This window comes from Enterococcus ratti (assembly GCF_001886195.1).
Taxonomy (GTDB): Bacteria; Bacillota; Bacilli; order Lactobacillales; family Enterococcaceae; genus Enterococcus_B; species Enterococcus_B ratti.
The window spans coordinates 1-56469 of the sequence record NZ_JXLB01000013.1; the positions used below are offsets into that span (position 1 = coordinate 1).

Consider the following 56469-nt stretch of genomic DNA (forward strand, 5'->3'; position numbering starts at 1 on the left):
GAGGAAATTTTCTAAACGCTTCTTCCCAGCTTTTTCGATGTCGTTTGCGATCCTTGATAAACTTTTGTTTGAGACCGGGTACACGCTCGGGCGTTGAGCACCCATTCACGATTTTGATACGTTAGAAAGGCGAAAACAGCTTCGTAATGACTTGTATACCCTTGATATTCTTTTTCCTTAAAAAAGCACAATACACAGGTTCAATTAAGTCGTTTTTATAACGATAGTAAAATGTTTCTTTTTCCAATAATTCCATTGCTTTACACCCTTGCGTTTTCTTTTGTCTCTTTTATTTTATCATGAAGCATATGGAATAGATAAAAACAGGAAAACATCTTTTTCATAAAAAGAAAAATATTGCAGGTTAAAATAATCTTTTTGTATATCTCATAAGTGTGAGGTGTATAAACAAACACCGCAATGGATAGGAAAACTTATTTCTCCTTTAAAAACAACGAGTAATTATTACTGAAAATAAACTAAAATTCATAAAAACCGTTGAAATATTTCCGTAATTTTTCATTTATTCTTGTTAAACATTTTTGTACAACCTTGCTTACTCTTTCATAAGGTAAGCGAAAATTAAAACAAAAGACTGTAAACGTCCTCCTATCATCAGAATTTTGTTTACAGTCTAAGTCTTTGTATGTCTATTCTTTCCAGCTATTAACTGTTTTTTGATTTTCTTTAATCCAATCTTGTGCTGCATGCTGCGGGTCTTTACCATTATTAATTTCCAACATCACTTGCTCCATGTCTTTTTCTGACCAGTGAAATTTATCTAAAACTTTATAAGCTTCCGATTGCTCTTCTTTCAATCCTTTGCGTACGACCGTATGAATTTCTTCAGCGTGACCCATCGTCTTTTTAGGGTCTGCTAAATATTTTAATTTATATTTAGCAAACATCCAATGGGGCGTCCAGCCAGTAACAACGATGGAGTCTTGTTTTTTGATTGCTTGTCCTAATGCCACCGTCATAGCCCCAGAAGAAGAGGTTTCCACTGTCCAATCTTTTAGATTGTCATATTGCTTGATCGTATTTTCAGCCGCTGTAACTACTCCTGCGCCCGGTTCGATTCCGATAATTTTTTTACCTGCTTGATCGGATAACTCTTCAATGGAATGGATGTTCATATAATTTGGTACAGCTAAACCAACCTTAGCCCCCATTAGATTGGCTCCTAAATCCTCTACTTGATCTTTATATTGTGCATATTGTGATCCATGAGTTTTTGGTAGCCAAGCAGAAATCATGCCATCTGATTCGCCTTTTGAAACAGATTCCCACATAATTGAATTATCCAAAGGTGTGATTGTAACATCATACCCCATGCCTTTTAACACTTCCGCAACGACGTTCGTTGAGGCTACTTCTGTGTCCCATTCTACATAAGAAAGATTAATTTTTTTCGTTTCTTTGCTACTTGATAAACTTCCTAACCCAGCTGCGACTAAAATCACTACAATCACCGCACCTACAAAAATTCTTTGATGCTTTTTGTTTTTTTGTTTTATTCGTTCGATTCCTTTTTTATGGGTTGGTTGATTCAAGTGTTGAGTAAACCGATCAATAATAATCGCTAAAATGACTAAAGCTACTCCATTAACAAAACCGTTTCCTACTTGGGCACGTTGTAAAGCAGATAACACGCCACGCCCTAACCCGGGAGCTCCGATCATTGAAGCAATCACAACCATTGAAAGTGACAGCATCGTCGTTTGATTAATTCCGGCCATAATGGTTCCCTTGGCAAGTGGTAATTCAAGTTTAAATAATTTTTGCCAACTTGTACTACCAAACGAATCAGACGCTTCAACTAATTCTTTCGGCACTTGACGAATCCCTAAATTGGTAAAACGAACAGTTGGCGGTAACGCAAAAATAACAGAGGCGAATACTCCGGGTACCATCCCGATTCCAAAAAATGCGACTGCTGGAATTAAGTAAACAAACCCCGGCATCGTTTGCATAAAGTCCAGTATTGGTTTGATGACACTTTGCGCTTTGCTACTTTTTGCCATTAAAATTCCCAATGGTACACCAATTACAATCGAAACCACGCTAGATAACAATACCAGTGTGACTGTATTCATTAAATCAGCCCATAACCCTTGATTATAAATAAAACTTAAGCCAATTAAGGTGAATAAAGCTAGCCCTAAACGTTTTTTGGAAATAAAAAATGCAACGACGGTAAATAATAGGATAAACAAAGGAGCTGGAATCACTAATAACAGATTAGTAATCCCTGACATGATGGCTTGACCGATTGTTTGTAAAAAAGAAAATACACCTGCAAATGTAGCGGTGAACCATTCAGTCATTTTTTCTACCCAATCTGCGACTGGCACTCGATAATTTAATAAATTACTCATGTTCATTCACCTCTCCTGATTCTGCTAATGCTTCAATCACACTCCCACGAATAACAACTCCTTTTAATCTCTCGTTTTCAACAACTGCTAGTGGCGTCGGTGAATCATAAATAATATTGAAAATATCACTAACCACCATCTCTTTGTCAATCACTGTGACGTTCTCATCTAAGAAATCGGCTAACGGACGTTTTTGACGTCTTGCTTCTAATGCTTGGTCTGCTGTAATAATTCCTTTTAAATGCCGTTTTCTATCCACAGCCATCAACATGCTTACTTCTTCGTTGCGCATTCTTGTCAACGCTACATTTGGTCCATCCGACTCAATATTAGTAGTCAATGCAGGAACCATAATATTTTGAGCGGTTAAGACTTTGGAACGATCAACTTCTTCCACAAATTCTCGGACGTAGTCGTTGGCTGGATTAGTTAATATTTCTTCTCCTGTGCCGATTTGCATGATCTCGCCATCTTTCATCAAAGCGATACGATCACCAATGCGTAAAGCTTCATTTAAATCATGGGTAATAAAAATAATCGTTTTTTGTACATTTTCTTGCAAATCAAGTAATTCATCTTGCATTTCGCGGCGAATCAACGGATCAAGTGCAGAAAAAGCCTCATCCATTAATAAAATTTCAGGATCATTGGCTAAAGCTCTCGCTAAACCAACTCGTTGCTGCATTCCACCGGATAATTGATGAGGATATTGATCTTTAAACGAAAGCAAACTTGAATTTTCCAACGCTTTTTCTGCTTTTTGTTGCCGTTCTTCTTTCGGTACGCCGCGAACTTCTAATCCATATTCTGTATTTTCTAAAATCGTACGATGTGGAAATAAGCCAAAACTTTGAAAAACCATGTTAATTTTATGACGCCGTACTTCACGAAGTTCTTCTTTGCTTAAAGTTGAAATATCTTCTCCATCGATGTAGATGTTTCCCGCTGTTGGTTCAATTAAACGATTTAATAAACGAATTAAGGTCGATTTTCCACTACCAGAAAGCCCCATGATAACGAAAATTTCCCCTTCTTTGACATCAAAACTTGCATTATAAACCCCTACGGTTGCGCCAGTTTTCTTTAAAATATCTGTTTTTGGTTGATGATTCTTCATCATATCTAAAGCAGCTTGTGTTTTTTTCCCAAATATCTTTGTTAAATTTTTTACTTCTACCTTTACCAAACAAATTCTCCTTTTCATGCAAATTCATTTTTCTTTCTGAAAAAAGTGACCACACTATATTAACATTGTGTAGTCACTTTGTCAAAAAAGGCAGTTTTTTTAACAAAAAAGTCCTAAATAGTCCTTCACTATAAAGGCTATTCAAGACTAAACTTCGATCATAAAAAGGAACCCCTATTTAATTTTCTGGATAGAAAAAATTGGTCATTCTCTGCAACGTGTACTCACTGCCAATAAAATGAACGGTATCTCCTGCGGAAAACTTCGCATAAGGGCCGGGAGACACCAGCAGTTCTTCTTCATGAGAAATCGCAATAACTGTTGCTCCAGTTGCTTGCCAAATATTTAACTCACTGATTGACTGCTCAAGATGAACGGCTTCTTTTGTCAACGTCAACTCAAAAGGCAACAAAGGATTCAGCTTATGTATTCGTTTTGTCTGACGAACTAATTGATCAAGCAATTGTGAAAAATGATCCAATTCTTCTTGCTGCTTTTCTACACTCGCTCTAATTTCAGCTTTTATTTCTTGGATCGACTGGACATCTTGATACTGCAATAAGAAATCTTTGGCTTTTTCTTTTGAGGCGACAAAGGCACCACTTCCATGACGAACTTCCATGATTCCTAGGTCAACAAGTACGTTGATTGCTTTTCTTGTCGTTTCAGGAGAAGCGTTATACGTACTTGCTAAAGTAGACCTTGCATGAATTTTTTCACCAATCTGATAACGGTTTTCCACAATTCTTTCAGCCAAATCAACGGCAATTTGTTGATATCTTGGACGAACGACTTTTTTCTTTCCAGCCATATTCATTCCTCTTTCTTCTCTTTTTCAGTTATATCTTACTATGGAGGTACAAAATAAGCAAAAAAGAGTGTAACCCAATCGTTTCAATCAAGGAGAAAATAACTTATTCAACTAGCATGCTGTATCGGGAAAATTTATCGTTTCTTATTGAGATATTTTTGAATAAACTATCGATCCAACGACCAATCAACTGCTTGAACTTGCTGGTTCATCCTTAATATTTTTCTCTAGCATCACAAACATAAAGAACTGCTTTTTTACTGCCTATTTTTTCGCGTCAATCACTTACTCCTTTTTTAACACTGGACAAATTTTAGACGAAACTTTCATTTCAGTTATTTTTCACTTGTACGCTTGTAATTTTTTTGAATTTGTTTCACCGGACAAGCACATTTACATTCCCCACAAGTCCTGCCCGATTTGATATGTGAATAGACAATGTAACTGGCACTTCCAAAAATCAATAAGCCTAACAGTAAGGTCACCATTTAGTTTTCACCTTCTAACCCTATCATTTCTTGTTTTTTACACTTTTTTTTCAAAAGAGCATAACTTATACACATCAAACATGCCCCAGCTAGATAAGTTGAGCGCACTAGCCGCCCGTCTTCTAATAAATGAGCCAATTGATAAATAATAAAACTGATGACATAAGCAAAACTGCACTGATAGGCAATAGCTATTAAGGTCCATTTTTTTGAATTCATTTCTCTGTAAATCGCACCCATTGCAGCAAAACATGGCGCACAAAGTAAATTGAATGCTAAAAAGGAATACGCCGCTGCCGCAGTGTAAGTAGTTTGTAATGCTTGCCAGATTTCTCGACCATTTTCTGACACCTCTTTATGTCCAAATAAAATACCAAAAGTACTGATAATATTTTCTTTTGCCACTAATCCTGTGATTGCAGCAACCGCACCTTGCCAATTTCCCCAGCCAAGAGGTTGAAAAAGCAATGCAACAATGCGACCAAATTCAGCCAAAATACTTTTTTCTTCTGTAACAATTTGTCCTTGGAAATTGTAAGAAGACGAAAACCATATCAAAATACTAGACACAAAGATAATCGTTCCGGCTTTTTTTACAAACGCTTGGCTTCGATCGTACGTTTGTCGTAAAATCATTGACCACTGTGGTAGATGATAAGCAGGTAACTCCATAATAAATGGGGCTGTATCTCCAGAAAACAACTTGGTTTTTTTCAATAGAATTCCTGAGAAAATGATAGACGTCATTCCTAAGAAATAAGCAGAAGGTGCCACCCAAGAGGCGTGGGGGAAAAAGGCTCCAGTAATTAACGCAATAATTGGCAGTTTTGCAGAACAAGGCATAAATGTTGTAATCATAATGGTTAAGCGGCGATCTTTTTCATTTTCGATTGTACGACTGGCCATTATTCCCGGTACGCCACAGCCCGTAGCAATCAACATGGGAATAAACGATTTTCCAGAAAGACCGAACTTTCGAAACAAACGATCCATCACAAAAGCAATTCTTGACATATAGCCACAGTCTTCTAAAAAGCTTAAACACAAAAACAAGACGATCAATTGGGGCAAAAAGCCTAAAACTGCTCCGATTCCAGCAATGATGCCATTAAGAATCAGTTGCTGCATCCATGATTCTACTTGCCAATTTGCTAGTATCGTTTTAACGTGTAGCGGAACCCAACTTTCAAATAATGTATCGTTAACCCAATCACTTCCCATTGTCCCAATCGTTTGAATTGCCAAATAATAAATCAACCACATGACAAATGCAAAAATTGGCAAGGCCAACCAACGATTAGTCACAATTTGATCCATTTTATCACTCAGTGATAATTGAAAAGAATCTGTAGATACGACACATAATGCAGTAAGCTGAGTTAACCACTCGTATCGTTCATTGATCATGATGGTTTCACTGTCTTCATCAAATATTTTCTCTGTCAAACGAATGATTTGTTCAATTTCTTGCTTTTGTTTTCGAGTTATTTCTTGATTTTCCCATAGCTTACTGTCTCGTTCAAAATATTTGATTGCATGCCAGCGACGAAATGGTTTATTTTCTCCTATAACTGTTTCAATTTCATGTAAAGCTGCTTCCAACCGCTCATCGTAATTACCAAATAAGACTGAATTGCATTTTTTTTCGTTGATCGAAGCTTGAAGAATTTTTTCTGTGAGTGGTTCAAGACCTTCTTTTTTTAAGACACTGATGGGAAAGATTGCAACGCCTAATCCATAGGCTAATTTTTCAACGTTGATTTTTTTTCCGCTCTTTTCGATAACATCCATCATGTTTAGACCAATAATCATGGGAATATTTAAATCCAACAATTGAGAAGTTAAATAAAGATTTCTTTCTAGATTCATGGCGTCCACAATATTAATAATCAAATCAGGTCGCTCATTGATAAGATAATTTCTTGCGATCTCTTCTTCGCAAGTATAAGGAGATAAGGAATAGATACCCGGCAGATCCTGAATCTTAATGGAAGGATTTTTCTTTAGCTGCCCTTCCTTTTTTTCCACAGTAACACCGGGCCAATTTCCTACATATTGATTTGCACCAGTTAATACATTAAATAAACTGCTCTTCCCACTATTAGGATTGCCAACTAAAGCTACTTTCATCTTTGCTCCACCTCTTTTTGTACAAGGATCAACATTGCTTCTTCTTTACGCAGCATTAGTTCATATCCTCTTAATGTAATTTCTAAAGGATCACCTAATGGAGCCAATTTACGCACTGTTAGATGGACATTTTTAGTCACACCCATATCCATCAATCGCCGTTTCACAGGTCCTTTTCCGTGAATTCCTATAACTGTTCCACTTTCACCTATCGATAATTGGTCTAAAGAAGTCCACTTATCTTCAGAAAATTTGTTTTTTTTCACGAAAATTTGCCTCAATAATTTGCGGTCAATGACAATTCGGTTGTTTTTTAGTAAAAGGATCGCGTGGCTTTTTGAGCGATTGATTATCACCAAGTTGCTTCCAGCCAGTATGCCAAGCGTTTGTAAATGCTTTTTTACACGATTACTTGTCTGTATCTCTTCAATTTGGTACATAAGATTTAATTTTGCTTTTTCTAAAGACAAAAAATTCATTTCTATCCCCTTCTTATGAAAAAAATTCTGTCTAACTATTTAACCTTTATTCACACTTTTTTATCTACTTTACTCATTTTATACTCATTAATTGAGAATCATTCTCAATAAAGATACTCGCTCCTATCATGAAAGTCAACAGATTATGTGATTTTTTGAGCGAATTTTTATTAAATAATTTTACTGTGGGTTAAAAAAATCTTTTTAATTATTTTTTCCACAATATTTTTAGTATTAAACTTGCCAGTTTTTCTAATATTACTTGTTTTCACCTGTTTTTCAAAAACCACAAAACATAGTATTCCACAGTTTCCACAACACAATATATAGTGTTCTACGTTTGACTTTTTTACTAATAGTTTTATACTATTCAGTATAGATAAATAAGAACTGCGAAGGAGGCACTAAACATGAATGTAAAAATCTTTTCTAAAAACAATTGTATGCAGTGTAAAATGGTCAAACGCTTTTTAGCAGATAATCACATTGATTTTGAAGAAGTAAATATTGACGAACAACCAGATGCCATCGAATGGTTAAAAGCCCAAGGATTCCAAAGCGTTCCTGTTATTACATCAGACGCACAAACAGTGATTGGTTTTCGTCCTGATCAACTTCGCAAACTTGCTAGTTAGTCAACAGTCAATTAAAACAAACGTATTAGTGGATTTGATGGAATTAAGGCACTCATTTTTGCCGTAACCTCCTCCAAATCCTTTTTTACAGCATAAAAGAATATAAAAGAAGGTTGGGCATATTTATGAGTCTTAAGCAGTTAAAAGATGTTAGTTACTTTAAACTAAATAATGAAATCAATCGACCAGTCAATGGTCAAATTCCTTTGAATAAAGACAAAGAAGCTTTGGCAGCATTTTTTGAAGAAAATGTAAAACCAAATACGATGACTTTTGCAACAGTCATGGATAAAATTAATTATCTCGTTGATAATGATTATCTAGAGTCGGAATTTATCCAGCTTTATTCCACAGAATTTATCGAGTCTCTTTACCACTTTTTAGCAAAACAACATTTTGCATTCCAATCATTTATGGCTGCCTATAAGTTTTATTCACAATATGCCTTAAAAACAAATGACGGAACTGCTTATCTTGAAACATATGAAGATCGAGTGGCATTTAATGCGCTTTATTTTGCTCATGGTGACGAACAATTGGCTCTTTCTTTAGCAGATGAAATGATTCACCAACGTTACCAACCAGCGACTCCTTCTTTCTTAAATGCTGGTCGCAAACGCCGTGGGGAATTTGTTTCTTGTTTCTTGACACAAGTGACTGATGATATGAATTCAATTGGGCGTTCCATCAACTCTGCTTTACAATTATCCCGTATCGGCGGCGGTGTCGGTATCACACTTTCAAATCTGCGCGAAGCGGGTGCGCCAATTAAAGGATATGAAGGAGCTGCAAGTGGTGTCGTGCCTGTTATGAAATTATTTGAAGATAGTTTCAGTTATTCCAACCAATTAGGCCAGCGGCAAGGAGCTGGCGTAGTTTACTTAAATGTTTTCCATCCAGATATCCTTGCGTTTTTATCTGCCAAAAAAGAAAATGCCGATGAAAAAATCCGTGTGAAAACTCTCTCGCTTGGTGTCATCGTTCCCGATAAATTTTACGAACTAACCCGAAAAAACGAAGAAATGTATCTCTTTAGTCCATATAGTGTGGAAAAAGAATATGGTGTACCATTTTCTTATGTAGATATTACTGCTGAATATGATCATTTAGTAGCAAATCCAAATATCCGAAAACAAAAAATCAACGCACGTGAGCTAGAGAACGAACTTTCAAAATTACAACAAGAATCAGGTTATCCCTATATCATCAATATTGACACTGCAAATCGTGAAAATCCAATTGATGGAAAAATCATTATGAGTAACTTATGTTCAGAAATTTTACAAGTTCAGACACCTTCTGTGATTAATGGAAAACAAGAATACGAAGTGTTAGGAACAGATATTTCTTGTAATTTAGGTTCAACCAACATTGTCAATTTGATGGAAAGTCCTGATTTTGGTCATTCAGTGCGTACGATGACACGCGCTTTGACTTTTATTACAGATGCTTCTGATATTGACGTTGTTCCACCAATCCAGCATGGAAATAAATTGAATCACACGATTGGCTTAGGAGCCATGGGTCTGCATACGTTCTTTGCAAAAGAGCACATGGAATATGGTTCTAAAGAGTCAGTAGATTTCACAAATATTTACTTCATGCTTTTAAACTATTGGACATTAGTAGAAAGTAATCAAATTGCACGCGAAAGAAAGCAAGTTTTCCATAATTTTGAAAAATCGGCTTATGCAAATGGTACTTATTTTGATAAATATGTTACTGGTCAATTCCAGCCAAAATCAGAAAAAGTAAAAGCTTTATTTGAAAGAATATTCATTCCAAGTGCACAAGATTGGGAAAACTTGAAAAAAAATGTGATGAAAGACGGGTTATATCATCAAAATCGTTTAGCCGTTGCCCCTAATGGCTCGATTTCTTATATCAATGACACGAGTGCAAGTATTCACCCGATTACACGTATGATCGAAGAACGTCAAGAAAAGAAAATTGGGAAAATTTATTACCCTGCACCTTATCTTTCAAATGAAACCATTCCTTACTATACTTCAGCTTATGATATGGATATGCGTAAAGTCATCGACATTTATGCAACAGCACAGCAACATGTAGATCAAGGAATGAGTTTAACTCTATTTCTGCGTTCGGAAATTCCTGAAGGTCTTTATGAGTGGAAAACTACGACTAAGCAAACGACTCGTGATTTAAATATTTTGCGTCACTACGCGTTTCATAGAGGAATAAAATCAATTTATTACGTTCGTACGTTCACAGATGATGCCGAAGAGATCGGCAGCAATCAATGTGAAAGTTGTGTCATCTAATTTCTATCAGAAATTTTAATACATGTAATTTAAATAAAGGAGCATTTCTCATGTCAGAAACTTATTACAAAGCAATAAACTGGAATGAAATTGAAGATGTCATCGATAAATCTACGTGGGAGAAACTAACAGAACAATTTTGGTTAGATACACGCATCCCTTTGTCTAATGATTTAGATGATTGGCGCACGCTTTCACCATTAGAAAAAGAGACCGTCGGCCATGTTTTTGGCGGTTTAACTTTGCTTGACACGGTTCAATCAGAAAGCGGAATGGATCAGCTACGAAAAGACGTACGTACCCCACATGAAGAAGCAGTATTAAATAACATTCAATTTATGGAATCTGTCCATGCCAAAAGTTATTCCTCTATTTTTAGTACATTAAACACAAAAAAAGAAATTGAGGAAATTTTTGAATGGACAAACACGAATCCTTATTTGCAAAAAAAAGCTGAGCGCATTAATGAAATCTATAAAAATGGAACGCCGTTAGAAAAGAAAATCGCAAGTGTCTTCTTGGAAACTTTCTTATTTTATTCTGGTTTTTATACGCCTCTTTATTACTTGGGAAATAACAAATTGGCGAATGTAGCAGAAATCATTAAATTAATTATCCGAGATGAATCGGTTCACGGAACGTATATCGGCTACAAGTTTCAATTAGGATATAATGGACTTTCAGAAGAAGATCAAAAACGGCTAAAAGATTGGATGTACAATCTACTATATGATCTTTATGAAAATGAAGAGCGCTACACAGAAGAATTATATGATCCAATTGGCTGGACGGAAGAAGTGAAGACTTTCCTTCGATACAATGCGAACAAAGCCTTGATGAATCTTGGGATGGATCCACTTTTCCCAGATACAGCAAATGACGTCAATCCAATCGTGATGAATGGAATCTCTACCGGCACCAGCAATCATGATTTCTTTTCCCAAGTCGGAAATGGTTATTTATTAGGACATGTGGAAGCAATGAAAGATGAAGACTATTTAATTGGACTAAAAGATAACTAACAAAGGCGAAAGATTGGAACAGAAGTATTTAACTTTGAGAAATAAGTCAAAGGAGTTGCTTCTGCTCTCACTGTTTATCTAAGTTAAGAGCGTGGGACAAAAGTAAAGAATACTTTTGTCCCACGCTCTTAATTTTAAGTGTTTTTTTATTCTATGCTTTTTCCAGTCGCTTCTTCATAGTTTTTTTTCATAAGACACCATGATTTTTCAATATTGTTCGCTAAACCGAATAATCCGCTGCGTCCAACAACATAGATATCTGGTCCAGCTTGATCAATCTGCTTAAACGACTTTCGATTGGAAGAACCATCCATTTCAATTAAATACTGATATCCTCGCTTTTGCCGCAATTCTTTTAAATCAACAATCTTCTCCAACGGACTTTCAATAAAACGCTGTCCAGCAAAACCCGGATCAACAGTCATAATAGTAATTTTATCTATTGAGTCGATGTAAGAAAAAATAGTATCAATCGGTGTTTCAGGATTTAGCACAACACCGGCTTTTAACCCCGCCTCATGAATCTGATCAATTAAACGAAAAGCAAGGCCTGCTAAACATTCTGCGTGCATACAAATCCATTCGCATTTTTTTAAAATTAGTTGGTTTACCCAAAAACTTTGATCCTCAACCATTAAATGAGCAGACATCGGCAACTGACTAATCTTACGTACTTCATCAATGAACCATGGAGACAGTGTTAAATTAGGAACATAGTGTCCATCCATAATATCAATATGATAAGAATCGACATGCTGGTTTAAAAATGTAATTTGTTCTTTAAATTTATCTAAATCCATCGTCATTAAAGATGGTGAAAATAAAATTTTTTTCATGTATTTCCTCCTATTTTATTTAAAACTTACCTTCTAACTAGTATTCAAAACTTCAGAAAATTTGAATGTCCTCTAAGTGTATCTCCTCTTCTTCAATAGGTGATTTGATTTTTTCTCCTACATCTTTTTTAATAATCACTAAAACGACAGCCGTTACTAGGACGTTAACTAAGATTGATAGCACACCTGCTAAAGGGTTAGTCATTGTTGGAATCATTAACACACCGCCAGCAAAACCGCCAATGGCCGTAGCAACTACTCCTCGTATCATGTCGTTCATGACAAGCGGAATAACACCTTCAACAATATTAATTACCCCCATTGGAACAGCAGATTTTAATGTTTCAACTTCCACTTTTGTATAGATATTTTTTCGAAACAATTTTGCAATAAAATAGGCTAACCCGAAACCAATAGGCGTTGCTGTATTCACTAATTGAAGAGCTGTAACGGGGCCGTTCATTCCTTCAGCTTGCATCGCCAAAACAAAGGCAAAAACCGTTTTATTAATCGGCCCCCCGTAATCAATTCCACTTAGTAAGCCGATCACACCACCAAAAATCAATAGTGAAGAGTTTCCTAATCCAGCTAAAAAATTCGTAAGACTAGACGTAAATAGAGCAACTGGGGCTCCAATAAAGTAAACTATGATTAATCCACCAACAATTGAAGCAGTAAAAGGAACAATTAAAGTCGGCATCAGTCCTTTCGCCCAATTTGGCACTTTTATATAGTTTAAAATCGCTAATACTAAAAATCCAGCTAAGTAACCGCCGACTATTCCACCAATAAAGCCTGCACCAATAACGTTGGCAGCCAAACCAATGATAAATCCCGGTGCAATTCCCGGCTTTGCTGCAAGAGAATAAGAAATGCCTGTTGCAATTACTAAAGGTAATAACCCTAAACTAGCACCACCCATTGTAGCTAAGGCATCAAAAAAAGAAAACTTTCCTTGCACGAGAGTTCCTTGACTAGTTCCGCCAAAAGCCATCCCAATAGCAATTAAGAAGCCTGCACCACAAACAATTGGAATCAAATATGAAATCGCTGTTAATAAATGACCTTTTAAATTCAACTTTTTTATCTTTTCCATTCTTTCTCCTCCTTAATCCATTCACTTTTTCATTCTTTGTTATGCTTTTTATTTCACTTATTGACACACCATTACCTACTTCTTGAATCATTCCGCTCTTTGTTAATTCTCACCAACATAGTAAGCTTAGTTTCTCTGATCAATATTTTTCCTTACTATCAATTGTACAATTTATAATTATGTCTTGCGTTTAGAGCTGTTACTTGAAGCTTGATTTCCTTATACCAATACATTTTGCATGCAATACCATTAACATCAACTTCTTTTTATTTGTCTGTTCTTTTTTCTGATAAAGTAAATGCTGTAATCACATCTTTTGGTGTTTTTGCTTTAATTAATTGCTCCACAACGGCATCATTTCCTAATTTCCTAGCAAACAAAGATAATAACTTTAAGTGATTTTTAGCCCCTTCATTATCATTGCCGACAGCAAACAGAATAATTCCCTTTACACCTTTTCCATCCAATGTTTCCCAAGAAATTTCATACGGAGTCACACCAATGGCCACACCTATTTTGTTAACTGAAGCACTTTTCCCATGAGGAATGGCAATATAATTGCCAATTCCTGTATGACCTGCTTTTTCGCGTTTGTAAATCGCTTTCATAAATTCTTTTAAATCATTAATGTACCCATTTTTTAATAGTACCGTCGCTAACTCTTCAAGAACTTCTTCTTTGGTTGTTCCTGTTAAATTTATTTTAATGGTATTGGGATCAATGATGATTGTTACCTCCATGACATTTTCGCTCCTTTTATGTTCGTTTTACGACTTCAATCGCTTTTTCGATCAGTTTATTAGGGGATTTAATAGCAATTTCTGTTGGCACTTGAATGATTCGTTTCCCTTCAAACCGTTCTCTACCGCTGATTTTCACGTCAATCGCTAAAATGACAAGATCCGCTTCTTTGATTTGTTTTGTTGTCAATTCATTTTCAATCCCAATTGTTCCTTGTGTTTCAATATGCACTTCATAACCTACTTTTTTTGCGGCATTTTCTAGTTTTTCTTGTGCGATATACGTGTGAGCGATACCGACGGTACAAGCTGCAACTCCTACAATTTTCATAGTTTATCTCCCCTTTTTAATGTTTGGATAAATGTTTCATCTGCTAACTTTTGTATAAAATGGATCATTTTTTGTTTTCTTTCAATAGGTGTATCCGTTGAAAGTAACACGAAAAGAATCAAATGGACTTGACCTATTTTATTACTCCACTGTTTAATTGGTTCCTTTAGATTCAAAATGATAATTTTTGATTGAAGAATCAACTTATTTTCAATATGCGGGAGAATAACTCCTTCATCAATTTGTATACTTCCTTTTTGTTCACGCATAAAAAATGCCTCTGTCAATGTACATATTTTTTCTTTTTCTCGAGGATAAAGTGTACTTGCCAACCAATGATACACTTCTTGTTGAGAAGCAAGCGATCGATCAATTTTTTCGATAAACTCATCTTTCATTGTAAATTTCCCCAATCTTTTGTTGAATTCTTTCTTGGTCATCTGCCGTTAGCATTGCACTGACAAGTAAAGTATGTGCGACCAATTGCGTGTTGATTCCTACAGTTGTCAAAATCAATTCTATATTCGGATTTTTTTCTAAAACCGTATGATAATTTTTCGTTGCAATAACATCTACTACATTTAAATCAGGAAACTTTTTAATAATTTTTACTTTTAACAATTCAGATGTCCCAATTCCTGTCGTACACATAATGAGTGTTTGAATGGGCAACTGATGTACTTCTAGCATTCTTGCAAAATACAACGTAAGAAAACCAATCTCGTCTGAGTTGATCATAGGCAGTTGAAATTGATGACTGACTTCTTTAGATACTTCTGATACACTATGATAAATGGTTTCATAGGTCAATTGAATTTGATCCAACAAGCCATTTTTAACATAAATACGGTTTTTTAAACGATTGATCATGGGCTTGATATGATTAGCAAGATCAATAAAAATGCTCTTATTTGCAACTCTTCGATTCATTCGCTTTCCCATTTCTTCTAAATAATAAGTTGTAATTTTTTTGATCTCTTCTGAGAATAATTTTCTTTCATGGGTTATTTTTTCCATTCTTGAGGAAACTAAATATTGATAGAGATAATAAGATTCATTCACAGGCAATGAAACAGCAAGATATCTTTCTACATTTTGAATGATAACTTCTGCCGTTTCTTTGATTCGCTTTTCTTTTGCAAAAAATACACGTTTTTCATTAGTTACCATCTCTTCAATCATTGATCGACCTTTTTTTCTTGAACGACTAATCAAAATATAAAGGTGAGAAAATATATTCACATTGTAAGGATAAGGAAGCCCGCCTTTTAACATTTTTTCGATCAACTTTAATTGAGCTGAAACGAATAGACCATCATAACGGTTAAAATTGACTACCTGTGAAACATTAATTTCATCGATATCAAGAATATTTATAGGCCAAATGACTTCAGCAATCCCTTTACGTATATTTTCTTCTGTTCCTTTGATTGCTAAAGTTCTTTTTTTTCGAATTAGTCGAAGATCAAACTTCTTCAACTGTTGTACAATCATTTTTTCATCAGTAGAAATAGCAGAATCTCCCACCTCGTATGCTTTAAAAAGTTCATAAATTTTAATGGGTTTAGGTGAAGACAGTAATAATTCTTCCATTATGCGATTTTGTCGTTCAGTCGGCGACAAACGGCTCGATCGATTCATCACTTCTTTGTTGTGCTCAATAAATTTCTCGTAATCTAGTTTATATCCTTTTCCTTTTTCCGATAAAATCAAATGACCGTTTTGAAATTCTGTATTTATTTTTTTTACTAAGCGGTAGACTGTTTTAGTCGAGGTATCTAATAAATTGGCTAATTCTTCTGAAGTCATATATTGGTTTTGTTTTGACAACAGCAACAATAATTTATTTTCTCGATTCATTGAACTAGTCATGATCTTTCCCCCTCTATGCCTTCAGCATACATCCTTTTTCTACTTTAGCTTCACTAAGTTTTGTCCATTACTCTAGACATTTTTGTATAAGGTTTCTAATAAAACGCCTACTATTAAGAATACATAGTCCTTATAGACGTCTTCCTTGAATAATCACATTATCCTTTTTTAAGTAAAATATTCGGTTACTCCTCATTTTATAAACAATCAAACCACACAAAAAGGAACCCTCTGAAAATCTTTTTTAGACTGTCTAAGAGAGTTCCTTTTTTAATGAAAGCTTCACTTATTTTACTCAATAAAGTTCAACTTTTTATTTATGATCAAAAACTATTGATTTATCTAGATATAATGCATTGATAAGCTAAATGTATCTGTTAGTGCTCGGATTTAACATGTCTTCGCCAAAAGCAACTGTTAGCAGGCAAGTTCATTTGACTAAAAACAGTCAGCTATCTTATGTTTTTTCTTACTCATTTTCTGTTTGATCAATTTTTTCAACAAGAAGCATTGATTCTGTTACAGCTTCAGATTTTCGTAATAAATAAATTTTCCTAATGTTCAATACTAATGTTTTTATAACGGCATAAACAGGAATACAAATCAACATCCCCATGATTCCTGCTACACTTCCAGCACCGATTAAAACTAAAATAATCGTCAATGGATGAATATTCATCGTTTTACCAAATAATAACGGTTTGATGATGTTTCCGTCTAATTGCTGGATCACAAGAATTGCAAGTGCCATATATAAAGCCTGAAATACAGAGACAAATAAACCAACAATAACTGCTGGTACAGCTCCGATAAAAGGGCCGACATAAGGAATAATATTGGTTAAACCGCAAATTACTGCAAGTAATAAACTATAAGGCTGGTTAAATAATTTCATTGCTAAAAAACTTAGCACACCAATCAATACTGCATCAAGAATCGTACTACTGATATATGCAGACAACGTAGCATTTAATTCTCTGACTGTTTTATTAAGCTCTTTACGGATCGATTGAGGAAAGAAATGAGACAAAGCATCCATAAATTTATGTCCGTCTTTAAACATAAATAATAATATAAATGGTACCGTAAATAATAATATAAAAAATTGCATCATAAACGAAAAAATTTTTGAAACACTTGCAGTTAAACTAACTAATAAGAGATTAAATAAATGACTTAATGATAGATTTGCTGAAGCTAATTGCTCCTCCAATTTAAAATTTTTGAATTCTTCCCTTTGAGCAATCTCATTCAACCATTTACTTGTTTCATCCGCATAAGAAGGCAGATTTTGGGTGAGTTGAATCGTTTGATGAGCTAACTGTGGCACAATATTCATCACTGTCACTGCCACTAAAATAAGTAAAATAAAAAATGTTAACAAAAAGCCAAATACTCTTGGAACTCGATGCTTTTCTAAAAAAAACACTACTGGTGCAAACATATAGTATAAAAATCCTGCCACCAAAAGCGGTAAAAAGATCGCCGAAAACATATTCAAAATTGGACTAAAAATATGAGGCATCTGTAATATGAAATAAACACCAATAATTGTGAGTACTAGTTCGACGGTCCAAAAAAATAGTTTTGATTGTTTAAAACGTGATTGCATATATCTCCTCCAATAATTAATAAGTCTATTTTAGCATTTTTCTTTTATTAAAGCGCTACCTTTTTTAACCTACCAAAAAATTTTTTACAAGAGTAAGAAATAATTGAAGCTCCCTCAGTTACGTAAACTACGAGAATTATTTCACACTTTATTATAAACTATTTACGGTTATCTCTAATGCGATTTGAATAAATAAAAAAATGAACCCTTCTAAAATACTTGTTAACAATTATTTGGTAAAAGCACAAAAAACACCCATTCATTTAGCTAAATTTTCTAGCTTTGTTAGAATGAGTGTCAATAAACTGTCGTTTTATGGCTCTTTTTATAATTTACTTGCTGCTGCTTCGTCAATGATGACAATCACGTTTTCATGCTTTTGTAAAATACTTGCTGGCATCTCAGGTGTAATCGGACCATCAATCATTCCTTTGATAGCATCTGCCTTATTTTCTCCGTAAGCCATCAAAATGATTTCTTTTCCCTTTAAAATTGAACCGATCCCCATTGAAACAGCTTTTGTTGGTACATCTTCTGCTTTTTCAAAAAATCGTTGATTGGCATTGATCGTTGACTCTGTTAAATCAACCACTGAAGTTGTTCCATCAAATGATGCACCGGGTTCATTGAAACCGATATGTCCGTTTTGACCAATTCCTAAGATTTGGATATCAATTGGATGCTCTTCAATAATTTGATCATAAGTATGACAAGCAGCTTCTAAATCATCTGCTTTTCCATTGGGTACATAAGTTTCTTTAAAAGGTTTTTTATCAAACAATTGCACGTCCATGAAATGACGATAGCTTTGTTCATCTGAACCGCCTAATCCAACATATTCATCTAAGTTTATAGAAGTCATGTCACTGAAATCCAGATCGCTTGAAGTCATCTCTTTATATAAAGTCATTGGCGTACTTCCTGTGGCAAGTCCTAATACTTTTGCACCATTTTCCATTCCTTTTTTGATCATTTCAAAGGCTTTTTTTCCACCTTCTTCAGCGTTTTTCACACGAATGATTTCCATAACAACTACTCCTTTATATTTGGTATAGCCCAATTATAGCATGTTCTTTTTTCTTTTACAACATTAGTATAGACCAAATCCTCTATTTATTTTTTGCTCTTCTTATTTTGAACATGTCTTAACTATGCTTTTTATACGCAGTTAACCTTTAAAAGAATATAAAACAAAAAGAAATCTTTGCCGTTCAGATAAAAAAACTTTGACAAAAAAAGCCGCCATTTACAAAAATTTGCCTACTTATTTTCGTAAATTGCGACTGATTGTTTGCAGTTAAAGACGGTCCAAGTACACTCTTCTTTATTATGTTATTGTGCAAGACTGACTAAATGAAGCTTCGTAATATTTTTGTACACAGAAAGTTCCTCGATCACATCTGCGTAAGTCAATCCTTTAGGTAAATCAATCGTGTAGATGTTTTTGTAAATACGGTAGTCATCAACAAATTTCACATCAAAGTTTACATCTTCAATAACAATATTCTTTTCTTCAAAATAATCGTTAAGAAAGTCTTTAGTTTCTTTCCGGTGAATAAATTGAATTTCTAATTTCTTTGTTGTCGGTACATGGATTACACGTTTTACTACAGTGAGTGCAAATGCAATACCGATAAAACTGATAATTGCAATAGCATAATACCCCATACCAATGGCAATTCCTAAACCTGCGACAGTCCACAAAGAAGCAGCAGTCGTTAACCCCGTAACCGACTGTTTGGTAACAATGATCGTTCCTGCTCCTAAAAAACCAATTCCGCTTACAACTTGAGCAATTAAGCGTGCTTCATCTGAACGTACTGTTCCAACAAGTTGAGGATAAGTCAAAGCATTTTTTATTGCGCTACTGGCAATCTCAACTTGGATCAGTGCAATGACACAAGCTCCCATACAAACAAGAATATGCGTACGCATCCCCGCTGGACGATTTTTATATTGTCGTTCAAAACCAATAGCACCACCAAACAGCATCGCAATTCCTAATCTCAAAACAATTTCTGGGATGGATAATATCAACTCGTTCATTTAACCCCTCCAATTGACTAAAAAATCCGTAAAACATTTTGTGATTCTTTTACATTATTCACCTGTTCTTTCTCGAAAAACAATTGTTTGAAAGAAAAAGGCACACCCTTGAAAAACTAAACCAATCCCTGTTACACCGACCCAACCATAATGCTGCCACATTGCTGTTCCTAATAAGGAACCAGTGGCGCCTCCAATAAAATACATAAACATAAAAACTGTATTGTTTCGATTACTTGCAGTTTCATCTAAGCCTTGGACTCTCGTTTGATTTGCCACTTGACCAAATTGATTGCCAACGTCTAATAAAATAATAGCAAGCAGCATTACGATTAAATGACCGCCAGCTACTAGTAAAGCAATAAAACTGATTGTTTGCATCACAAGTCCCATACCTACAATCTTTCTTTCCGAATAAGAGTCAGCCAAACGACCAACAATCGGCGCTGCTATCGCTCCTGATAAACCAAAAACAGCTAAAATTCCTGCCTCAAAGGTTCCCCAATGATACACGGGGCTACTAATATAAAAGATCAACGTTGACCAAAAAATAGAAAAAGTACCAAACATAAAAAAACCACTAATTGATGCTTCACGCAGTAAACGTTGACTTTTGACTAAATGCGGTAAACTTTTTAAAGAATCAAGGTATGAGAACTCTGTTTTTGCAATTGTTTGCGTTCTAGGCAACTTCCAGTACAGCAATCCGGTCAAAAGAACCACAGTCACTAGAGCAAACAAATAAATCATGCGCCATGAAAAAAGACTAGCTACCAATCCTGAAATCGTTCGTGAAAGTAAAATTCCCACTAAGAGACCGCTTAATAAAGTACCTATCACTTTTCCTCTTACTTTTGGACCGGCTAGTACCGCACCATAAGGAATAATAACTTGCGGTACGATTGATAATAAACCGATTAAAAACGAAGCACACGCAAATAACGTAAAAGACGGCGCAAAAAAAGCAGCTAGTAGTGAAATAGCAGACAACGCAGACATTCGGATAATCAGTTTTGGTCGATCCACCACATCACCTAATGGTACTAAAAAAAGCAAACCCACTGCATAGCCTAGTTGTGTCAACATCGTTAAAATACCAATCGCACTTGTACTAACAGACAAACTTGCCGCAACTTTGGTGCCAATTGGTTGAATATAATACATGTTTGCTACCACAACACCACATGTAATTGATAAAAGTAAAATCAATGAATGTGTTAACATATTTTTTTCATTTTTCTCCATTTATGTCCCTCATTTCCCTTTATTAGTTTACAACTTCTAGAAAAAATTGAAAACAGAAAAATTCAGAATGTTGTTTCTTTTCTGCTCTACATTTTAAAAAATAAACCTTGAATTTTTCATGACTAAAGTAAGAAATCAACTGAACTATTGAATAGAATGCACTCTTTTTGTGAAACGACTATAAAAACAAATCAGATAATTTATTGCAAATGATGCTGCCGACGGTCTTTATAAATAATTACAATTAAAAAAGTAAACACAAGAACACTTGCTACTAACAAAATAGCCATCTTACTGTAGCCGTGGAATAAAGCTTCTCCTCCACAAGCATAGAGTAAAGAAGATGGAACGGCTCCAAAGATGATGGATAGAATGACTTCACGGATTTGTAAATTTAAAGTCGTGATGGCAAAATTGATGACAGAAGATGGAATTACTGGAACCATATAGCCAATGACAATACCGACTTTTGGGTGTCTCATTTTACGGATTGCTTCTACCCAGCAATTTGATTTGGTAGAACGAGTAAAAGACTTTAAATGTCGCATCAAGAAAATTGATAATAGATTGCCATACACATTTCCAAAAACATTAATTAACGTTCCTAACAAAGGGCCATAACTTAAACCTACAAGAACACCGATAACCGAAGTAGGCACACCCGGCACTGCACACATAATGCCAGTAAGTAAAACTAATATTAGAGCAGCAGTAAAACCATGAGAACGAATACTTGTCATCATTTGTCGCCGACTTGCTTTAGGATCAAAAAAAATTTGGATATCTATCTGATATTCTAAATACAATCGATAGCTAATAAAAACAATCAGTAAGATACCGCTAACAAACAATAAGATACGCAATTTTCTCGCTGTCATTTTTTCACCTACTAAAAAATAATTGATTCTTTATAAGTGTATCATAAAAGTAAAAAAGGTCCTCTTGTGGCAATCAAGCAAAAATAGGCTGTCTACTTACCTATTAAAAAGAACTACGTATTTATTTGAAACGATGCTTTAATCTCTAAAATTGTTCTGTCTCACAAAAATTAACTAGTTATAATCATTGCTAAAAACTTTTCTTTTGTTAAATGGCATTTCATCAAAAAACAAAATACCACTAGCTCATTTTTTTAACGGTTGATTCAATAACTAGTAAATTGCTTCAGATGTAGGCGGTTAATTCAATCAAACTAATCGCATTTGATTCAAGTGTAATATAATAAGAAAAACGATCTTCCAGCTCGATTTCAAACGCTTTCATTCTTGGGTGAGTGGTTCTTTCAATATATTCTTGCAGCTCGACATCTAAATGTTTAATTTTTCGAAACTGATTGTACGTATAGTAAACTGCGCCATTATGATGGTCAAAATCAATTTGCTTGATCTGGTAATAGCTTGAAGGCAATTCTTGAATATTTATTGCTAACGATACTTTATAACTATTTAAAAAACTTTCTTCTGATGAAAGATACGGATCAAAATAATTACTGTTCCATAAAAGCAATTGATACTTATTTCTATTTTTAACCAAAAGATATTCTTTTCCCATTGCGATTATCTCGCCTTTAAGTCGTTGAAGCAGCCACATACAATAATAGACGGGACGTTTATTATTTTGAAAATGAAATAATTCAAGTCCATCATTCAAAAGTTGGTCAGAAAGACTCATGCTTTCGTATAATTCAATATTTAACCAAAAGCCAACCCCCTTGACTAAAGGCAATAGTTCCAAATATTCTTGCAAAATAATTGCGCCTCTAAAAAAAGTACCGTTTGTCACTCTTGTCTTTCCGGTAATGGTATTCCAATCCATTAAGTAAAGCGGAACATTTAGCTCATGTTCTTTTAGCAAATGTTTGATATAATTGGTTTTTTTGAACAAATACTGGTGGATATCTTTAATGGGTACAACTTCTTTTTCTTGTGAAACAAGTTTATTAGGATCAGCGGAATAGGTTAAAAATTGGCAGAAAGGAGCAACAGTTTTTAAAAAGAAAATGATATCTTCCTCTTTAAACTCTCGAGAATCTGCAAGGGGAATCGTTGCACCGATTTCTATATTTTCAGAAATACTAATAAAATAATTCCTTAATTCATGAAAAAGATAATTCTCTTGTTCAATTGGTGGTAAATTGAAATTAATTTTCCACGTTTCAATTGTATTTTTTCCAAACTGATTGTGCAAATGAACAAAAAATTTTCGGTACAAACTTTCTTTCAACAACTCTTTCACCTGCTGAGCGTTCACATTAAATATGACACCAATCGCATGCCTATCTAGAAAAAGCAATATTTTATCTAATTGCTCAAAAAAAGGAAATGAATTTAATTTTGTCTTTTTTGCTAACTGAAAAGAAGAGGGACATTGAGAAAATAACTGGTGGAACTGAACATGAGTAATCATCTTTTCTTTTTTTAATACTAAAAGTTCTTTTTGAATCGAATCCATCGCTAATTTATCTAATGATCCAATATTTATAACAAAATCTCTCTCTTTTATTTTTAAAGAACGATTCGACATTTTTATGTCTATCGCTTTATTTTGAACATCTATGTTCATTGAATGAACCTTTTCTATTTGGTTTTGACAATATTTATAAAGTAAAGTGACCATTTCTTTACGCTGCTCATTTTTTCTTAATACCGATAAAGAATCTAAATTTTTAGTTAATATTTCTTTCGTGTGTTGTATCCGATAAGTTGTTGGCGGTACATTAAATTTTTTTTTAAACGCTTCTCGGTAAGTTTTGCTATTCTTAAAACCATTATTTTGTGCGATTTGTTCAATACTTCGTTTCGTATAAAGTAATTCTTTTAGACTATGATTGATTGCTAACTCCCTCAAATAATCAGAAAAATAAGTACCAGTCTGTTGTTTGAAAAACTTTGACAAGGCTGGTGCAGACAAATAAAAGTGTTCTGCTACTTTCTTCAATGAAAGTGATTTTTGAAAATTTTCTTCGATATAATTAAGTATCTCATACAATTTTGGCTGCTCGTTAAACGGATAAAAACAAGTTTGTGACTTACTGAAATGCTGGACTAGTCCGTACAATAATTGATTGAATATAATATTTTCTTTTATTTTCTTTGCTATTTCTTCTCCGAATTCTAGCAAACATAATTCTGCTAGTTGTGTTCTCATTTGTTCCATTGCCGTTAATTTGCCTTGTTCTTTGCTTTTAGGAATACATTCAAATTGTACGTGAAAAACCATAGGAAACTGCATCACAAAAAATAACGTGTCAATTTGAAGCTCTATGTAAACTACATGCTTTATTGAAAGTGGTTTTAATTCAATTCGCTCATTTATATTAAATACAAACATATCTCCTGAGGATAATTGATAGGCTTTATCCTGCTTTTCCACCATCATCTCTCCTTCTAAAAGTAATAAAAGAGTGATCTCCCGATAATATTTTTGTTCATATTTTTCAGAATCGTTAAAACGAATCTTATAATTTCGTTCATATTTCATTTCTTTTGTCCTCCTAACACTCAAGTTCTATTAATAATAACATACCTATGTTAATAATTGTTCGCTTATTCATACTTTAATTTCTATGCCTATATCTGAAAATACAAATATAGGTAATTTTAGAAATTTTACGCATGGAATATTTATCTAAAAGAACTATACTAAATTTTAAAAGAAGGAGGTCTAACTATGACTACGCTACAAACAAAATTATTCGCAGGCTTAGAAAAAAGAAAAGCTGAAATGATTGCTATTCGAAGATACCTACATGAAAATCCAGAATTATCTTTTCACGAAACGAATACTGCTCAATATATCGAAAACTTTTATCAAGGAAAAAATTGTAAAGTGACCACCCATGTAGGGGGAGGAAATGGTATTATCGTTGACATTAAAGGCGGGATTGCTGGTCCGACAATAGCGATCCGCGCCGATTTTGATGCTTTACCTATTCAAGAAAATACTGGACTTTCCTTTGCGTCAAAAGTGCCGAGTGTCATGCATGCTTGTGGTCATGATGGACATACTGCTTATATGATGATTTTAGCAGACTCTTTGATCGAAATGAAAGAAGAAATAGCTGGAACTATTCGTATTCTTCATCAACCTGCTGAAGAAGTTCCACCGGGAGGAGCAAAAGGGATGATTGAAGCTGGCTGTTTAGAAGGTGTCAGTGCAGTTCTAGGGATACATGTTATGAGTACGGAAGAAGTTGGCTGTGTCTATTACCATAAAGGTGCCATTCAAACAGGACGTGCTACCTTTAACATTTCTTTCCTTGGAAAAGGTGGACATGGCTCTATGCCACAAGAAGCCAATGATGCCATTGTAGCTGCTTCACAATTTGTTACTGCTGTGCAAACGATTGTAAGTCGCCGCTTAAATCCTTTTGATACAGCTACTGTTACGATTGGTTCTTTTGATGGTAAAGGTTCTGCAAATATTATTAAAGAAAATGTCACGCTCACAGGTGATGTAAGAGTAATGAAAGAAGAAACGCGCGACCTTGTTGAGAAAGAATTTCATCGGATTCTAGATGGAATATGTAAAGCCTTTAATATTACCTACAAACTTGATTATCAAAATGATTATCCTGTTCTGATCAACGACTACAAAATCACTGACATGGTGATATCTGCTTTAGCACAAGCAAAAATTCCCGTAAAAGATTGTGGTCCTCAGACTCCATCGGAAGATTTTGCATACTATGCATTAAAAAAACCAAGTTGCTTTTTCTACGTAGGTGCTCATAAAAAAGGAACACCGATGTATCCACATCATAACCCTAAATTTTATATTGACGAATCATGCTTAGAAATCGCTGCAAAAGCAATGGGTAGTGCGGTATTATATTATTTATCTAATGAGGTTAAAGCATGAATCAAAAAGTAGTAAATAAAAAAAGCAGTGAAGAGTTTCATGGAAACAATTATTTACTTACCGGAATTGTTTTCAGTGTGTTGACTTATTGGTTATTTGCCCAATCCTTGTTGAATATAGCACCAGTTGTACAAAATGATTTAAAAATATCTTCAGGAATCTTAAATATCGGTACTTCCATTACAGGCTTAATTTCAGGGATTTTTATTGTAGTTGCTGGTGGTTTAGCTGACAAACTAGGTAGAATGAAATTAACCTATGTGGGGCTTATTTTAAACGTCATTGGTTCATTAGCATTAGTAATAACTCATGGAACAAATTTATTTATCCTTGGGAGAATTTTCCAAGGATTAGCTGCTGCATGTATTATGCCAGCTACTATGGCACTAATAAAAGCCTACTATCAAGGAAAAAACCGCCAAAAAGCGTTAAGTTTTTGGTCGATTGGTTCATGGGGGGGATCAGGTTTTTGCTCTTTTTTTGGTGGAGAAATCGCTAGTACTTTAGGTTGGCGTTATGTCTTTATTTTTTCAATCGTTCTTTCCATCTTAAGCACTGGCTTAATTATTGGTACACCCGAAAGCAAAGTACAACAGGATAAAAATAAATCCTTTGATAAGATTGGGTTACTCTTATTTATTGTTTCAATGGTTGCTTTAAATATTGTTATTTCAAAAGGTTCCGAAATTGGTTGGATAAGCATAACTACTTTCATTTTAGCGGGGATCGTGTTAATAGGGATCTTCTGCTTTTATATAATAGAAAAGAAACAAACCAATAGCTTCATTGATTTTACTTTGTTTGAAAACAAGGGATACCTCGGTGCCACCATTTCTAATTTTTTACTAAATGCAGTTGCTGGAACATTAATTGTCATCAATTCTTATATTCAGCAAGGAAGAGGATTGAATGCTGCAAAAACAGGCATGCTGTCAATAGGATATTTACTATTTGTTCTTTTCTCAATTCGCATTGGGGAAAAACTATTGCAAGTAATCGGTGCTAGACAACCCATGATTTTAGGAGCACTCGTTTCCGGGTTAGGAATTTTTCTGATGATGCTCACTCCATTTGACGATCAAATATATCTTACTCTTGTTTTTATTGGCTATAGCTTCTTTGGTCTAGGACTAGGAATTTATGCTATTCCTTCTACAGATACAGCTATTTCAAGCGTGCCAAATGAAAAAGCAGGTGTAGCATCTGGTATTTATAAAATGGCAAGTTCACTAGGTGGGGCGTTAGGCGTTGCTATTTCTGCTTCCATTTATAATGGAATGAGTACAAACTGGGATTTTACAAACGGGGTAACGTATGGCTTACTTGCCAACCTTATTTTTTGTATGTTCTCCATCTTTTCAGTGGCATTCATTGTTCCAAAGAAAAACATTTCCTCTAATGCTGTTTAGAAAAAACAAAAAAATACGGGTATTAGCACTATATAATACGTGAACGGCTGTGAAAAAAGCACAGACTCCTTACACTGTTCCACTTATTTAAGCTAATTTGATTTCTTCCAGTCCCCTATGAACGGACTAGTGAAAAAAAGAAGTTAAGAACCTTATAAAGTCAAGGCTCTTGACTTCTTTAATTAAATTTGATTAAATCATGGATTGCCTTTAGCAAAATATTTTATCTTCATTATATTTACCTATTTGTTTGATGATCTCTTAAATACTTGAGCGATATTGATTATAAATGATTTTTCTTCTATACTTTGGTGTAAATACAATGGGTATTTGTATAGCCACTTCGGATGGACTAAACTATTTTCTTTCGTAGCTTTTCTTATTCCTCACCCGCTTAGCAGGTGGTTTTATGTTTCACTCGCTTTGCGAGCTCAACTAGGTCTAAAGAAAATAATAAAAATAGAGAACCCTTAATTTTCCTTTTATACCTTTTCTTAATTTTTTTCTGCTTGTTAAATCTTCTGAAAAGGTAAATAGTTTGATCATTAATAAATATTTTAACTACGTAATAATTAATTTTATCTAGATTCACTTTGGTTAAATCTAAACAACAAGGTTCTTGCTTGTAAATTTCTTCAATAATATTTTCAATGTTTCCTACTTTTAAATCAGAAAACTCCAATGTGTCGTCTTCCCTACCCAATTCATTGTATTTTTATTGCTCTTAATCGAAAATATTTTTTTCAAGTGAATTTAAATATAAAATATTTAAATTTTCCCTTAAAGATTTTTCTAAAACGGATATGTAAGCCGTATAACCATTTTTACTCTTTCCAATAAATGAAAGATTAAAACTTTTTTCATTCGTAATATCTGCTTCACTAATATTTTTTTACAAATTGATGTCCACAAATTTTCCTCCTAAAAATTTATATTTGCCACTTCAATTAAAACAAAAGCGAGAAAACAAGGTCTCAAGGCTTTCATCGGCAAATATATTCTTTGAGGATTGTAGAATTACATTAATACAGTGGAAACGTAAGCTCAAGTCAAACGTTTATGATGTAAAATAATACTTTACGATTTATATAATCATAGTTTTTTAATATAAATGTTAAACAAATTAATATTGTATCACGTAATTATATGCTTAGCTTATTTTTTTGAGATATTCAAGTACCAATATTTGATAGTCTGAAAATTGTTTTTCAAAAAGATTCCTTAAATTCTATTTCATATAAAATTTTAGAATGACCCAAATTTTTTCCAGTGACATTTTATTTTCTATTTTAGAAATTATAGTTTTCTGGTCTTTTTATTTTTGATTATAGTAATATAAAAGGGGGGAGACACTAATGGGGCAAAGTTCTTCAAAAAAAGAACCACAAAAGAAATTAAGAGCAAGCATAAAAAGGTTATCTCGTTCAACGGAATCATTACAAAAAACAAAGAAAAAGTTAAAAGATGAGAAAAGAAAAACGAATGATAAAGTTGAAAAAAATCCGGATTTAAAAGAAGTAATAGTTTCGAATTTTCAAGATAAATAAAATTAATATGTACTACCCCTCTTTTTAATTAGAGGGGCTATTTTTATCGTTTTGGAACATTCAAATACCAACATCTATCATAAGCTCCTCCTTTTATGTTACCAGTTGGATCATTTGTGGCACGCATCATGACATACACTTTTTATTAGAGAAATCGCACACGTTGAATGCTATGTGATAGCCAACATTTCCATAAGTTTTATAAATTTGGTTCACTTCATTATAAGAAATACCATTTGCTTTTACTCGTGCTAATTCTTTATCAATGTTGTAATCCATAATTTGAAATAACTGTAAGAAGAACGATAACTAAAAATTCAAAAGGTGAATTGGTGTTAGGAAAAACGACTAAAACAAAATCATCTAAACGAACGTTAAGCATAGATAATAAAACGATGATGGTGTTAAAAAAATGGTATTGTAGCGCCTACCACTCCCAATCGTTGGTTAGAAAAAATATGTAATGAATATGGATTTGAGAATATAAAAATCCATGGGTTTCGTCATACTCATTGCAGCTTGCTTTTTGAAAATGCTATGGAACGACATTAGTCAATGGCTAAAAGTGATCCAAGAATGAATGGGACACTCCAACATTCAAACGACATTAAATATTTATAATCATGTGACGAAAAAAGCAAAACAGAATTTTGAAAAACAATTTGCTAATTTTGCTACATTTAAAAAATTGATTCAAAAGTTAATTCATTCAATGAATAAAAAAAGGAATCCCTTGGCGCACAAGGGATTCCCAATACTCAAAAAATGAATCAATTATTTAACTGTTTTTATTTTTGCATTTCTTGACTAATTCTAGTTAACTCTAATTGCTTTAATATCAACGTTTATATAGTTTTTCAGTTACTAATATTTTCTATATTTTGTTAAATAGTATGGTCAAAGTATGGTCATTTTTCATCTCATTATATAGCATGACGTGTTAAAAAATACGTCATGCTTTTTTATAAAAAAAGACTACTCTTTCGAGTAGCCTCAGAAGTAAAGAAACGAGATAAAATTAGAGATCTTGTGAAATTGTGAAGAATTTCACCTCGAATTTATTTTGTGCTACACAGTTTGAAGATTATAGGATGAACACACCATACAGTTATATAGTTTAGTAGCACATCATAATTATAAGCTATGAAATCAACTTTTTTTATTCGTTTTGATTATAGCTGATATAAAAAATACCACCCGAAGGTGGGGATGAAACGGCTATTGTTTGGGAGTTTATGAGAATTTTTTTCTAATTCTAAAATATGCAAGTAGTTAAATACCGCATTCTAATTTTATTTAACTACTTTACCTTCATGTACTTATACTGCTATACTTATCTTGAAAATAGATTTCTTTCAGAGGTGTATATAATAATGGATAAAACAATCTCTCAATTTTATGATTCAGATTTTATAATAAAATTTGAGTCGCACGCTACTGTCTTATATGAAGTAAATTTTGATGAGACAAAGCCTGAAATTGACGTTAAAGAAATTGCAAATAAGTTAGGATTCAATATAAAGTATGTTTTTATGGAAAAAAGTGGAAAACTAGAAGATGGTATCATTAAGGTAAATCTTTTAGATCATGAAGTAAGGCAACGATTTACTATAGCGCATGAAATAGGACATTTTTTATTACACGACCACAATGAAGTAATGTATAGAGATGTTTCATTACAAAGCTATAAAAGTATAGTAGAAAGAATAAAAGAACGCGAGGCAAATGAATTTGCTGCCGAATTATTGATGCCCAAACGTTTATTAATTAAATTAATTAATGAATATTTAGAAGAAAATAATTGGGATTCTTTACTCGATGATATTCAATTTGAGACATTATTGAAAGACATCTCTAAAAAACTTAATGTATCTAAAAGTTCTTTAGAGTTTCGATTACAAAATTTGGGTGTTATTAAGGGAGAGTGACTATGAATTATTCAAATATTAAATCTAAATGTGCTCCAGACAATATTTTTGATACTATCACTATCCAAATCACTATTGCTCCATCCAAACAAGAAAATGGTGAAGATTTAGATTACAGAATTCAAGATCTTGGAATAAATGAGGAAAAATCTTCTAATTTAGATAGTGAGCTATATCAAGTTTTAAAGCGGCATTGTGCTCTTTTAAAAGAAAGAATAGCTAATGACCTGCCAATGAAATGGAAGGTCTTTTATTTATATAAAGAACTATTTCAAAAAATAATCTGCGAATCTAGCATAGGCAGTTTCAATTATTTTCGAGGTCAAGCAAAAAATTGGAAAACCATTCCGGGTATTTTCAGAACTAATACATCAGCGACATTTATTGATGAATTTGAGAAGATTTACAAGCGCATTAGCATAGAATTCCCTAACGAAATAGAATATACTGAATATGAAACAAATCCCGACAGTCTAAAAAAAAGAGCAAAACAATTAGCTATGTTGCAACATTATGGACTTAGAACTAGTTTATTAGATCTTACAAGAAATCCTTACATCGCTTTGCTATTTATGGTTTCTGATTCTAGTAAAACTGACTTTTCTTCCGGAGTTATTGAAGCATACCAAATTGACGAAGATAAGCATAACCAAAATAATATTTTTATTTCTGTTGAAAAAGAAGAAAATAATAGGCGTTTAAAAGCTCAAGATGGAGCCTTTTTATATTATGATAAATTGGCTAATTTGGATATTGAGAGCATCATTAAAATACCTAGAATAGTGATTGAACTATCATATGATACGAGTGAACTTGCAAAAGATATAGAAGAAAAAATATCGGAAATTGAGACCGCTCTATCTCAATTACCTGCGAATTTCCCAAAAAATATTTCAGAAGCTTTTGATGAAGAATTGGCTAAACTAAAAAAGGATTTATGTGAAGTCAAAACAAATGTTGATAAAACAGGTATCTTCACAAAAATTCATGACGAAATAAAAAGTAAGTTAAATGAATATTTTTATTTCGAAGAATCTCTATTCCCTGACCTATATAAATATATTGAATTTATACAACCAAAATACATTAATAGACCTAATGTACAAGTTAAACTTTAGATGCGAACTAAATAATATTTTTTCAAATTGAATTATTATGTACCGCTCCTCGATGAGGAGCTTTTTGTTTATAACGTCAAATAAATATCCTTAATCCGAACATCATTCACTGCACCTTCACCATTTGCTTGGTTACAACGGCGGAAAATGACATCAATTTTCGTGCCTTTTTTCACCCAGCTTAGATCCACAGTGACGTCCATTCCTAAAGCATCGCCACCTTTGTATCCATAGGTTTTCTTCACATCAGGTCGTTTGATCCCTTGTGAAGCCACACGAGTGATTTCTTCATTTGTGCCATGCTTCATAACAAGAATATAAGCACATTTTCCAATTGGACCATCTGGTTTATCTGGCACTAGCCAACCAGCAATTCGAACTTTTCCTTTACTTACTTCATTGAATTTGTCTAGTTTCGCCCATGCGTTCCCTTGATGAACAGCTTTACTTGCTGCTACTGCTTTGTCATGGTCGGATGGTGTTTGTGGTTTTGCAACTGGTTTAGATTGTGCAGTTACTGGCTTACAACTAGAACCAAAACCATTCGCTATATCTCGTGCAAACTGCTCTTTGCTGATCCCCATACTTGCCAAATATCCGTATGGATCCATGTGATCGCCACCATAATTTTGTGTTACCCATTGATGACTTTTCACTCCTTTGGTACCTTTTCCACCTGCATCAAGTGTTTTAGGAATACCGAATTGATTACATAAGTCGCGAATCAATTCCACATACACACGGTAATTTTTTTCAAATAAAGCTTTATCTGTCGTATGTTGTAATTCGATTTGCGCTGGTGCATAACAATTGGCATCTAATGCGCCCCAAGAAACATAGCCTGGTTCTCCAATCAAATAAACGATACCATCGCCTACAACATGAGTCGTATAAGCATTACGCCAATTATTTTTCATATAACTTGATTCATCCCGCCCAGTTGCACGAGGATTGGCTGTTTCATGAGCGATAATGTACCAATTTTGAGCTTTTCTTGAATCGCCTTCGTTTGCTGCTAACATAAATTCTTTGTTAATTGTGTAACTCATTTTCATCGTCTCCTTTATCTAATTCTTTGATTCCATAAGTCGTTTGTTTCCATAATTGATCGCCATACACTGTAATTCCTACAGTCACAATAGCTACAAAAAAGTGAAATACGTTATACCCACCAAATAATAGTGGTGTACAAATACAACTAATTATCGTAAGTGCTAAAGGAATTCCCCAGTCGGGAAACTTAGGAATTTCCTTTAACACTTTTCCTGCCACATATAACCCACACATAGCGAGTATCATTTCAGTTGAGAATGATTCCACGACACCTCACCACCTTTCAAACATAAAAAAGAAGCACAGAATTATTTCCGTACTTCCTTCTCGATTTCAGTAACTTTGTCATCGATTCGCTTCACATCTGAACGTATAAATTCAAATCCTTTATTCAACTCATTCAACGTAGCCAAAAAGTCTCGTCGGTCCTGTTTTGAGCTTTCTCTTTCATCATGTAGTTCTTTTCGATAGTAAATATTGATTCGCCAAGAAGCGAAAATAATAAACCCGATCAATATAACTGTTAATGGTAAAAAAATAAGCCCGTCGATTGCGACTAGCTTGTTAAAAATCTGATCGATACCTTTCATTTTTTCTCACCCTCTTCCTATTCAGTGAGAATTTCTTTCACTTTTTCATCTTCTTTTTTATCCAAAATTGCTTGAACTTTCTTTTTTAATGTTTTAGGTACGTCATCAATCGTTTTCTTTCCTTTTTTGATTAGGTCTGCATAGATGTTTTCCATGTTACTCACTCCCTAATGAATATTCATAAATTTCGGTCATTGCCACTTGTAAATTCGTAACTTGTTCATTTAATGATTGATTATTTTCTTTAAACGCTTTATTTTCCTCTTGAACTTGTTCAAGTTGTTGTTCTGTCTTACGATGGATTTCTTCCAATAATTCTAATTTTTTAGAGAAATCTTGCGTGACTACTTCTTCCCATTTTTGTTCACCTGGATTCCAAAATTGACGTTCTAATGGAATATCTGGTAATGGTGGTACCGATGTACAAGGCAAATTTTCTGGATAGTCATCTGGTACTTCTCCTAAAACTTTCCCACCTACTGGATAAAAATATTCATACATTGTTTTCATAATTTCTTCCTCCTATATAATTTCCATAATATGCATATGATTTATTTGTGTATATGCCATTTTCTTTCCACTCTCCATTTCTATAGAAAGAGCAAAATAATCTCCAGCCTTAAAAGTAACCACACCACTTAACGGAACTGATTGTTTATAATTCATCACTCCGCCACCTGTTGTACTTCCTCGTCCACCAAAAAAACCAATCTGCTTTTCCCGCTCATTTAGCCCTCGATATGCTACTAAATAAGCATATCGACCTGAATCATCACCTGCTTGTAGTCGACATTGACCATCAAAAAATAATTTGCAATCTCTTGTGATCGTAGCTTGCCAACGGTTTTGATTCCAATTCAAGGGACTTGGTCGCATTGTTCCTCCATTTTTCTTTGCAATAGTCATTAATTCTGGACCAAATCTAACTCGATTACCATTTTGTAAATTTGTTAATTCATCTCCAACGCCTAACCACACTTCATAGGGTAATTCATTGACAATAGCAATCTCTTTCCCTTTAACAGTCGGCGTTTGTAAAAAGTTCTTGAATCCATCAATGGACTGATTACCAGATGTTTGTACTAATGCTTCAGCTCCATCAATTGCTCTAAAATGAGTTTTTAAATATTTAGGAACACCATTTTCTTTTAATTGCACAATATCAGACATTAAACTTCGCCTACTTTCTCAAATGTAATTTTTGCTACTCCATCTAATTTTGCTTTATCTTCTTTGGACATCAACCCATTAGCGTTCGTCGTAGCTACAGATGTCGTTGTTGCATTAACTCCAGGATCTCCCTTATCTCCTTTTGGTAATACAAAATTGAATCTAGCCACAGATGAGGTTCCTACATTTGTAACAGAAGCAGTAGATCCACTAGTAACTGTACCTACAGCAATAGTTGCGGACTGTCCGGGATCCCCTTTATCGCCTTTAATTGTTGTGGGTTTGCCTTCTACAGCATTCCAATGAGTTTGAGGGTAAACCTGAACATTATTCTGTTTTACTTTTACAATATCTGTCATTAGTTTATACCTCCCCTATTTTTTCAAAAGTAAAGTTTAAGCTTTTTTCATTTAATTCTTGGAGCTGTTTATTTATATATTCAATAGTCATGTTCCAAATATATTTATTTGGATCTTGAAAGTCTTCCAGTCCTATCCCTACAAATTTATATTCTGTCGTTAAGCCAGCTCCCTCATCTTTTGTTAGATAATAAGGTGATTCAAATAAATTAGGCTGATATGGCGTAGCTATTGAAGCTTCTTCTAACTTGATATATTCTATGTTGATTGATCCATCTACTATTTGGGAATTACTATCTAAACGTAGATAAGTACGCTCTACTTGTTTCATTTCTACCACGCTACCAGTAACAGAAATAATTTTTGTTTCTCCCGCTAACATAGCAGATAAGTTCGTTCCCAGTAGAATATTGCCCCCGGGAAATTTTCTATAAGTTAGTCGAATTTTTGATAAGTCTCCTACAAAATCCTCATTCACTGTTACCTTAGCAGAAAGCGTATAGGTTGTTTTGGGTTTAATTTGCACAACATTACCTGTTTCAGCACCAAAACCAGAATTTCTGAATGTCAATTTTACACCTCTATTTTCGTTGACAATTGTTACATTATCTTTTGTTGTAAAATAATCACTAGTTATAGTACTTAATAGATTTGGGTTTCCACTATAGTCATAGTCTCCAAAGTCGATGCTGTTTGAATAAACTTTCTTAATTTGAGAACAAGAAGTTATTTCATTATCGTTTGTTGTACTAATAGTGCCATCTTCTGTAATCGAAATATTGGCTCCTGCTTTCAAAATTTTCAAAGACTCTAGCTTCTGTTTCAACTCTTTAGTAAAATTAAAATCTGTTTGCTTAGTTGCAGACAGAATACCTTCTTCAGTGACTTCTAAAAGTTCACCAACTTTTATACCTCCTAATTTTTCAGCAGTAGCAATTGGTAAAAGATATGTTCCACTTTCACCATTTACAATCTTTTGAAACATTTCGGCAGTTAAAATACCATCAGTATCTTCGCTTGCGTAAGGTAGTTTGGTAATCGCATTCTCTAATCCTAAATCAGCCTTCGTTAAAATGACTGCCCCAGATTTACCGTTAACCGAAAGAACTTTTGACTGTCCCGAGGTAATGTTTTCTAATCCTAAGACTGCAGAAACATGCGTAATTGGCATAAATTGACGTTGAACGCCAGATTCATCAGTTTCCATCATTCTCTTTACTTTAACCATCAAATCACCCCAACTTTCTCAAGAGTGAATACATTTTGTTTTTCATCATCAATGGTGGCTATAACTAATGCTCCTTCGGATATATCACTTTCAATAGTTTCTACTTTTTCTACCTCATGATTCTTAGAAAATAAATCATCTTGTAAAACATCCACCATTTCAATTTCACCGTATTCGATAGTAAATAAACTTTCTCTCAATTTTTCGAATAAATAATCCATATCTGCAAGCAAACGATTAGAAATTGAATTGTGTCGTTTTCCTTGAATATCCACTCTCGCATCCATCAATTCCGCAAGCATCGTTCCTCCAGGATCAATTGTTTTTAAAATATCCTTGATTGATTCAAACCATGCCAAATAGTCTGATTCTTGTCCTTCTCTCCAATCTTGGAAACTGTGTTCCTGTTCTTGTCTCCAATGTTCAAATTCTTCTTTCCTTTCATTCATCCAGTCCGTAAAATCGCCTTTATTTTCATTAATAAAGTCCGTCATATCCGCAATTAAATCTTCGATTGATTGCCAATAAGAACCCATTTCTCCTTCTGTTTTTGAAACAGCATTAATGACAAAATAAGAGAAGTCTTGAGTTGTTCCAATCAAGTCTTCTCCTTTAAATATAATGAAATTGGCTGTTTGTCGATGTAAACACTGCATGGAATATTTATCAAAAATATAGTTAATTTTCCCTTTTTTAGCATCCACAATTTTTGTTTCTAATTGGACTGGATATTTCCCACCTACAACTGATTCAAAATATACCTTACATTCTGATAAATCGTAGGGAAGACCATTTTCAACTATAGTCGCTTCCATAACTTCAGTGTTTTTATTGCCTTGTCGAACTTGAATCATCCCCACGTAATTATAGGGTTCTGTTGTACTTAATATGACATTCCACTTTGCCATTAAATCACCTCCCTATTTTGGTGGTATGACAATGGAAGAAATTGCACTTGCACTATAATACTGGCGATCTAACTTTCCACAAATCATACCTAACTCTGTATTTTGTTCATAAGTTTGCATACGACCATTAGCTAAGCCTCGGATAACGCCAGTATGTCCATAAGTTCCATCTGCAAACCATGAACCCACTTGTCCACCTCTTGCCCAATTAATAATTGCACCAACTACTAATTGATCGTATCTAGGGTTTTGAATCACTTTCCAACCAACAGCAGACCAATCATAGGCAATACCAATATCAGATGCTGCAGAAGTATTTCCTATCACATGAGTTAAACCATATTTTGTTCCAGCACCCATGCCACAACCACCCAGATATCCTGAATATTCTGCAGACAAGGCATAACACTGACCATTACCAATTCGTTGTCCAATCAAAGACTCTAAATGTTTCAGTCCAGCTTCTCCAGTAGCTCCTCCTGGTTTTAAATCTTTAAACTTGTTATACCAGTTCACAGCATAATCTTGACGTTCAGGATGTGTCGCTGCCGGACGTTCATAGTTCCGTTCAAAAGCGTATGCTGCTTGTCTTGTATCAGTACAAGCCTTAAATCCATCAAACGTAGTAGGTTGTACCACACCCATCCATTGCCCGTTTGTAAATGTCCAAATAAGCAATCGAACTTGTGCATCTACGCTCGTTATTGGTTCTTTAATACCTGCAGCATTAAATAAGTTTTGAACATAAACTTTTCCATCCCATGTTGCTGGACCAACAAGAGGATATGAAGAACCATCCCACTGGACAATTCCGTAAGCAGGTCCACCAATCTGTACAGTATCAGGATCAAAAGTTCCTCCTGTTTCTTGTTGAATGTTCCCCAATATTCCACATGCAGATTGTTTCGTAAATCCGTTATTACACAAAATATCGTAAATTCTCCAAGCTCTCTTTTCTGCATCTGTTTTTAATTCACTAGGATACCCACCAGTAGATTCTCCACCTCCTGATGGACCACCACCTTGTCCAGGAATTATTTCTTTTCCTTTAACTGTAAGTTTTCCTTGTACATCTAAGTCTCCAAAATAAATTGCTTTACCATTTCCTAATAAAACTAATCCTTTACCGACTTTAGGAGAAATCAAAATATATTTGCCGTCTCCATTTGTACGAATAACTAAAGAATTATCTTCAATAGGTGTGGGAGTAGAAGCTCCAGGAAAAGGATTACCAGCAGAATCAGTTGTTCCAATCGTTCCAATTGAACTATTAGAATTCCAAAACTCCATTCCTTTTTTGGTTAACTCCATTATTTTCTTTTTGTTATTCCAAATTTGAAGTAGTCCATTAACTAATTTCAATACATCTCCAGTTTTATTAAAAGAGTTTTGAAAGATATCTGCCTTTATTAATCCTGTTTGAATAAAATTAGCATTAAACTTACCATCTAAAGTCCATGCGGTATCAAATGGTCCTTGCCACCCTTTTGATGAGAAGCCTATTCCGCTTTTATTTATTCGTAAAACAAGTTTTGCTTCTTCTAATTTAGGATGATCACAAAAGAATAAATCAGTCGGTCGATTCTTAGGCCACCATATAACATGACCACCATCATTACCAGAAATAATATTGGTGACTACATCAATAAAATCACTTGCATATTTTTTACCTGTATACCCTTTTAATGTATTTGATATTTCTTGTTTCTGTTTCTCAAAGAAGGTATATTGTGTATCGCCGGCTTCTAAAGATTCAACTCGCTCGTTTAAAGAATCATAAATTACTTTAGTTATTTGAGCAGTAATATTAATCTTAAAACGTTCATGAAAAATATCAAATGTATCAAATAATCCAACTTCACGAAATTTTTTAAATCGTTTTGCTAAAGCTGTATCTTCCATTTTTCGAATGTTCAATTCAATAGATATATTTGGTTGATCACAATTAGGATTCATGGAACTAAAATATTTCTTTGATACTTCATTTAAACTTTTTTGATCTGTAACACCTTGATCTTCTGTAAATTGAACATATTCTGAATAAATCTCGCCATCATACTTATTGATATTAAGTGAATCTACTGGATTTCCAAATATACGTTCTGTTTCCCCTTCATTATTTTGAACATCTGCATAAGGAAAAATTCGAGTTAGTAACCCATCAAAATTAGTTTCAACTTTCAAACCAGTTAAATTTTTTCTGTATCTAAAAGTTGTCACATGATCTCTACCTCTTCGGTTTAATAAAGATAATTTGAATGGCTCATGTTTCATCTCGCCACCAAATATTTGGTTTAAAGAACCCTCTATTCCCTTAATACATTTTAAAGGATTGGATACTTCGATACTTGTTGATCCTACACGAGTAATATCACTAAACAAACGAATATCACTAGATTGATCCATTGATTTTTCTAAACACTTCATTGCTTCTTGACAAGTAGCTCGCTCAAATTCTAATTTCTTCACCGCACGATTTCCAAGTTTCATAGTTCTAGATTTTCCGTAAACATATAATAATCCTGTAGCCATATCTTTATAATGATTGTAAATATAAAAAATATGAAAATCATCCGTTGCGTTAGGTTTACATTTGATCTGATAATTATGATCTTCTAATTGACTTGAAAATTTAGCATTGATTGGAAAACTTAATTCGACAGTATAACTGCCATTTGCTTCCTCTGTCACTAGACATTTTTTACAATCAGATAATATGCCAATACCTCCAGCGGTAAAATCTGTGTCTGTAGGACTATATAATACTGGTTTCATATCTTAGTTTGCCACCTCGGTTCAATAACAATCTTTTTTACATTACTATTCCAAATAATCCGATTCTCACCAGAATCTAAATAAGGATAAACTTGGTTACTTAACAACTTCTTATGTTCATTTACTAAAACACCATCTACCTCACGATAAGTTTCCATCACATCTGGATCAGAATCGATTGTAATATCTGAAGTTACATTGGAACATTTTGTCTCTCTTCCATTAATAGAAATTGTCACATTGCCTGATCCATATATTGTAATTTTGGGATAAGATGGATATCTTTCTGGATTATAAATTGAACCCTGTTTTTCTAAGATAACAGGGTTCATTCCTAGAACATTTTTTTTGAAAGGAGCAATACTTAAATCAAACGAAAAAGGAACTCCTCTTAATGTATGAAAAGTTCCTTCGAAATTTGGTTCATTTATTACAATCGCTTGATAAATATATATCGGATCCCAATAAGGTACAAAATCTACATATTCTCCTTTTGTATCCAGTGCTTCTGTAATCAAATCTTCATAATATTGAATGTGTTCCAGTGTAGGTGATAAATAAAAACAATTTAAAGTTTGTTCAACATTTGTATAGTAACCACCATCGTTAACTGCTAACTTATTTAATCCAGAAACTTCTTCTAAATTAAATACCCTTTTAGCTTTTTTCTTTTCTGGTCTCTCACAAATAAATGCATTAAATTCTTTACTCCAATGATTTCCGAGTTTAAACCAACCATCAATCATGATTATCACCCACTAAATTCATTTTTATTTTTTAAATCAACAAACTTATACATCAAATATTCAGCAATTTGATCTAATATTTCTTTTGGTAAATTACCATAAGCTGTTAGATGTAAATGGATTTCATCTTTTGCTTGTTGTTTAGACAAACCTACATCTACAGCTTTTTGAATATAAGCCATTAGCTTATCTAGAGGCGCAATAGCTTCTTTACCAGCTTCACCGCCACCTAACAATTTATTTCCAGAAGCGCCAAAAATTGTCGGTTTAGTTAAAATCCCACCATCAGCAAACCATTTTACGTCAATCCCTGATGGATAAGAAAATTTTTTACCAAATATTTTATTAGAACTCCATTTCAAACTAAAATGGGGCATTGGTGGAAGTTCAATTTTAGGAATTTTTAATTTTAAAAATTTAAACAATTTTTTTATTGCGTTTAATTTATCATCAAAAGATCCGAACATAAAACTAGTAAGTGTTTTTACAGAGTTAGATAGTATCTTAAATGTTGCATCTGCAGGACCAGAAAATTGTGCCCAAAATTTTGACCACCATTCTTTTGCCATTGCTAAAATAAGTCCACATCCTAAAAAAGCTGATGCGATATTTAGTAAACCTTTCATATCTAGCATTAAACCGCCGATACCGTGGTTACTAGCGTAAAATCCGTCTTTTAGTTTCATCTCATTTCCTCCCATTTACGATCATCACTTAATATCGAAATTCCAAACTTTCGAATAGCGTCACTCGCATCAGCAACACACTGACTTAAAACTTTATATACTTCTTCTGCTGAAACTCCGTATTCTTTTTCAAACTTCGCCTTCAGTACATTCAGTTCTTGTTCTCTTAGTTTTGTTACTCTGCGGTGTCTGTTGTTCATTCCGCTTCCTCCAAATCACTCGACTTCACGAACACACCATCTACCATCTTCCCTGTGCGTCCTTTGATTTCGTTGTATGCTTGGTTCAGACACTCGTACAAATCCATATCATTTTGCATAGCTAAAATAATCAAGGTTACTACTACGTCTCCAATTCCGTCTCTTAAACCATGTTCATCTTTTCTAGCTAGAGAAGCGGCAACTTCCCCAATCTCTTCGATCGTTTTTAACATTTGCTTGCTGGAATCAGCTTGATCCAATCCCTTATCTTTAGCCCACTGCTCTACTTTTGTGATTAGTTCGTCCATTATTTCTCCTCCAAATATTTAAATTGTCGTCCTTTCGAATCAATTCTCTTATCTCTTGCTCTTTTCCAGATAATATTTTTTCTTAAACCAGTTATTCTAGATAGCTGTTCAGCAGTACCTGTCACTAAAATTCGATCGCCATGCCAAATTACAATTTTTCTCGTCGTTCTTCGTTTAGTCTCTACATTCCATACGACCTTACCAATTTTTTGGGCTTCTGCAACTATTTCTTTGTCTTCTTGCCAAGATTCTGACTCAGTCAATTCAGCTATTCGTTTCATTGCTGCTTTCTTATCCACACTCATTCCTCCAATACATGAATTTCCCTTCTTAAATTCTCTATGTGCAAATCAATTGCATTTCTAGCAGTTTCATTGATCATCACTGCTTTTGCTTGTTCAAGCTCATCAATCTCACGTTGAATACTTCGAATACGCATTTGAATCACTTCTTCTGTTGTCATGATGGACCACCTCGTTAAAAACGCTCTTCCTTGAACGTATTCCGATATTTTTTAGCTAAAATCAACGGAACTTGATATTTATGACAAAACAATTTCGCCTTGATTTTAAAGTCTTTTGTCTGCATCCCTTTCACATCTACGACTTTGACAAGTTTGCCGTTTTTATAAAATGTGAAGTCAGGAATATACTCGATTTTACGGTACTTCTTCTTTTGTTGGTCTTGCCACACTATCACCTCCTTAGATAAGCGAGGGGAAACTCCCTCGCTATAGTGGTGGGTTCATATCATCGAACAATGAATCCTGTTGTTCATCTGTATTTGCTGTTTCTTCGTATTCATCAAACGCTGATGACACGTCTTCCACTTTTTCTGCTTCTTTACGTTCTGATTCAATTGGTTCTGCATCATTTAAAGTAACTTCTTCTACAAGTTCATTATTTTCATCAAATCGAAAAACTCTTTCATCAGAAGTAACCGCATTTTGCATTTCTACAGATAAAATTCCCCATTTAGCTAACATGTTACGTAAGACGGTTTTTATCGCCATCGCATCATAATTCTCTTTCCACGCTCCAGTTAGCTTTGTTTTATCAAACCCTTTGGCATGTTTGATACGATGAGCTTCTACTTCTTGCTTCGTCCAATAAACAGTTTTTTTAAACCCATTTAGTAATTCAAAAAATCCAACATAACCGATGACTCGATCAGATTGTTTCGCATTGTAGTCAAACTGCAACTCTTCTGTCAGAGGATTCCATTCAATTAATTGCCCTTCATAAATTTCTATTGCATTAAGTGCTTTGTATTGTCCAGAACGTTGTGCTAACTGAATATAGCCTTTGTATCCTAGGATGAATTGGGCTTCGTTATGCGTAATCCAATCTTTTCCTACCTTTTCTTTCCGATTAAATGGAACAATATAGGCATAGCCTAAATTTTTATCTATTGGTAAATCCATCGTCGCTGCTTTTAAAGCAGAAGCGATGATAGTCATCGGCTCTGCTTTAGATAAATAATCATCGCCACCAACTAACGTTAAAAGAGAACCCATAAAAGCATCTGATTTTTCGTGTAAAATATCATTGAATTTCTTTTTCATAGCTGGCTGACTCATCAATGTTTTAAAACCTAATTTTGAAACATCCACTGCTTGATTGTTTTGTTCTGTTAGCTGATTCTTTAAATCTTTACTTGTTGCCATATCACTGAATCTCCTTTATCACTAATCTATTTGAAGTTGATAAGCTGTAAATTTCCTCATCTTTCATTACATATGGATATTTCTCTGCTATTTTCTTCAAGTCTTTTCGTTTAGAAACGACTGATTTTAAACAAATAATCCGATTAGGTGTGATACCTGTAGAGGCATTCTTTATTCCAAGTTCTTGGATAATTTGATTGTCGATTTGTCGAATACTCTTCTCTAATTCCTTCTTATTTTTGAGCAACTCTTCTTTTTGATCGAGTAGAACATCATAATCGGCATGAAGCATAATTTCAGTTGAATCTAATTCCGAATAACGCTCTTTTAGAAAATCTGACGTTGCTTTACTTCCATCGATCAGTGGCTCTTTTCCGCCAATAATGTTCGTTTCCCAAAAATCAACTAACCGTTCTGTGATGATGTCAATCAGTTCTTGATCTCGTTCAACTCGTTTCCATATAAATCTTTGACCACCAATCAACACAGCGATATAACAATAATCCTTGTTCAAAACATTCATATAATGTTGCACTTGACACAAATAACTGAGTGGCACTTCTTCTCCTTCCCATTCTTTGCTAAAAAATTGATTCGCTGTTTTACATTCAAGAATGGCATTTTCTCCTACTACATCACGGTCGATATTTGCTCTTAAGAATGGATGTAACGGATGTTCAAACATTTGGTTTCTTCTACGGACCTTTTTGCCTGTTCGTTCTTGAAATTCTTTGGCAACAACTTCTTCTAAAACATTGCCCCAATAAGCTGGTTCGCTCTCTGAATCTTTCAATTCAATTTGACCCGTTTTCTCAAGCCATAATTGATAAGGAGATTTGTATTTATTCAATCCAAGTACGGTTGCGACATCAGAACCACCAATACCTCTTTTGCGGTCTTCGAGCCATTCTTGATGACTCATGTCTAAAGTTGATTTACTCATCTTCATCCTCCTCATCGATTGGTGCTTCATATGAAGGTTTGCCCCAATCTTCATCGGTTAAATAGTTGTCAAGATTTGCTAACTCGTTCATGTTTCCCCTCTTTTCTGCTTGCTAATACGCAAAGCACAAGCGCGACAATTGCGAATAACAAGCCAAAGATGACGTAGTTTTTTGCTACAAGTACTAACGTTGTAAATAAAATAATCAATAAATCAATTATTTTTTCGTTCATGTACTATCGCTCCTTTGCTATTTTGCTCACACGCTCTTCATATAAGCGTAAATATAAATCTTTAAACGCTTGATACGCTTCTTGTACTTGCAGTAACTGCTCTTGCATTAAATCCTTGTTCTTGGTAACACCAAAAACATTCAATGCTATTTTTTTCAATGATTCGTGGATTGTAGATTCAGTTAAAAATTTTCCTTCAGCCGCATAGATTGCTCTCAGTGGTTCAAGCATTTTTTTATCAAAATCATCTTCAGTAAAATACTGTTTATTGACTGCGATTATTTCTTCATTTTGGATAGCAACTGGTCGAAACACGTCAAACGTGCGAGTACCAATTAAATTGCGTTGTTCATCTTTCAACTTCGCTCTTAAATCAGCTACATCTTCATATTCGATAATCAGTTGATGTTTCTTTGCCATTTCTGCCATTGTTGTTCCTCCGTTATCATGGTATACTTTAGCTAAAATGATTTTTAAAAAGTGCATCAACACTTGTGCCGAGTATTTCGGCTAGTTTGAATGCGGTACTCAAGCTTGGTAGGCGTGTACCGTATTCAAATCTTTGGTATGAAGTTAGCGTAATTCCTATTTTTTTTGCTACTTCATGTTGCTTTAGACCTGCATTTTCGCGGGCTTTTTTTAGTTTTTCGTTATTCAAATCACATCCCACTTTCTTTATTGATTACATCCGATTGGGTTGTAACCTAATTTTATTATACATCCATATTGGTTGTAGTCAAGTATTTTTATTTTGGAGGTTTTCTCATGGAAACAAACATTCCTGACAGATTAAAACAACTTAGGGAAACAGCCAATTTGACTCAATCAGATATGGCCGAAATACTTGATGTAAAGCTGCAAAGTTATCAACGTTTCGAATACGGTAGTAGACGCCCCAGTCTCGATGTATTAATCGTCCTCGCCGACTACTTCGATGTATCGCTTGATTATTTGGTCGGTAGGTCAGACGAGAAATGATCGCTCAGGCGGTCTTTTTTTGTTTCTTGCCACTTCTTCTGGCGTTCACGCCATTGTTCCCCTAAAATCTAGGTTTCATTTCTTCGTGGTATTCCTGATTTAGTTTTCGCATCAAGTGTTGATGCTCTTGTAAGGTCATTCGCTCCCTCCTTCGTCTCTCACCGTCACCACCTCCAAGAAGAGGAGTTGCATTATGAAAAAGTAGTATGAGTAGCAGATATAGAAAGGAGGTAACCTGCAACTCCTCTTTTCGGAAGCGGTGAGTATGTGATAAATTTTGTATATTTAAATCTCAAATGTTTCTTTTAAGAACCTTTGCAATTCAGTTCGTTCAATTCGAATATCTTGTTCACTCCATTGTTGAATCTTTAAACCTTTTGAAATCCAACCGCTTAATTTGTCATCACCAATTCTCAATATTTCTTTTACTTGAGACTTATTCGGGTAAGGTGGTAATTCAACAGTTTTAGTCAACAAGCTGGATCGCTTTTCGATTTCTTTCAAAACAATAAAAGTAATATTACTTGCTAATTCGTTTTGAATTACTTCATCTGGAATGTTTAGTTGCATAGATTACACCTCCTACACTGTTGATTTTCTTGAAACCAATTTAAAATTAAAATCAATGTTAATTAATGATAATAATTTTGAAATTCTAGAAATCAAATTTGATGATGATTCTTGCTTTATCGAATTTTAATAAAGTTGGATTCATATTGAAGCTTGTTATAAACCCATTGGAGACTTGCATACGCATCATCGTATGTTAAGTCCCTATTTTTTAATTCAGCTAAAATTGCTTTTCCTGATTCTTCAACTTCTTTTGAAAAACCAAATTTATCAACGTCATTATTACGCTTAAATTTTGTTAAATAATGTTCTTTTTTATTTATCTGTTTTTCCATACTCTCACCTCACGCTGGTTGTTTTCACCCTTAACTTCATAGCTAAAGCCATATTTATCAAAAATCAAAGTTCCTGTTTCTGTCTCAATAATTAGTCAATTCTTTATCATGTGTATTGTTCCTTCCATTCTTTTCACCTCACTCTGGTTGTTTACTTTTTACCTCGTTTGATATAATTAGTTCAAGGAGGTGATTACTCTTGAAAGATATAGTTTATGTTGAAACTTTATCCAACCGAGACTCTGATTTAGTCGTCAATGAATATTTAAAACATGGTTGGATATTGATCAACGTCTGCCAATTTGGTACTCCTGAAGGGATGGATATTGCTTATATCGTTGGAGCTACCAAAGAAGTATATGAAAAAGGAATACCAGTTTAAATTTTTATATTCAAAACTTTTTCATAAAGCGCTGCGTCTACTAAACGTAGCGCTTCGTTTGCTTCTACATAACTCATATCATTCTTTTTAACTTCTTCTAAAACCAATTGTGCAAAACTTGAATATTTAGATTTTGAAATTTCTTCTAATGGTGTTTTTACCGTTTTAGAATATTCTTTAACAGGGATTGATTTTTCATATCTTGGTGTTTGATTATTCATTTTCTCACCTCCTACGCTGGTTGATTGCTAGAATCTACTTCTAACTTGATATCCAAAAGTTCTTCGATTTGTTTTAAACGTTCCTTAGGTTTTCTTTTTTCGATAAAAATATCTCGCAAATAAGTAATTGATATACCCATTCGTCGAGCTAATTCTCGTTGACTCCAACCTTTCTTGATTAATGCAATTAATACTTGCTGTTTTAAAGTCATTAAATATCATCTCCTTTTAAAACGAAAATTTTACATTGTTTTTTTACTTTAAGATTGACATACAGTGTAATATATTGCATAATGTAAGCATAGGAAATACAGCACACAAAATACGAGCTTTACTTATGTCTGAGGAGACTATTAAGTGATTACTTATTTGCTTTTTGTGTGTCGTGAATATCTTGCTTACAAATAAAGTATAATGCAATATTTTACATAAGTCAACTTAAAAATGTAAAATTTTACTTTTTTTGTAGTCTAGGAGGAATAAAATAATGCTTTTAGATAGAGTTGACAACCTTATTAAAGAAAAAAAAATGACTAGAGCAGAATTAGAAAGAAAGCTAGATTTTAGCGCTGGAAGTTTAAGAAATTGGAATAAAAGTACTCCATCTGGAGATAAAATACAAAAAGTAGCAGATTACTTTGATGTATCAACTGATTATCTTTTAGGCCGTACTGATAAACGCCATTATTATGATTTGACAGAAAAAGAAAAGAAAGATATCGCTATCCAAGCTGAAAAATTACTTGAAGGCTTAGATTCAGATGCTGAAACAAATTATTACGGTGAACCTTTAGACGATGAAGATAAGGAAAAATTATACGATGCTATTCAACTTGCATTATCCTTAACTAAGGTTAAAGCAAAGAAAAAATTTACTCCTAAAAAATATCGTCAATAGGTGGTCTTTTATATGCATTTAAACAAATACTGGATTTTAGAAGAAATAGAAAAATTATTTGTAGAATTTGGATCTGATGCAATTAATCCATATAAAATAATCAATTATTCTGATATAGATTTAATTGAAACTAATTTAGGAAATAAAACATTAGGACAAACTATACACAATAAAAGATGTTATGTAATATTAATCAATCAAAATCTATCTTATTCTATGAAAAGGTTTGTGTTATGGCATGAAATAGCCCACGTTAGACTTCATAAAGGTATTTCTACTGCTGCTTTCAGAACAAATAATTTAAATCGCATGATTTATGATATAGAAGCTGAGGCTAATATGTTTGCAATTGAAATGTTAACTAGAACAATAGATGAACAAGATTTATCTTATATGAGTCAGTTCCAAATTATTGAATATTTAGGACTTCCTCATAATCTTGAACATTTAGTATTACAATATTAAAAATAAAAAAGCCCATGCTTTCACATGGACTCTTCCTCATTTCTGAGTAAGCTCTACAATAATTATATCAAAGAAATGAGGAATGGAAAATGAAAAGAAGAATAACACGTAACAAAAGAAAAACAAATAGATTTATAGGATGTTTTACAATTCTTGTGGTTATTTTTCTAATAGTTCCCTTGAGTATTACATTAGTAAACAGTAACACAAAATCACAAACTATTGAAGAACAGTTAAAAGGAGTAAGTAAAAATACTGAACTCAATATTGAGGATAAAAATGCACTTATAACTATTAAAAATGCCAGTGGAATATCAAGCGGAAATTTATTTATAAATGTAGGTTTCCCAGAAATTGTTGCTAAAGATTTAAAAATTTTAAAAAATGAAGGATACGAAAATATTCTCATAAAAGTAATTACTGACTTTGTAAATGATAAAGGAAACGAATATGAAGGAGTTTTGATGTCAGCACTATTTGAAAACTCAACAATACAAAACATAAATTTTGAAAACTGGATAACAAAAATCACAGCTGACTCATCTTCGTTTTATGAATTATCATCTGCTTATTATATACAACCAAAATACTATATTGATAACAAAAATGAACAAACAATTCCAAAATACAATTCTAAAACTTCTAAAATTCTTTTTTGGAATTACAATGCTTATCTTCCTGAACAAAATTAAAGCCTTCGAGCTTTTCTTTTACAACAGACAAGAACATATATTCGAAAGGAGAAAAATATGCAATATCAAGAATTCAAAGAATGGTTAGAAAACAATTCTAATTCAAAACATATATTTTTAACCAAATGGAAAAACTATCAAATATCAAAAAATAGTAAACGAACTGGAAAAACAAAAAAGTGGGATGATGATAAAATCATTCGTACTGGCGAAGAAGAATGGAAAAAAATTGTGGCAAATACCTATCAAAAACTTAAATCTCATTTAGGAATTCCAAAATACAACGGATATCAAGAATGGATTGATTTTATAGAAAAAAATGAGATTTTAGAATCATTTGATAACAGTATTTTAGAAATAGAATTAGAATAGGAGTTGGATTTTATGGCAATGATTAAGCAATACCAAAAGAAAAATGGTGAAAAAGCCTGGTACTTCAAGACATATCTTGGTATCGATCCATTAACTGGAAAGAAGAGATATACAACTAAAAGAGGATTCAAAACACAAAAAGAAGCGAAAATCGCACTAGCTAGACTAGAAGTTTTAGCTACAGATAAAAAACTAGTAAAAGATAATAACTACACTTTTACACAAGTAAAAGATATGTGGATTGAACAATATAAACCAACAGTCAGAGAAAGTACTTACTTACGTGTTAAGTTTTTGTTTGATAAAAACATTTCAACTTTTTTTGGAAATAAAAAAATACAAAGCTATAACATAGCTTACTGTCAAGAAGCTATCAACAAATGGAAAGAACAATATTCTACCTATAAAGCTTTAAAATGTTATACATCTGCAGTTTTTGATTATGCAAAAAAAATGAACCTAATTAAAGAAAATCCTATGAAAGAAGTAACTTTTTCAAAAGGAGAACGCAAGCAAAAAAAGACTAAATTAAAATATTTTGAAAAAGAAGAATTACAAGATTTTCTTGAATGCTGTCAAAAAGACAAATTCCCTATAACTTATCCTCTATTCAGAGTTCTAGCTTTTACAGGAATACGAAAAGGTGAAGCATTAGCATTAACTTGGGACGATGTAGATTTTTTTAATAAAACACTTGAAATCAATAAAACTATCACGAGAAATTCAGATAATAAATTTATTTCTACACCACCAAAAACAAACACATCTATTAGAAAAATTTCGCTAGATGACGAAACACTAAATATTTTGAAGGCATGGAAAACTCAGCAAAAACGTTATTTACTTGCCCATGGTCAACATGCTAAAACAAAGAATCAAATAATTTTTTCTTCTAAAAACAATAATTATATAGATATAACTCGACCTAATATTATTTTATCTAGAATATGCAAAGAACATAATTTCAATGATATTACCATACATGGCTTCCGTCATACACATTGTAGCTTATTATTTGAAGCTGGTTTGTCTGTCAAAGAAGTTCAAGAAAGGTTAGGACATTCAGATATTCATACAACAATGAACATATACACTCATGTGACTAAAAAACAAAAAGAAAGGTCTGCTGATAAGTTTGCAGCTTATTTAAATTTTTAAAAAGTATGGTCAAAAGTATGGTCAAAAAAATAAAAAAAGACTAAAAACCTTAAATATCAAGGTTTTTAGCCAATTAAAAATCAATAAAATTATTTAACTGTTACAGATGCGCCAACTTCTTCAAGTTTTGCTTTTAATTCTTCTGCTTCTTCTTTAGATACACCTTCTTTAACTGGTGCTGGAGCGCCATCAACAACAGCTTTTGCTTCTTTCAAGCCTAAACCAGTTGCTTCACGAACTGCTTTGATAACTTTCACTTTTTGATCGCCAGCTGCAGTCAATTCTACAGTAAATTCTGTTTGTTCTTCAGCAGCAGCAGCGCCACCAGCAGCAGCTACAGCTACAGGAGCAGCAGCAGATACGCCAAATTCTTCTTCAATAGCTTTAACTAGGTCGTTAAGTTCTAGGATAGTTGCTTCTTTTAACTCAGCAACGATGTTTTCAATGTTCAATGCCATTATAATTTCCTCCATTTTAAATGTTAGTCGTTTTATTTATGCTATGCGGCTACTAAGCTGCATCTCCGTCTTCTTTGTCTGCCACTGCTTTGACAGCGTAAGCCACGTTTCTGACTGGCGCTTGTAGTACAGATAGCAACATAGATAGAAGTCCTTCGCGATTTGGCAATTTTGCCAACGCAGTGATTTCTTCCAATGAAGATACTTTACCTTCAATAATACCGCCTTTAATTTCTAATGCTTTTGCTTCTTTAGAAAATTCGTCCATAATTTTCGCTGGTGCAACGACACCTTCGTTACTAAACGCAACAGCTGTAGGACCAGTGAATACTTCGTCTAAGCCTTCTAATCCAGCTTTTTTTGCAGCACGAGAAAGGATTGAGTTTTTGATAACTTTCATTTCTACGTTTGCTTCACGAAGTTGTTTACGCAAGCGAGTCACTTCATCAACAGTTAAACCACGATAATCAACAATGACTACAGAAGCTGCTGCTGTAAATTTTTCACTTACTTCATCAACGATTGCTGCTTTTTTTGCGATAATTGCTTCACTCATTTTTGAGTTTCACCTCCTGAATTTTGATGGAAGAGTTTCTTATTTTATAAGCCTTTACTTCTAGCGTAGACTTATTCTCGTTTTTCACTTATCCACGTCGTTTTTAATGAATTACTTGAAAAAAACGTCGCTTACGCCCAGTAATTATCATCTATTCACTTCATTGCTAGTGATCCACGACAAAAAACTCTATGCCACCGCAGACATAGAGGGACTATTGAATATATTCAATAAACGTCCTCGGTAGGAAATTAAGGCAATGCCACCTACTGTCTTCGGTACAAGTTAATTATTAACCTCAACTAGCTTAGCACGCTAAACTAGTCGAGTCAAGAATTATTTTCAGTTGGATCAATCAACGTTCTAATTTAAGGATTAGAAAGAAGCTTGATCTACATGGATACCGGGGCCAAATGTCGTTGTAATTGTGATATTTTTCATGTATTGACCTTTAGCTGCGGATGGCTTAGCTTTCACTAATACATCATGAATTGCCGCAAAGTTTTCAACTAATTTGTCATTGTCAAATGATACTTTACCGATTGGCACATGAATATTTCCAGCTTTGTCCACGCGGTAAGTAACTTTACCAGCTTTTACTTCGTTTACAGCTTTCGTTACGTCCATTGTAACCGTACCAGTTTTAGGGTTTGGCATTAAGCCTTTAGGTCCTAAGACACGTCCTAAACGACCTACTGTAGCCATCATATCAGGGGTAGCAACAACGACATCAAAATCAAACCATCCGTTTTGAATCTTTTGAACCATGTCATCATCCCCGACAAAATCAGCCCCTGCAGCTTCTGCTTCTTTTGCTTTATCGCCTTTGGCAAAAACTAAAACAGTTTGCGTTTTACCCGTTCCATTTGGTAACACTACTGCCCCACGAATTTGTTGATCCGCCTTTTTAGGATCTACGTTTAAACGATAAGCAACTTCAACGGTTGCATCAAATTTTGCAACGTTTGTTTCTTTTGCTAAAGCTACTGCTTCGGCAACAGGATAAGCTTTACTTGAATCAACTTTTTTTAATGCTTCTTGCATTTTTTTGCTCTTTTTAGCCATTTTGGTTCCTCCTTGATTGTGGTTATAACGGTTGTACCTCCCACGTGTTCTATATCTTTCAATACAGAGCCAACTGAGAAGCTACTTTCTTAGGGATAAAGACTATTCGATCGTGATCCCCATGCTTCGTGCAGTTCCTTCAACCATGCGCATTGCTGCTTCGATGTCCGCTGCGTTTAGGTCTTCCATTTTTAATTCAGCAATTTCTTTGATTTGATCGCTAGAAACTTTAGCCACTTTAGTTTTGTTTGGTTCACCTGAACCTTTGTCAATTTTTGCTGCTTTTTTCAATAATACAGCAGCCGGTGGTGTTTTTGTAACGAATGTGAATGAGCGGTCTTCGTATACAGAAATAACAACCGGAATAATTAAACCTGCTTGATCGGCTGTACGTGCGTTGAATTCTTTGGTGAACCCCATGATATTAATACCCGCTTGACCTAATGCAGGACCTACTGGTGGAGCTGGAGTTGCTTTACCTGCAGGAATTTGCAATTTAACGATTTTTTCTACTTTCTTTGCCACGAGACATACCTCCTTAAGTCCGTGATGTGGTTAATTGGAGATGCATATTTCTCCTCCCACATTTTCTCTCATAATCCTTTGATTAAAAAAGAAAATTATGTACATAACAATGCACACTGATAAATTATAGCAAATTTATTCTTTTTTTCAAGATTTTTTTTCAGTAAAATAGCATTTCCTCGAAAAAAGCTCTAAAAAAATACTTAAAATGAATAAGAAGTCTTTCTCCTTACTTTTTTTTTATGTTACACTTACGCCAAAAGCAGGCTCTAATGGACCGTTCATCAGTCAAAATAGAGCAAAGTTTGTGTTTTGGTTATCTTCATCAGACTCCTCAAACTAACGTTTATGATGGAAGAACTTTTGCTCTTTCTTAATCGTTTAAAGAAGGAGCCGCACACAATCGCTTGATTTAAAAATGCTCAATCAAAAAAAGCGAATATTTTTTTACAGCGCTTTTATCTATAGCAAAGGGGTGGAAAAATGAAAGAACTAAACTATCGCAGCGTTTTTGACATCATTGGTCCTGTCATGATCGGTCCAAGCAGTTCCCATACGGCTGGTGCCGTTCGAATCGGAAAAATTGTTCGAAGCATATTTGGGGAACAACCAGATTCCGTTGATATCTATCTCTATGAGTCTTTTGCTAAAACGTACCGTGGACATGGGACAGACATTGCATTAGTTGGCGGTTTGCTAGGAATGGAACCTGACGATGAACGCTTAGCAGATTCACTTAAGCTGGCCTATGAGGCTGGAATGGAAGTTTTATTTGTTCCCAAAGGTGAAAAGGCAGAACATCCTAATTCTGTTAAAATGCTGTTAAAAAAAGGCAAACGTAAACTTTCTGTTACTGGTATTTCCATTGGTGGCGGAAATATTCAACTTTCAGAATTAAATGGGTTCAAAATTTCACTTAGTATGGGGACGCCAACGTTTATCATTGTTCATCAAGATGTGCCGGGAATGATCGCAAAAGTAACAAATGTCCTTTCTGAAACCAATACAAATATTGGAACAATGACGGTCACACGAGAGTCAAAAGGAAACAATGCCATCATGATCATTGAAGTGGATGAACCGCCAATAAACGAAACAATCAAAAAATTAACACTGTTGCCTAACATTGATAGTGTGAACTATTTTGATTAAGGAGGAAAGAAAAATGTTTTTTTCTATTGAAGAGTTAGTCCAACAAGCAAATGATTATCCGAGTGTAGCTGAGTTGATGATTGCTGTAGAAATGGAAACAAGCGGACGTTCACGGGAACAAATCACTGCGATCATGGAAAAAAATTTAAGTGTCATGGAACAATCAATTATTGAAGGAAATGAAGGTGTCACTTCGGTTACTGGTATTACTGGTGGTGATGCAAAAAAATTAGCCCTTTATTTAAAAGAAGCGGACTTTCTAAGCGGTGAAACGATTTTATCTGCTGTTCGTAATGCAATTGCGGTAAATGAAGTCAATGCAAAAATGGGGTTAATTTGTGCCACACCTACTGCCGGCAGTGCGGGTGTTGTTCCCGGCGTTTTAATGGCGGTGCGTAAGCGTTTAAATTTGACCCATGAACAACAACTTGACTTTCTTTTTACAGCTGGCGCATTCGGTTTAGTGATTGCAAATAATGCATCAATTAGCGGAGCAGAAGGTGGCTGTCAAGCAGAAGTAGGATCGGCAAGCGCCATGGCAGCAGCTGCCTTAGTGTGTGCCAAAAACGGCACTCCACATCAAGCCGCACAAGCAGTAGCAATTACATTAAAAAATATGATGGGCTTAATTTGTGATCCTGTAGCTGGTCTTGTTGAAGTTCCTTGTGTGAAAAGAAATGCCCTTGGCTCTTCACAAGCTCTTATCTCTGCTGATATGGCATTAGCAGGTATTGAAAGTGTTATCCCACCAGATGAAGTCGTTGCCGCCATGTATCAAGTGGGTAGACAAATGCCCGCCATTTTTAAAGAAACGGCAGAAGGTGGTCTAGCAGTTACACCGACGGCCAAGCGGTTAACAAAAGAACGATTGGGACAATAAAAGCGGTTGGATTTATTCCACGTTAATAAATAATGAGGTTTCGTTGAATATAGTTAAATGCAATTGCTAACTTTGTAACAGCTAAACTTCATTGATTTCCTAAATTAAAAAAGTTGGAACTTCATTCAATCTAAGTTCCAACTTTTCTTAACATTCTAGCAAAATATTCACTACCTCCAAATGATTAAGAAAAAACGATATAGCAGCGCATCATGAAAAAACATATGCGCACATCAGATAAATTTACTCAATAATTTTAAATCATTTTATTTTTAGTTTTGATTTGAAAAATAAGATGTAGTTGTTGTTAATAAGAACAAGTCAATTCTTCTTGTGTCTGCTTTGAAATTTCTTAAGATTCTTCAATATTCCAAATAAATTGGCGGATTGAGGCATCTACTTCTTGATTTTCATGCAACATGCTATGGGTGGCGTTTTTACCTGTTATTATTTTCTCCGCTATAGTATTTCCATGTTGTTTCAATAAAGCATACACAGCTAATGCACTATTTAACGGAACAGTTCCGTCGCTTAAATCAGTGTCACTCAATTGCCCAGCAAGTAATAAAATTTGAGTCGTAGTCGGAATATTCCCAATAAGTTGTTGGTAGTCTTGATAACGATTAGAAACAACTGCTGGACCATTTTTTAGTTCATCTACTAAATTTTGGGTAGAATCTTCTTCAAAATCATTAAATGGCGCAGCAATCGCAACGAATTTTTTTACTTTTGGTACTGTTTTATCTTGTCCATAAGTGGCTAAATAACGTAACGCGCTTACTCCGCCCATAGAGTGTCCAACCACATTTACTTGGTTGACTCCGTAAGTAGCTTGCAGATAAA

65 protein-coding genes, 4 pseudogenes and 1 other annotated feature (1 of these 70 only partly in view) are annotated in these 56469 nt (G+C 34.0%); of the genes and pseudogenes, 17 read left to right on the forward strand and 52 right to left on the reverse strand.

The window, feature by feature from the left end; genetic code table 11:
* Positions 1–650: 650 nt before the first annotated feature.
* The 6 genes from RV14_RS07325 to RV14_RS07345 all read right to left on the reverse strand — a co-directional run bounded on the left by RV14_RS07325 (position 651) and on the right by RV14_RS07345 (position 7472).
* Positions 651–2378, reverse strand: a complete 1728-nt coding sequence (locus RV14_RS07325) for an ABC transporter permease/substrate binding protein (RefSeq protein ID WP_071855714.1) — start codon at positions 2376–2378, stop codon at positions 651–653.
* On the reverse strand, positions 2371–3564 hold the full coding sequence (locus tag RV14_RS07330; protein WP_071855639.1) for a quaternary amine ABC transporter ATP-binding protein: 1194 nt from the start codon (positions 3562–3564) through the stop codon (positions 2371–2373). Before RV14_RS07330 ends, RV14_RS07325 begins: the two co-directional genes overlap by 8 nt.
* 178 nt (positions 3565–3742) lie before the next feature.
* Positions 3743–4375, reverse strand: a complete 633-nt coding sequence (locus RV14_RS07335; RefSeq protein WP_071855640.1) for a GntR family transcriptional regulator — start codon at positions 4373–4375, stop codon at positions 3743–3745.
* Between the two features lie 335 nt (positions 4376–4710).
* Positions 4711–4863, reverse strand: a complete 153-nt coding sequence (locus tag RV14_RS12685) for a FeoB-associated Cys-rich membrane protein (RefSeq protein WP_143139749.1) — start codon at positions 4861–4863, stop codon at positions 4711–4713.
* Positions 4864–6993: a ferrous iron transport protein B gene (feoB, locus tag RV14_RS07340; protein WP_071855641.1), complete on the reverse strand. Its 2130-nt coding sequence runs from the start codon at positions 6991–6993 to the stop codon at positions 4864–4866.
* Positions 6990–7472 carry a ferrous iron transport protein A gene (locus RV14_RS07345; RefSeq protein ID WP_071855642.1) on the reverse strand — a complete coding sequence of 161 codons (483 nt, stop codon included), beginning with the start codon at positions 7470–7472 and terminating at the stop codon, positions 6990–6992. Before RV14_RS07345 ends, feoB begins: the two co-directional genes overlap by 4 nt.
* 410 nt (positions 7473–7882) lie before the next feature.
* Between RV14_RS07345 and nrdH the strand changes: the two genes are divergently transcribed.
* The 3 genes from nrdH (at position 7883) to nrdF (ending at position 11414) form a co-directional block, all read left to right on the forward strand.
* Entirely contained in the window at positions 7883–8107 is a 225-nt protein-coding gene (gene nrdH, locus RV14_RS07350; RefSeq protein WP_071855643.1) for a glutaredoxin-like protein NrdH, read from the forward strand.
* A 125-nt stretch (positions 8108–8232) separates the two neighbouring features.
* Positions 8233–10392 (forward strand): class 1b ribonucleoside-diphosphate reductase subunit alpha, encoded by a 2160-nt coding sequence (gene nrdE / locus RV14_RS07355; RefSeq protein WP_071855644.1) that lies wholly within the window; start codon positions 8233–8235, stop codon positions 10390–10392.
* 50 nt (positions 10393–10442) lie between these two features.
* On the forward strand, positions 10443–11414 hold the full coding sequence (nrdF, locus tag RV14_RS07360) for a class 1b ribonucleoside-diphosphate reductase subunit beta (RefSeq protein ID WP_071855645.1): 972 nt from the start codon (positions 10443–10445) through the stop codon (positions 11412–11414).
* Positions 11415–11560: 146 nt separating this feature from the next.
* On the opposite strand, the gene alsE is transcribed toward nrdF, so the two are convergent.
* The 12 genes from alsE to RV14_RS07420 all read right to left on the reverse strand — a co-directional run bounded on the left by alsE (position 11561) and on the right by RV14_RS07420 (position 24672).
* Positions 11561–12250: a D-allulose 6-phosphate 3-epimerase gene (gene alsE, locus RV14_RS07365; protein ID WP_071855646.1), complete on the reverse strand. Its 690-nt coding sequence runs from the start codon at positions 12248–12250 to the stop codon at positions 11561–11563.
* Positions 12251–12302: 52 nt separating this feature from the next.
* Positions 12303–13346, reverse strand: coding sequence for a PTS fructose transporter subunit IIC (locus tag RV14_RS07370; protein WP_071855647.1), 1044 nt, complete (start codon positions 13344–13346; stop codon positions 12303–12305).
* 266 nt (positions 13347–13612) lie between these two features.
* Positions 13613–14086: a PTS sugar transporter subunit IIA gene (locus RV14_RS07375; RefSeq protein WP_071855648.1), complete on the reverse strand. Its 474-nt coding sequence runs from the start codon at positions 14084–14086 to the stop codon at positions 13613–13615.
* Positions 14087–14102: 16 nt separating this feature from the next.
* Positions 14103–14417, reverse strand: a complete 315-nt coding sequence (locus RV14_RS07380; protein WP_071855649.1) for a PTS fructose transporter subunit IIB — start codon at positions 14415–14417, stop codon at positions 14103–14105.
* A complete protein-coding gene (locus RV14_RS07385) occupies positions 14414–14815 on the reverse strand; it encodes a PTS sugar transporter subunit IIA (protein ID WP_071855650.1) in 402 nt (133 codons plus the stop codon). Before RV14_RS07385 ends, RV14_RS07380 begins: the two co-directional genes overlap by 4 nt.
* A complete protein-coding gene (locus tag RV14_RS07390; protein WP_071855651.1) occupies positions 14805–16289 on the reverse strand; it encodes a BglG family transcription antiterminator in 1485 nt (494 codons plus the stop codon). Before RV14_RS07390 ends, RV14_RS07385 begins: the two co-directional genes overlap by 11 nt.
* Before the next feature lie 469 nt (positions 16290–16758).
* Positions 16759–17901, reverse strand: a complete 1143-nt coding sequence (locus RV14_RS07395) for an AI-2E family transporter (protein WP_071855652.1) — start codon at positions 17899–17901, stop codon at positions 16759–16761.
* A 325-nt stretch (positions 17902–18226) separates the two neighbouring features.
* Positions 18227–18928 carry a glucosamine-6-phosphate deaminase gene (gene nagB, locus RV14_RS07400; RefSeq protein ID WP_071855653.1) on the reverse strand — a complete coding sequence of 234 codons (702 nt, stop codon included), beginning with the start codon at positions 18926–18928 and terminating at the stop codon, positions 18227–18229.
* 305 nt (positions 18929–19233) lie between these two features.
* Complete coding sequence (locus RV14_RS07405; RefSeq protein ID WP_071855654.1) at positions 19234–19947, reverse strand: MgtC/SapB family protein; 714 nt, start codon at positions 19945–19947, stop codon at positions 19234–19236.
* Positions 19948–20001: 54 nt separating this feature from the next.
* Positions 20002–21192: an MFS transporter gene (locus RV14_RS07410; RefSeq protein ID WP_071855655.1), complete on the reverse strand. Its 1191-nt coding sequence runs from the start codon at positions 21190–21192 to the stop codon at positions 20002–20004.
* A 200-nt stretch (positions 21193–21392) separates the two neighbouring features.
* Positions 21393–22070: a TVP38/TMEM64 family protein gene (locus RV14_RS07415; protein ID WP_071855656.1), complete on the reverse strand. Its 678-nt coding sequence runs from the start codon at positions 22068–22070 to the stop codon at positions 21393–21395.
* Between the two features lie 286 nt (positions 22071–22356).
* A complete protein-coding gene (locus RV14_RS07420) occupies positions 22357–24672 on the reverse strand; it encodes a helix-turn-helix domain-containing protein (protein WP_071855657.1) in 2316 nt (771 codons plus the stop codon).
* Positions 24673–24861: 189 nt separating this feature from the next.
* Here RV14_RS07420 and RV14_RS07425 point away from each other — a divergent pair, with 189 nt between their 5' ends.
* On the forward strand, positions 24862–26052 hold the full coding sequence (locus RV14_RS07425; RefSeq protein WP_071855658.1) for an amidohydrolase: 1191 nt from the start codon (positions 24862–24864) through the stop codon (positions 26050–26052).
* A complete protein-coding gene (locus tag RV14_RS07430) occupies positions 26049–27461 on the forward strand; it encodes an MFS transporter (RefSeq protein ID WP_071855659.1) in 1413 nt (470 codons plus the stop codon). Before RV14_RS07425 ends, RV14_RS07430 begins: the two co-directional genes overlap by 4 nt.
* 264 nt (positions 27462–27725) lie before the next feature.
* On the opposite strand, the pseudogene RV14_RS07435 reads toward RV14_RS07430, so the two are convergent.
* Together RV14_RS07435 and RV14_RS07440 are read right to left on the reverse strand one after the other, a co-directional pair.
* Positions 27726–27844 (reverse strand): annotated as a pseudogene (locus RV14_RS07435) (IS200/IS605 family transposase); the annotation flags it as partial.
* Between the two features lie 11 nt (positions 27845–27855).
* Positions 27856–28143 (reverse strand): hypothetical protein, encoded by a 288-nt coding sequence (locus tag RV14_RS07440; RefSeq protein ID WP_071855660.1) that lies wholly within the window; start codon positions 28141–28143, stop codon positions 27856–27858.
* Between the two features lie 673 nt (positions 28144–28816).
* Between RV14_RS07440 and RV14_RS07445 the strand changes: the two genes are divergently transcribed.
* Positions 28817–29008: a hypothetical protein gene (locus tag RV14_RS07445; protein WP_071855661.1), complete on the forward strand. Its 192-nt coding sequence runs from the start codon at positions 28817–28819 to the stop codon at positions 29006–29008.
* A 43-nt stretch (positions 29009–29051) separates the two neighbouring features.
* Here RV14_RS07445 and RV14_RS12690 read toward each other — a convergent pair.
* Positions 29052–29290, reverse strand: a pseudogene (locus tag RV14_RS12690) (N-acetylmuramoyl-L-alanine amidase); the annotation flags it as partial.
* Positions 29291–30381: 1091 nt separating this feature from the next.
* Between RV14_RS12690 and RV14_RS07455 the strand changes: the two are divergent.
* Positions 30382–30936 (forward strand): ImmA/IrrE family metallo-endopeptidase, encoded by a 555-nt coding sequence (locus tag RV14_RS07455; RefSeq protein ID WP_071855663.1) that lies wholly within the window; start codon positions 30382–30384, stop codon positions 30934–30936.
* Positions 30937–30938: 2 nt separating this feature from the next.
* On the forward strand, positions 30939–32054 hold the full coding sequence (locus tag RV14_RS07460; protein ID WP_071855664.1) for an FRG domain-containing protein: 1116 nt from the start codon (positions 30939–30941) through the stop codon (positions 32052–32054).
* 68 nt (positions 32055–32122) lie between these two features.
* Here RV14_RS07460 and RV14_RS07465 read toward each other — a convergent pair whose 3' ends face one another.
* The 22 genes and pseudogenes from RV14_RS07465 to RV14_RS07565 form a co-directional block, all read right to left on the reverse strand.
* Positions 32123–33103 carry an N-acetylmuramoyl-L-alanine amidase gene (locus RV14_RS07465; protein ID WP_071855665.1) on the reverse strand — a complete coding sequence of 327 codons (981 nt, stop codon included), beginning with the start codon at positions 33101–33103 and terminating at the stop codon, positions 32123–32125.
* Positions 33087–33374, reverse strand: coding sequence for a phage holin family protein (locus RV14_RS07470; RefSeq protein ID WP_071855666.1), 288 nt, complete (start codon positions 33372–33374; stop codon positions 33087–33089). The genes RV14_RS07465 and RV14_RS07470 overlap by 17 nt, the downstream gene beginning before the upstream one ends.
* 41 nt (positions 33375–33415) lie before the next feature.
* Entirely contained in the window at positions 33416–33697 is a 282-nt protein-coding gene (locus RV14_RS07475) for a hypothetical protein (protein ID WP_010719480.1), read from the reverse strand.
* Positions 33698–33714: 17 nt separating this feature from the next.
* Positions 33715–33852, reverse strand: coding sequence for a CD1375 family protein (locus tag RV14_RS12240; protein WP_010719481.1), 138 nt, complete (start codon positions 33850–33852; stop codon positions 33715–33717).
* 1 nt (position 33853) lies between these two features.
* Entirely contained in the window at positions 33854–34207 is a 354-nt protein-coding gene (locus RV14_RS07480) for a hypothetical protein (RefSeq protein ID WP_071855667.1), read from the reverse strand.
* A gap of 12 nt (positions 34208–34219) precedes the next feature.
* Entirely contained in the window at positions 34220–34867 is a 648-nt protein-coding gene (locus RV14_RS07485; protein ID WP_071855668.1) for a hypothetical protein, read from the reverse strand.
* The gene (locus tag RV14_RS07490; protein WP_063627278.1) at positions 34867–35226 is read right to left on the reverse strand and encodes a hypothetical protein; all 360 of its coding nucleotides are present in this window, start codon (positions 35224–35226) and stop codon (positions 34867–34869) included. The genes RV14_RS07485 and RV14_RS07490 overlap by 1 nt, the downstream gene beginning before the upstream one ends.
* Before the next feature lie 742 nt (positions 35227–35968).
* Positions 35969–36454, reverse strand: a pseudogene (locus RV14_RS07500) (hypothetical protein); the annotation flags it as partial.
* A complete protein-coding gene (locus RV14_RS07505; protein ID WP_071855669.1) occupies positions 36454–37362 on the reverse strand; it encodes a phage baseplate upper protein in 909 nt (302 codons plus the stop codon). The gene RV14_RS07505 and the pseudogene RV14_RS07500, both read right to left, overlap by 1 nt.
* A gap of 12 nt (positions 37363–37374) precedes the next feature.
* Complete coding sequence (locus RV14_RS07510) at positions 37375–40137, reverse strand: phage tail spike protein (RefSeq protein ID WP_071855670.1); 2763 nt, start codon at positions 40135–40137, stop codon at positions 37375–37377.
* The gene (locus RV14_RS07515) at positions 40134–40883 is read right to left on the reverse strand and encodes a phage tail protein (protein ID WP_220381012.1); all 750 of its coding nucleotides are present in this window, start codon (positions 40881–40883) and stop codon (positions 40134–40136) included. Before RV14_RS07515 ends, RV14_RS07510 begins: the two co-directional genes overlap by 4 nt.
* A gap of 5 nt (positions 40884–40888) precedes the next feature.
* On the reverse strand, positions 40889–41569 hold the full coding sequence (locus RV14_RS12695; protein ID WP_245785486.1) for a hypothetical protein: 681 nt from the start codon (positions 41567–41569) through the stop codon (positions 40889–40891).
* Entirely contained in the window at positions 41566–41769 is a 204-nt protein-coding gene (locus tag RV14_RS07525) for a toxin PIN (RefSeq protein WP_071855672.1), read from the reverse strand. The genes RV14_RS12695 and RV14_RS07525 overlap by 4 nt, the downstream gene beginning before the upstream one ends.
* Positions 41766–42077, reverse strand: a complete 312-nt coding sequence (locus RV14_RS07530; RefSeq protein ID WP_002335859.1) for a MazG-like family protein — start codon at positions 42075–42077, stop codon at positions 41766–41768. Before RV14_RS07530 ends, RV14_RS07525 begins: the two co-directional genes overlap by 4 nt.
* A complete protein-coding gene (locus RV14_RS07535) occupies positions 42077–42382 on the reverse strand; it encodes a hypothetical protein (RefSeq protein WP_071855673.1) in 306 nt (101 codons plus the stop codon). Before RV14_RS07535 ends, RV14_RS07530 begins: the two co-directional genes overlap by 1 nt.
* Positions 42379–42540, reverse strand: a complete 162-nt coding sequence (locus tag RV14_RS07540) for an antitoxin (protein WP_071855674.1) — start codon at positions 42538–42540, stop codon at positions 42379–42381. Before RV14_RS07540 ends, RV14_RS07535 begins: the two co-directional genes overlap by 4 nt.
* A 14-nt stretch (positions 42541–42554) precedes the next feature.
* Positions 42555–42749, reverse strand: a pseudogene (locus RV14_RS07545) (DUF1064 domain-containing protein); the annotation flags it as partial.
* A gap of 58 nt (positions 42750–42807) precedes the next feature.
* Positions 42808–43743 (reverse strand): recombinase RecT, encoded by a 936-nt coding sequence (locus tag RV14_RS07550; RefSeq protein WP_071855675.1) that lies wholly within the window; start codon positions 43741–43743, stop codon positions 42808–42810.
* Between the two features lies 1 nt (position 43744).
* Positions 43745–44692, reverse strand: a complete 948-nt coding sequence (locus tag RV14_RS07555; protein WP_174544646.1) for a YqaJ viral recombinase family nuclease — start codon at positions 44690–44692, stop codon at positions 43745–43747.
* Positions 44693–44754: 62 nt separating this feature from the next.
* Positions 44755–44919, reverse strand: coding sequence for a hypothetical protein (locus RV14_RS12245; RefSeq protein ID WP_167359845.1), 165 nt, complete (start codon positions 44917–44919; stop codon positions 44755–44757).
* 3 nt (positions 44920–44922) lie between these two features.
* The gene (locus RV14_RS07560; protein WP_071855677.1) at positions 44923–45348 is read right to left on the reverse strand and encodes a hypothetical protein; all 426 of its coding nucleotides are present in this window, start codon (positions 45346–45348) and stop codon (positions 44923–44925) included.
* A gap of 28 nt (positions 45349–45376) precedes the next feature.
* Complete coding sequence (locus RV14_RS07565) at positions 45377–45577, reverse strand: helix-turn-helix transcriptional regulator (RefSeq protein WP_071855678.1); 201 nt, start codon at positions 45575–45577, stop codon at positions 45377–45379.
* A gap of 107 nt (positions 45578–45684) precedes the next feature.
* Here RV14_RS07565 and RV14_RS07570 point away from each other — a divergent pair, with 107 nt between their 5' ends.
* Entirely contained in the window at positions 45685–45897 is a 213-nt protein-coding gene (locus tag RV14_RS07570; RefSeq protein ID WP_071855679.1) for a helix-turn-helix domain-containing protein, read from the forward strand.
* Positions 45898–46182: 285 nt separating this feature from the next.
* Here the strand turns inward: RV14_RS07570 and RV14_RS07575 are convergent, their stop codons facing one another.
* Positions 46183–46467 (reverse strand): hypothetical protein, encoded by a 285-nt coding sequence (locus RV14_RS07575; RefSeq protein ID WP_010738250.1) that lies wholly within the window; start codon positions 46465–46467, stop codon positions 46183–46185.
* A gap of 116 nt (positions 46468–46583) precedes the next feature.
* Entirely contained in the window at positions 46584–46802 is a 219-nt protein-coding gene (locus RV14_RS07580) for a hypothetical protein (protein ID WP_071855680.1), read from the reverse strand.
* A gap of 199 nt (positions 46803–47001) precedes the next feature.
* On the opposite strand from RV14_RS07580, the gene RV14_RS07585 reads away from it, so the two are divergent.
* Positions 47002–47184, forward strand: coding sequence for a hypothetical protein (locus RV14_RS07585; RefSeq protein WP_071855681.1), 183 nt, complete (start codon positions 47002–47004; stop codon positions 47182–47184).
* On the opposite strand, the gene RV14_RS07590 is transcribed toward RV14_RS07585, so the two are convergent.
* Both RV14_RS07590 and RV14_RS07595 read right to left on the reverse strand, forming a co-directional pair.
* Complete coding sequence (locus RV14_RS07590; RefSeq protein ID WP_071855682.1) at positions 47181–47405, reverse strand: hypothetical protein; 225 nt, start codon at positions 47403–47405, stop codon at positions 47181–47183. The genes RV14_RS07585 and RV14_RS07590 overlap by 4 nt on opposite strands.
* An 11-nt stretch (positions 47406–47416) precedes the next feature.
* The gene (locus RV14_RS07595) at positions 47417–47617 is read right to left on the reverse strand and encodes a helix-turn-helix domain-containing protein (RefSeq protein WP_071855683.1); all 201 of its coding nucleotides are present in this window, start codon (positions 47615–47617) and stop codon (positions 47417–47419) included.
* A gap of 275 nt (positions 47618–47892) precedes the next feature.
* Between RV14_RS07595 and RV14_RS07600 the strand changes: the two genes are divergently transcribed.
* The 5 genes from RV14_RS07600 (at position 47893) to RV14_RS07620 (ending at position 50990) form a co-directional block, all read left to right on the forward strand.
* Complete coding sequence (locus RV14_RS07600) at positions 47893–48303, forward strand: helix-turn-helix domain-containing protein (protein WP_034866061.1); 411 nt, start codon at positions 47893–47895, stop codon at positions 48301–48303.
* Positions 48304–48315: 12 nt separating this feature from the next.
* Complete coding sequence (locus RV14_RS07605; RefSeq protein WP_071855684.1) at positions 48316–48768, forward strand: ImmA/IrrE family metallo-endopeptidase; 453 nt, start codon at positions 48316–48318, stop codon at positions 48766–48768.
* Positions 48769–48857: 89 nt separating this feature from the next.
* Complete coding sequence (locus RV14_RS07610) at positions 48858–49460, forward strand: hypothetical protein (protein WP_071855685.1); 603 nt, start codon at positions 48858–48860, stop codon at positions 49458–49460.
* A 57-nt stretch (positions 49461–49517) separates the two neighbouring features.
* Complete coding sequence (locus tag RV14_RS07615; protein ID WP_010751852.1) at positions 49518–49832, forward strand: hypothetical protein; 315 nt, start codon at positions 49518–49520, stop codon at positions 49830–49832.
* A gap of 12 nt (positions 49833–49844) precedes the next feature.
* Entirely contained in the window at positions 49845–50990 is a 1146-nt protein-coding gene (locus tag RV14_RS07620; RefSeq protein WP_084650339.1) for a site-specific integrase, read from the forward strand.
* Positions 50991–51079: 89 nt separating this feature from the next.
* On the opposite strand, the gene rplL is transcribed toward RV14_RS07620, so the two are convergent.
* The 4 genes from rplL to rplK form a co-directional block, all read right to left on the reverse strand.
* Positions 51080–51448: a 50S ribosomal protein L7/L12 gene (gene rplL / locus RV14_RS07625; protein ID WP_002294588.1), complete on the reverse strand. Its 369-nt coding sequence runs from the start codon at positions 51446–51448 to the stop codon at positions 51080–51082.
* 52 nt (positions 51449–51500) lie between these two features.
* Positions 51501–52004 (reverse strand): 50S ribosomal protein L10, encoded by a 504-nt coding sequence (rplJ, locus tag RV14_RS07630; protein ID WP_071855686.1) that lies wholly within the window; start codon positions 52002–52004, stop codon positions 51501–51503.
* A gap of 171 nt (positions 52005–52175) precedes the next feature.
* Positions 52176–52301, reverse strand: a sequence feature (ribosomal protein L10 leader region).
* A gap of 78 nt (positions 52302–52379) precedes the next feature.
* A complete protein-coding gene (gene rplA / locus RV14_RS07635) occupies positions 52380–53069 on the reverse strand; it encodes a 50S ribosomal protein L1 (RefSeq protein ID WP_071855687.1) in 690 nt (229 codons plus the stop codon).
* 102 nt (positions 53070–53171) lie between these two features.
* Positions 53172–53594, reverse strand: a complete 423-nt coding sequence (rplK, locus tag RV14_RS07640; protein WP_071855688.1) for a 50S ribosomal protein L11 — start codon at positions 53592–53594, stop codon at positions 53172–53174.
* Between the two features lie 483 nt (positions 53595–54077).
* On the opposite strand from rplK, the gene sdaAB reads away from it, so the two are divergent.
* Both sdaAB and sdaAA read left to right on the forward strand, forming a co-directional pair.
* Entirely contained in the window at positions 54078–54746 is a 669-nt protein-coding gene (gene sdaAB / locus RV14_RS07645; protein ID WP_071855689.1) for an L-serine ammonia-lyase, iron-sulfur-dependent subunit beta, read from the forward strand.
* A 13-nt stretch (positions 54747–54759) separates the two neighbouring features.
* Positions 54760–55626 (forward strand): L-serine ammonia-lyase, iron-sulfur-dependent, subunit alpha, encoded by an 867-nt coding sequence (gene sdaAA / locus RV14_RS07650; protein ID WP_071855690.1) that lies wholly within the window; start codon positions 54760–54762, stop codon positions 55624–55626.
* 352 nt (positions 55627–55978) lie between these two features.
* On the opposite strand, the gene RV14_RS07655 is transcribed toward sdaAA, so the two are convergent.
* Positions 55979–56469 carry the 3' portion of an alpha/beta fold hydrolase gene (locus RV14_RS07655; protein WP_071855691.1) on the reverse strand. Its footprint extends 400 nt past the window's final position, so the window shows 491 of its 891 coding nt (coding positions 401–891); the start codon falls outside the window, past its right edge — the gene reads right to left on this strand; the stop codon is at positions 55979–55981.

What these genes read in the sequence shown, in the direction of transcription:
- RV14_RS07325 (WP_071855714.1), bottom strand. Translation starts at nt 2,378, where the DNA reads ATGAGTAATTTATTAAATTATCGAGTGCCAGTCGCAGATTGGGTAGAA.
- RV14_RS07335 (WP_071855640.1), bottom strand. Translation starts at nt 4,375, where the DNA reads ATGGCTGGAAAGAAAAAAGTCGTTCGTCCAAGATATCAACAAATTGCC.
- RV14_RS12685 (WP_143139749.1), bottom strand. Translation starts at nt 4,863, where the DNA reads ATGGTGACCTTACTGTTAGGCTTATTGATTTTTGGAAGTGCCAGTTAC.
- feoB (WP_071855641.1), bottom strand. Translation starts at nt 6,993, where the DNA reads ATGAAAGTAGCTTTAGTTGGCAATCCTAATAGTGGGAAGAGCAGTTTA.
- RV14_RS07345 (WP_071855642.1), bottom strand. Translation starts at nt 7,472, where the DNA reads ATGAATTTTTTGTCTTTAGAAAAAGCAAAATTAAATCTTATGTACCAA.
- nrdH (WP_071855643.1), top strand. Translation starts at nt 7,883, where the DNA reads ATGAATGTAAAAATCTTTTCTAAAAACAATTGTATGCAGTGTAAAATG.
- nrdE (WP_071855644.1), top strand. Translation starts at nt 8,233, where the DNA reads ATGAGTCTTAAGCAGTTAAAAGATGTTAGTTACTTTAAACTAAATAAT.
- nrdF (WP_071855645.1), top strand. Translation starts at nt 10,443, where the DNA reads ATGTCAGAAACTTATTACAAAGCAATAAACTGGAATGAAATTGAAGAT.
- alsE (WP_071855646.1), bottom strand. Translation starts at nt 12,250, where the DNA reads ATGAAAAAAATTTTATTTTCACCATCTTTAATGACGATGGATTTAGAT.
- RV14_RS07370 (WP_071855647.1), bottom strand. Translation starts at nt 13,346, where the DNA reads ATGGAAAAGATAAAAAAGTTGAATTTAAAAGGTCATTTATTAACAGCG.
- RV14_RS07375 (WP_071855648.1), bottom strand. Translation starts at nt 14,086, where the DNA reads ATGGAGGTAACAATCATCATTGATCCCAATACCATTAAAATAAATTTA.
- RV14_RS07380 (WP_071855649.1), bottom strand. Translation starts at nt 14,417, where the DNA reads ATGAAAATTGTAGGAGTTGCAGCTTGTACCGTCGGTATCGCTCACACG.
- RV14_RS07385 (WP_071855650.1), bottom strand. Translation starts at nt 14,815, where the DNA reads ATGAAAGATGAGTTTATCGAAAAAATTGATCGATCGCTTGCTTCTCAA.
- RV14_RS07390 (WP_071855651.1), bottom strand. Translation starts at nt 16,289, where the DNA reads ATGACTAGTTCAATGAATCGAGAAAATAAATTATTGTTGCTGTTGTCA.
- RV14_RS07395 (WP_071855652.1), bottom strand. Translation starts at nt 17,901, where the DNA reads ATGCAATCACGTTTTAAACAATCAAAACTATTTTTTTGGACCGTCGAA.
- nagB (WP_071855653.1), bottom strand. Translation starts at nt 18,928, where the DNA reads ATGGAAATCATTCGTGTGAAAAACGCTGAAGAAGGTGGAAAAAAAGCC.
- RV14_RS07405 (WP_071855654.1), bottom strand. Translation starts at nt 19,947, where the DNA reads ATGAACGAGTTGATATTATCCATCCCAGAAATTGTTTTGAGATTAGGA.
- RV14_RS07410 (WP_071855655.1), bottom strand. Translation starts at nt 21,192, where the DNA reads ATGGAGAAAAATGAAAAAAATATGTTAACACATTCATTGATTTTACTT.
- RV14_RS07415 (WP_071855656.1), bottom strand. Translation starts at nt 22,070, where the DNA reads ATGACAGCGAGAAAATTGCGTATCTTATTGTTTGTTAGCGGTATCTTA.
- RV14_RS07420 (WP_071855657.1), bottom strand. Translation starts at nt 24,672, where the DNA reads ATGAAATATGAACGAAATTATAAGATTCGTTTTAACGATTCTGAAAAA.
- RV14_RS07425 (WP_071855658.1), top strand. Translation starts at nt 24,862, where the DNA reads ATGACTACGCTACAAACAAAATTATTCGCAGGCTTAGAAAAAAGAAAA.
- RV14_RS07430 (WP_071855659.1), top strand. Translation starts at nt 26,049, where the DNA reads ATGAATCAAAAAGTAGTAAATAAAAAAAGCAGTGAAGAGTTTCATGGA.
- RV14_RS07445 (WP_071855661.1), top strand. Translation starts at nt 28,817, where the DNA reads ATGGGGCAAAGTTCTTCAAAAAAAGAACCACAAAAGAAATTAAGAGCA.
- RV14_RS07455 (WP_071855663.1), top strand. Translation starts at nt 30,382, where the DNA reads ATGGATAAAACAATCTCTCAATTTTATGATTCAGATTTTATAATAAAA.
- RV14_RS07460 (WP_071855664.1), top strand. Translation starts at nt 30,939, where the DNA reads ATGAATTATTCAAATATTAAATCTAAATGTGCTCCAGACAATATTTTT.
- RV14_RS07465 (WP_071855665.1), bottom strand. Translation starts at nt 33,103, where the DNA reads ATGAGTTACACAATTAACAAAGAATTTATGTTAGCAGCAAACGAAGGC.
- RV14_RS07475 (WP_010719480.1), bottom strand. Translation starts at nt 33,697, where the DNA reads ATGAAAGGTATCGATCAGATTTTTAACAAGCTAGTCGCAATCGACGGG.
- RV14_RS12240 (WP_010719481.1), bottom strand. Translation starts at nt 33,852, where the DNA reads ATGGAAAACATCTATGCAGACCTAATCAAAAAAGGAAAGAAAACGATT.
- RV14_RS07480 (WP_071855667.1), bottom strand. Translation starts at nt 34,207, where the DNA reads ATGAAAACAATGTATGAATATTTTTATCCAGTAGGTGGGAAAGTTTTA.
- RV14_RS07485 (WP_071855668.1), bottom strand. Translation starts at nt 34,867, where the DNA reads ATGTCTGATATTGTGCAATTAAAAGAAAATGGTGTTCCTAAATATTTA.
- RV14_RS07490 (WP_063627278.1), bottom strand. Translation starts at nt 35,226, where the DNA reads ATGACAGATATTGTAAAAGTAAAACAGAATAATGTTCAGGTTTACCCT.
- RV14_RS07505 (WP_071855669.1), bottom strand. Translation starts at nt 37,362, where the DNA reads ATGGCAAAGTGGAATGTCATATTAAGTACAACAGAACCCTATAATTAC.
- RV14_RS07510 (WP_071855670.1), bottom strand. Translation starts at nt 40,137, where the DNA reads ATGAAACCAGTATTATATAGTCCTACAGACACAGATTTTACCGCTGGA.
- RV14_RS07515 (WP_220381012.1), bottom strand. Translation starts at nt 40,883, where the DNA reads ATGATTGATGGTTGGTTTAAACTCGGAAATCATTGGAGTAAAGAATTT.
- RV14_RS12695 (WP_245785486.1), bottom strand. Translation starts at nt 41,569, where the DNA reads ATGAAACTAAAAGACGGATTTTACGCTAGTAACCACGGTATCGGCGGT.
- RV14_RS07525 (WP_071855672.1), bottom strand. Translation starts at nt 41,769, where the DNA reads ATGAACAACAGACACCGCAGAGTAACAAAACTAAGAGAACAAGAACTG.
- RV14_RS07530 (WP_002335859.1), bottom strand. Translation starts at nt 42,077, where the DNA reads ATGGACGAACTAATCACAAAAGTAGAGCAGTGGGCTAAAGATAAGGGA.
- RV14_RS07535 (WP_071855673.1), bottom strand. Translation starts at nt 42,382, where the DNA reads ATGAGTGTGGATAAGAAAGCAGCAATGAAACGAATAGCTGAATTGACT.
- RV14_RS07540 (WP_071855674.1), bottom strand. Translation starts at nt 42,540, where the DNA reads ATGACAACAGAAGAAGTGATTCAAATGCGTATTCGAAGTATTCAACGT.
- RV14_RS07550 (WP_071855675.1), bottom strand. Translation starts at nt 43,743, where the DNA reads ATGGCAACAAGTAAAGATTTAAAGAATCAGCTAACAGAACAAAACAAT.
- RV14_RS07555 (WP_174544646.1), bottom strand. Translation starts at nt 44,692, where the DNA reads ATGAAGATGAGTAAATCAACTTTAGACATGAGTCATCAAGAATGGCTC.
- RV14_RS12245 (WP_167359845.1), bottom strand. Translation starts at nt 44,919, where the DNA reads ATGAACGAAAAAATAATTGATTTATTGATTATTTTATTTACAACGTTA.
- RV14_RS07560 (WP_071855677.1), bottom strand. Translation starts at nt 45,348, where the DNA reads ATGGCAGAAATGGCAAAGAAACATCAACTGATTATCGAATATGAAGAT.
- RV14_RS07570 (WP_071855679.1), top strand. Translation starts at nt 45,685, where the DNA reads ATGGAAACAAACATTCCTGACAGATTAAAACAACTTAGGGAAACAGCC.
- RV14_RS07575 (WP_010738250.1), bottom strand. Translation starts at nt 46,467, where the DNA reads ATGCAACTAAACATTCCAGATGAAGTAATTCAAAACGAATTAGCAAGT.
- RV14_RS07580 (WP_071855680.1), bottom strand. Translation starts at nt 46,802, where the DNA reads ATGGAAAAACAGATAAATAAAAAAGAACATTATTTAACAAAATTTAAG.
- RV14_RS07590 (WP_071855682.1), bottom strand. Translation starts at nt 47,405, where the DNA reads ATGAATAATCAAACACCAAGATATGAAAAATCAATCCCTGTTAAAGAA.
- RV14_RS07595 (WP_071855683.1), bottom strand. Translation starts at nt 47,617, where the DNA reads ATGACTTTAAAACAGCAAGTATTAATTGCATTAATCAAGAAAGGTTGG.
- RV14_RS07600 (WP_034866061.1), top strand. Translation starts at nt 47,893, where the DNA reads ATGCTTTTAGATAGAGTTGACAACCTTATTAAAGAAAAAAAAATGACT.
- RV14_RS07605 (WP_071855684.1), top strand. Translation starts at nt 48,316, where the DNA reads ATGCATTTAAACAAATACTGGATTTTAGAAGAAATAGAAAAATTATTT.
- RV14_RS07610 (WP_071855685.1), top strand. Translation starts at nt 48,858, where the DNA reads ATGAAAAGAAGAATAACACGTAACAAAAGAAAAACAAATAGATTTATA.
- RV14_RS07615 (WP_010751852.1), top strand. Translation starts at nt 49,518, where the DNA reads ATGCAATATCAAGAATTCAAAGAATGGTTAGAAAACAATTCTAATTCA.
- RV14_RS07620 (WP_084650339.1), top strand. Translation starts at nt 49,845, where the DNA reads ATGGCAATGATTAAGCAATACCAAAAGAAAAATGGTGAAAAAGCCTGG.
- rplL (WP_002294588.1), bottom strand. Translation starts at nt 51,448, where the DNA reads ATGGCATTGAACATTGAAAACATCGTTGCTGAGTTAAAAGAAGCAACT.
- rplJ (WP_071855686.1), bottom strand. Translation starts at nt 52,004, where the DNA reads ATGAGTGAAGCAATTATCGCAAAAAAAGCAGCAATCGTTGATGAAGTA.
- rplA (WP_071855687.1), bottom strand. Translation starts at nt 53,069, where the DNA reads ATGGCTAAAAAGAGCAAAAAAATGCAAGAAGCATTAAAAAAAGTTGAT.
- sdaAB (WP_071855689.1), top strand. Translation starts at nt 54,078, where the DNA reads ATGAAAGAACTAAACTATCGCAGCGTTTTTGACATCATTGGTCCTGTC.
- sdaAA (WP_071855690.1), top strand. Translation starts at nt 54,760, where the DNA reads ATGTTTTTTTCTATTGAAGAGTTAGTCCAACAAGCAAATGATTATCCG.